Genomic DNA, 57,124 nt, shown 5'->3' on the forward strand with positions numbered 1-57,124 from the left:
GCTGTTCGCCGTGCGCGAGCAAATCATCAGCCTCGACGACTGAGCAGCGGCGAATCCGCCGGCATGTGCACCCGCAACGCGCCGGGCAGCACCCGGAAACGCAGGCTTTCACCCTGCAGCGGCTCGCCATCGAGGTTGATGTCCAGCCCTTGCGAGCCCTTGACCTCGACCCACGGCAGTCGGGCACGGATAAACATGCTGTCCAGCCCCAGGCCGCCGCTGAGCAGATCCCGCAGGGTTCCGACCACTTCCTGCGGTGCCGGCAAGATGCTGATGTCCAGCAGCCCGTCATCCACCAGCGCCTCCGGGCACAGCACATGGCCACCGCCCGCCTGGCGGCCGTTGCCGATGCCCAGCGCCAGCAACTCGCCCTGCCAGTGGAAATCCGGCCCTTGCAGGCTCACGGAAGCGGCGCTCAATTCGCTGAACCGCGACAGCCCGGTGAACAGATAGGCCGCGGCGCCGAGAACTTTCTTCAAATCTTCCGAGGTGTTCGCCGTCACCTGGCTGCCAAAGCCGCCGGTGCCCATATTGAGAAACACCTCACCGCCGACTTCACCCAGATCGATCGACGTCGCCTCGCCCTCCAGCAGCGCCAGCGCCGCCTGCGGTTCCAGCGGAATGCCAGCGGCGCGGGCAAAGTCGTTGGCGGTGCCCAGCGGCAGCAGCACCAGGCTGGCATCGCTGTCGACATCGGCCATGGCGTGCACTACATCGCGCAGCGTGCCATCGCCACCACCGGCGATCAGGTGCGGATAACCGGCCGCCAGCGCTTCATCCACCAGCCGCTGGGCATCCCCGCCCTCCCAGGTCAGGCGCACATCCAGTTGCCAACCGCGCTCGCGCATGCCCTGGACTGCGGCGCGGACGTCTTCGTTCATCGCCTGCTTGCCATGTAAAATCAGCAGCGCTTTGCGTTCGCTCATCGATAACCCCCTTCTCGGCCGGACATTCAACTCCCCATCTCGACCACAGCCGACAGACAGTTGCTGCACGTCACACGCGTAAAGTTCTGCAATCTTACGAATGACATTTGAAAGATCCCGTAAGCACGACCATGCTTCGACAAATAATTGGCAAAAGTCACCACACCAATCAGAAAAGTCACTTAATTGACGAAAGATGATCCGTGATGCCCGCGGCGTCGTCACGTCGGAGCCAGCACCACGCTGGCGCCGCGGGCGTTTTCGTTCCACCCGCCCAAGCCCCTCCGGCAAGCGAGGAAGTGTCATGCGCGTACTCTGGACACTGCCCTACCTCCCCTGGCCCACCACCAGTGGCAGCAAAACCCGCCAGTTCAACCTGTTGCGCGGCCTGGCACAGCGAGGTCATCGCATCACCCTGCTGACCCAATCCAGGGTTCCCCTGACCGAGCCGGCGCGACAGGCGTTGATGCCCCTGGTGGAGCGCCTGATCGTGCTGCCGCGCCGCCCCTTGCACAGCCCGCTCAATCTGCTGGCGGCACTCAATGTCAGCTACCCGATGCGCACCAGCATCAATGGCCTCGCTCCACACCTGCGTCACCGCTTCGAAGCGCTGCTGCAGGAACATTGGGACGTGATCCAGATCGAGCACAGCTACAGCTTCCAGCCATTCGAACGGGCACTGCAGGCCAGCGGCCTGCCGTTCATCGTCAGCGAGCATCAGGTCGAATGGCGCAAGGGCGCCGCCTGCCACGATCGCCTGCCGCTGTGGCTGCGCCCGTTCAACAGCTTCGACGGCTGGCGCTACCGGCACTGGGAAACCCGGGTACTGAAACAAGCCACTGAAGTGGTGGCGGTGAGCCCCTACGATGCCCGGCAGATCAGCGAAATGACCGGCCGGACGACGCAGGTGGTGGTGAACGGCGTCGATTGCGACCACTACCAGGACATCCGCTTCTGTCCGCGCAGCCAGCGCCTGTTGTTCGTCGGCAACTTCGAGCATTGCGCCAACCAGGAAGCCATCGAATGGGCGCTGGACGAGATCCTGCCGCAAGTCTGGCAAAGCAACCCGGCGGTACGCCTCGCCATCGCCGGCCATGCGCTGCCGGATCACTGGAAACTGCGCTGGGACGACCCGCGCATCGAGTGGGTCGGCTACCTGCCGGACCTGCGCGAACTGCAAAAACACTCGGCGATCTTCTTCGCCCCGCTGCGCCAGAGTGGCGGCTGCAAGATCAAGCTGCTCGAAGCCATGGCCGCAGGACTGCCAGTGGTGACCACCCGCGAGGGCGTTTCGGGACTACAGGTGCGCAGTGGCGAGCATTACCTGGGGGGCGACGCGGGAGACGACCTGGCCCTGACCATCACGCAACTGCTCAACCAGCCGCAGCGGATGCAGCAGTTGTCCGAGGCGGGGCGAGCGTTTGTTCGCGAGCGGCATGACTGGAGCGTGGCGGCGGCACAACTGGAAGGGGTTCATGCGCGGCTGGCCAGTCGGCCAGTAGCGATTGGGGATGTGATGGGCGGGATCATGCCGTTGACCTGAAGGGTTGCGGCTGCATCGCGACGATTCGGCGCGATGCAGCCACCTGCTCAGCCTCAGCCAAGCAACTCACTCAGCGGAATGAACTGCACGATATCCCCCTGCATCGGCGTCGTGCCCTCCAGCACTTCCACCAGCCCCTCGGCCCAGGCGGCGCTGCGCAGCACGCCGGAGCTCTGGTTGCGGTAGATCAGCGCCTTGCCCTGCTCCAGGCGGGCACGCAGGTATTCGCGGCGATTGCCGGACTTCGGCCAGTCGAAGCCGGCCGGTACGGCGAACTGCAATGGCTTGACCTCCTGCACGCCCTGGCGGCGCAGCAGATAAGGCCGGGTCAGCAAACCGAAGGTGACCAGCGTCGAAGCCGGGTTACCGGGCAGGCCGATCACCGGCACGCCGTTGTACTGGCCAACCGTCAGTGGCTTGCCGGGCTTGATCGCCAGCTTCCACAACGCCAGTTCACCCGCCTCGCGCAGGGCGACACCCAGGTAATCGGCCTCGCCCACGGAAACACCGCCAGTGGACAGGATCAGGTCAACATCACCGAGCCCTCCCAGGCATTGCCGGGTCTTTTCCAGATCGTCCGGGAGGATTCCCGCATCCACCACTTCGCAGCCCAAACGCTGCAACCAACTGCACAGCAGGCGGCGGTTACTGTTGTAGATCTGCCCCGGCCCCAGCGGCTGACCCGGCTCGACCAGCTCATCCCCGGTAGACAACACCGCAACCCGCACCCGCCGCACCACCGTGACTCGGCCATAGCCGAGGGTGGCCGCGAGGCCCAGCTCGATCGGGCCGAGCCGGGTTCCGGCTACCAGCACCAGCTCGCCGGCGCGGGTTTCCTGGCCTTGCGGGCGAATGTTCTGGCCCGTGCTCAAGGCTTCGGTGAAGCGCACGCGCTGGTCATCCAGCACTTCAGCGTTTTCCTGCATCTCGACGCAATCAGCGCCTGCGGGCACCGGCGCTCCAGTGAAGATGCGCGCACACGTGCCGGGTTGCAGCGGCTCGGGCGATTGCCCGGCGAAGATCCGCTGGCTGACCGGCAGCGGCTCGCCCTGCCAGTCGCTCACGCGCAAGGCGTAGCCATCCATGGCGCTGTTCGGCCACGGCGGCAGGTCGAGGGTGGCGTGCAGGTCATTGGCCAACACCCGACCCTCGGCATCCGCCAGGGTGACGTCTTCGACTTCAGTGATCGGCGCCGCCTCGGCCAGCGCCAGCAGGCGCTCGAGCGCCGCCTCGACCGGCAACAGCGGCTTGGCCGCCGGCAACTCAGCCACGGCTTTCACAGGGCGCGGCCTGCTTCAGGTGCGGAACGAAGTTGCACGGGCGATGACGGTTGTCCAGTTGCTCGGCGAGGATGCCGTCCCAACCAGTGCGCACGGCATTGGTCGAACCCGGCAGGCAGCACACCAACGTGCCATTGGCCAGCCCGGCCAAGGCGCGGGACTGCACGGTGGAGGTGCCAATATCGGCCAACGAAATCTGCCGGAACAGCTCGCCGAAGCCATCGACCTGCTTGTCCAGCAAACAGGTGACCGCCTCGGGGGTGCTGTCGCGACCGGTGAAACCGGTGCCGCCGGTAATCAGCACGACCTGCACCACCTCTTCGGCGATCCAAGTGGCGACCTGGGCGCGGATCTTGTACAGGTCGTCCTTGAGCAGTACCCGCTCAGCGAGGTTGTGACCGGCCTCGGTGAGGCGATCGACGAAGACCTGGCCGGAGGTGTCGGTTTCCAGCGTGCGGGTGTCGCTGACAGTCAACACGGCGATGTTGAGCGGCACGAAGGGGGCGTCTGCCTTGGCTTTCATGGCATTGGGTCCGTTGAAGAATGGGAATGGGCGGTGTTATATCACAGGGAAAGAGGCCTCGCGTGGCTTGGCCGACCAGGTATTGCCCCCGGTCAATGACGCGATTAGCCACTACGCTAATGATCGCAAGGAACTTGCTGTAACCACATGCGTCTGAAGAACAATACCCGGCCTTCACCTATTGGAGATTCACCATGATTCAACGGACCCTTCCTGCTTTCCTGCTTGCCCTCGGTCTTGGCGCCCTCGCCGGTTGCGCTTCGCCGACCGTGATTACCCTCAACGACGGCCGTGAAATCCAGGCCGTGGACACCCCGAGCTACGACGAAGATTCCGGCTTCTACGAATTCGAACAACTGGACGGCAAGCGCACCCGCGTCAACAAGGACCAGATCCGCACCGTCAAAGAGCTCTAAGAGCAGCCACAAGTTTCGAGCTGCAAGCTGCAAGAGGAAATTGCGGCGCATCCTGCCCCTTCTTGTGGGTTAAAGCTTCCAGCTCGAAGCTGCTTTGTAGATGGAAATATTTTGAGTAGAATTTTCCTCATCGGAGTGTAGCGCAGCCAGGTAGCGCGTCTCGTTCGGGACGAGAAGGCCGCAGGTTCGAATCCTGTCTCTCCGACCAGATCGCTCATCGTCCAAGCCCGCTTCTCGCGGGCTTTTTCGTGTACGCCCCCGTTTTTTCCTGGAGTGGTCCGGCAAGCCCGGAGTGCCCCATTTCGCGTGCCTGATCGCACGCTTTTTCCTTGAGGTTGTTTTTCATGCGCAAGACTTTTGTCGCCGTCACTCTGGGCCTGCTGTTCGCACAAGGCGCCGTCGCGGGCGATGGCACTGCTGCACTGGGCGGTGGCCTGGGCGGTGCACTGGGTAACGTGGTCGGCCAGCAGATCGGTGGCAGCACCGGCGCGGCTATTGGTGCCGGTGTCGGCGGCGCGGCGGGTGGTGCCGTAGCGGCGAAGAAAGGCAACAAGGCCAAGGCAGCAGTCGGTGGCGGCCTGGGTTCGGCAGGTGGTTCGTTGCTGGGCAACAAGCTCGGTGGCAGCACCGGTGCGACGATTGGCGCCGGCCTGGGCGGGGCCGCGGGTGGTGCGCTGGGCAATCACCTTGGGGACAAGAAGAAAAAGCATTGATTGTGGGGTGAGCCAGTCACGCCTGAGCTGACTGGGTGATCGCGAGCAAGCTCGCTCCTACAAGATTTTGCATATTCCTTTGTAGGAGCGAGCTTGCTCGCGAAGCACTACTGAGCAGCCACCGGCTCAGCCGCCACTTCTTCCGGCAGCACCGGCATGAAGGTCAGGCCCAGACGCGAGCTGGTCCACTCGCGGGTCTTGTTGGTCAGCTCAAGGTTGTTGTTGAGCTTCTGGCCATAGGTCGGAACGATCTTCTTCAGACCTTCCTGCCATTCAGGGGTCTTGATGCGGTCCTTGAAGGTCTTTTCCAGCACGCTGAGCATGATCGGCGCAGCGGTGGAAGCACCTGGCGATGCACCCAGCAGCGCGGCAATGCTGCCGTCTTCAGACGCAACGATCTCGGTACCGAACTGCAGAATGCCGCCGTGCACCGGATCTTTCTTGATCACCTGTACGCGCTGGCCGGCCTGCAGCAATTTCCAGTCTTCGTTCTTCGCCTGCGGGAAGTACTCGCGCAGCGCCGCCATGCGGTCGTCGAAGCTCAGCATCAACTGGCCCATCAGGTAGGTGCTCAGGTCGATGTTGTCGATACCGGCATGGGTCATCGGCATGATGTTGTGGCTGGTCAGGGCCGCAAACATGTCCAGCAGCGAACCGTTTTTCAGGAACTTGGTGGAGAAGGTCGCGAACGGGCCGAACAGCAGGACTTCCTTGCCATCGATGACGCGGGTGTCCAGATGCGGAACCGACATCGGCGGCGCGCCGACCGAAGCCTTGCCGTAGAGCTTGGCCTTGTGGCGAGAAACGATGTCCTGGTTGTCGGTCATCAGGAACTGGCCGCCCACCGGGAAGCCGGCATAGCCTTCGGCTTCAGGAATGCCGGACTTCTGCAGCAGCTTCAGCGCGCCACCACCGGCACCGATGAAGACGAACTTGGCCTTGACGCTGGACTCGACGCCCTTGTTGCCGAGGTCGGCAACGACCACGGTCCAGGTGTTGTCGGCATTGCGCTTGATGTCGCGGACTTCGTGGCGCACGTGCAGCTTGACGTTCTCGCTCTTGGTCAGCGAGCCCACCAGTTGGCGGGTGATTTCGCCGAAGTTCACGTCAGTACCGATCGGCATGCGGGTCGCGGCGATCTTCTGGTCGGCGGCGCGGCCTTCCATCACGATCGGCACCCACTTGGCGATCTGCGCGTGGTCCTCGGAGAACTCCATGCCGCGGAACAGCGAGCTGTGCTGCAGGGCTTCATGGCGCTTCTTGAGGAACTCGACGTTCTTGTCGCCCCAGACGAAGCTCATGTGCGGCACGCTGTTGATGAACGACGTCGGGTTGCGCAGCACGTCCTGCTCGACCTGATAGGCCCAGAACTGCTTGGAGATTTCGAACTGCTCGTTGATCGCCACGGCCTTGCTGATGTCGATCTTGCCGTCGGCGCCTTCGCTGGTGTAGTTCAGCTCGCAGAACGCGGAGTGACCGGTACCGGCGTTGTTCCAGGCGTTGGAGCTTTCTTCGGCGACCTGATCCATGCGCTCATAGATGTTGATCGACCACTGGGGTTCGAGTTCGTGGAGGTAGGTCCCGAGGCTGGCACTCATGATGCCGCCGCCGATCAACAGCACATCGACAGTCTTTTCCGGTTCACTAGGCTTGGAACAACCAATGACGCTCAGGCACAGGAGCGCCAAAAGGATTTTTTTCATATTTCAATCCAATTGAAGTGAAGTGATTGGCCTGACCGCCACACCCGGGTGCACGCCCTGGTTTTATGGTTTTGCTCACACGATGCCGAACATGCACAAGGCCCGGACGGTTGCGCCGGACCCAGCACTGGCGAATGGCTGGGGTATCGGAGAAGCGGGGAGCGGTCTTTTGCCGTGGCTGCCGCGGCAGCCTCTGGTCTAAACACGGGACATGGCCCGCGCTGTCCGGCCTAAAGCAGGAAGCGGGCCAACTTCAGCTCGACCAACGACTAATAGGCGAGGCGTGTGGTCGCACCCCATATTTGCCGGTTTTGATGGCGGGATCTCGCCAGGCTTGCTGCCTGTTTAGCCAGCAAGTGGCGGATTTCCCCCAGGCTTAAACGTTCAAGCGGACAAACGCGCGGTGACTGCGCCCAGTTGCCCGGAGAGTTCATGCAGGCGATGGCCGGCGCGTTCGGTACGTTGCACGGCGCCCTGGTTGTCGGTGGCGATACGGGTGATTTCCACCAGATTGCGGGAGATATCTTCGGCAACGCTGGTCTGCTCCTCGGCGGCGGTGGCGATCTGCCGGTTCATATCGCGGATCTCCTCCACCGCCAGGGTGATACGTTTCAACATGTCTCCCGCGCGCTGAACCTGCTCGGCCCCCTCCTCGCTCTGCGTCTGACCCGCCTCGATGGCCTTGACCGCTTCCACCGCACCGGACTGCACCGCGCTGATGATCTGGTTGATTTCGGCAATGGACGACGCCGTGCGCTGCGCCAGATTGCGCACTTCATCGGCCACCACCGCAAAACCACGCCCGGCCTCACCGGCCCGCGCCGCTTCGATAGCCGCGTTGAGCGCCAGCAGGTTGGTCTGCTCGGCAATGCCGCGGATCACTTCCAGCACCTTGCCGATCCGTCCGCTGTCCTGCTCCAGGTGACGGATCACCCCGGCAGTCCCGGCGATTTCGCGGTTGACCCGGGAAATGGTGTCGATGGTCGCCTGCATTACCTGCTCGCCGGCCTGGGCGCTGTGGTCGGCATCGTCCGCCGCGCGTGCCGCTTCTGCGGCATGGCGGGCGACTTCCTGGGCAGTGGCGGACATTTCGTGCATCGCCGTGGCCACCTGGTCGGTGCGCTGGAACTGGTCGTCGGTCCCGCGGGCCATGCCGCCCGCCAGCGTGCGCAGCTCGCCGCTGGCGCTTTCCAGCTCGCCGGCGTTGTCCTGCAGACGGCCAACGGTGTCGGCGAGGAAGTCACGCAGGGTGTTGGCCGCCACCGCCAGCCGGCCCAGTTCGTCCTGACGATCGCTGGCAACGCGGGCATCGAAACGGCCCTGGCTGAGGTGAGCGACGTATTCGATCAGGCGCCGGATCGGCTCGATCAGGCTGCGGTTGACCAGCCACAGGCTGAACAGTCCAATCGCCAGCGCCGACAGCAACATGATCGACAGGCCCAGCCAGACGGTGCGCTGCGCCTGCTCGCTGAGTTCTCCGGCCTGCGCCGTGGACGCGGCGCGCAACTGGCTGACCAGCGCGCTCATCTGCTCGCTGGCCGCACGGTCCACGCCCTTGACCGCCAAGTCCCCCGCCGCCGGATCAGCCCCCGCCGCAAGAAACGCCTCGCGACCGCGGGCATAGGCCTCGCCCAACTGCCGGTGACTGTCCTTCAACTGCACAAGGCTGTTGTGCAACGGCGCATCGCCAGCGTTCTCCCGCACCAGTTGGCCGAGGATGTCCTGCACCTGGCGCTCCTGCGCCTGGAACTGCTGCCAGTACTTGTCCAGGTCCGCCGGCTGCTTGCCGCGCAGCAGCACGTTCTTCCACTCCTGGACCTGGATCTTGAATTGCAGGTTGGCTTCATCGATCTGCTGCGACGCCCGCAACGGACCACTGACCAGTTGGCTGTAGCCATCGACACTGGCGGACAGCAAACGGAAACAGACCAGGGCGATCAGCAACATCGCCAACAGGCTGCCCGCGAGCAGGGCGAGGATTTGCATTCTCAGGGAGGTACGCAGAGGCATCGGCGGGATCTCGGAACAAAGGATGGAAACGGCGGCAATCGCCGACCAAAGACGTCCATGTCCTCGAATCACGGGCAAAAAAAAGCTGCCATCAGGTGACGGCAGCGAAACTGCATCGAGCACTTACGCAACAGTTGAAATTGATACTCTCAGGGGATTGCTACAGAAATGTGACAGTCGATACAAATCTTGTCACATAACTGTAAAAAACTGGATCAAGAGCCAAACTGCAATTCCGCCAACCGCGCATACAGCGGGCTTTCGGCGATCAACTGTAGGTGCGTCCCCACCGCCACCACCTTGCCCTGATCGATCACCGCGATGCGATCGGCATGCTGCACCGTGGCCAGGCGATGGGCGATCACCAGCGTCGTGCGCCCGGCCATCAAGGTCGGCAGGGCTTGCTGAATCAGGTACTCGCTCTGCGCATCAAGGGCGCTGGTGGCCTCGTCCAGCAGCAGGATCGGCGCATCCACCAGCAAGGCCCGGGCAATCGCCAGGCGCTGGCGCTGACCGCCGGACAGGCCGAGGCCGGCGTCACCAAGGTGAGTCTGGTAGCCGTTGGGCAATTGCAGGATGAATTCGTGGGCATGCGCGCTGCGGGCAGCAGCTTCGACCTCGGCGAAACTGGCGTCGGCGCGGCCGTAGCGGATGTTGTCCTCGACACTGCCGAAGAACAGCGCCGGGTTCTGCGCCACCAGGGCGAAATGCCGGCGCAGCTCCTGCGGGTCGAGCCGGGTCAGGGGCTGGCCGTCGAGCAGGATCTGCCCTTGTTGTGGATCGTAGAAACGCAGCAGCAGGTCGAACAGCGTCGACTTGCCCGCACCGGACGGCCCCACCAGCGCCAGGGTCTGGCCCGGTTCGACGGTCAGGTCGAGGCCATCGATCGCAGGTCGCGAGGCGCGCGACGGGTAGGCAAAGCGCACCGCCTGCAACTCCAGCCGGCCGCTCACCCGTGGCGGCAGAGGCACGCCACCGTCCGCTGGGGCGACAATCTCGCTGCGCGCGGCGAGCAATTCGGCAATACGCTCGGCGGCGCCCGCGGCGCGCTGCAACTCACCAATCACTTCACTGACGGTGCCGAAAGCGCTGCCGACGATCAGGCTGTAGAAGACAAAAGCGGCCAACTCGCCACCGGAGATACGCCCGGCGATCACATCCATCCCGCCGACCCAGAGCATCACCCCCACCGCACCCAACACCAGCACGATCACCAGCGTGATCAGCCAAGCGCGCTGGACAATACGTTTGCGCGCCGTGGCGAAGGCCGCTTCCACCGTCTCGCCGAAACGCTGGCGATCCCGTGGCTGGTGGTTGTAGGCCTGCACGGTCTTGATCTGGCCGAGGGTTTCGGCGACGTAGCTGCCGACATCGGCGATGCGGTCCTGGCTCTCCCGGGACAACGAGCGCACCCGACGGCCGAAGATCAGAATCGGCGCCACCACCAACGGCAGCGCCAGCACCACGATGCTGGTCAGCTTGGGGTTGGTGACGAACAGCAGCACGATGCCACCCAGGACCATCAGCGTGTTGCGCAGGAACAACGACAGCGACGAGCCGATCACCGATTGCAGCAGCGTGGTGTCGGCGGTCAGCCGCGACTGGATTTCGGAACTGCGGTTGTGCTCGAAAAAGCCGGGATGCAGGCTGATCAGGTGATCGAACACCTGTTGGCGAATATCGGCCACCACCCGCTCGCCGATCCACGACACCAGGTAGAAACGGGCGAACGTGCCCACTGCCAGGGCCAGCACCAAGGCCATAAACAGTGCGATGGACTGTCCGAGCAGGTCGGCCGAGCGGGTCACGAAACCCTGGTCCACCAACAGGCGGATACCCTGGCCCATGGACAAGGTGATGCCCGCTGTCACCACCAGCGCCAGCAAGGCGAGCAACGACTGTTTGCGGTACGGACGAACGAAACGCCAGGCCAGCTGGAGTGCCTGGCGCTGACGCGAGGAAAGCGGATTGAACATGAGGGCTGCCGTCTGTCGGATCTGCCGTGCAGCCTACACCCGCAAGGCGTATTGCCGCCATTGAGCGCGGGGGTTTACAACGCAGGGGCACAGGCCATAGACCGGATCGGTCTAAAGCACCTCTGGCTCTGCACTGAACTTTCTGGTGGACTGATTGCTCGCATGATGTGAACGGCGATGGAGTTGTAACAGACCGGTCATCACGCGGATTTAATCTAGGCTAGCCACCTGAAGAGGAGACAGGAAATGAGCTTGCAACATAGCAGCGCGAATACCCAGCAACGTTCGGTACAACCTGTACCGGTGCACGGTTCGATCATCGACGCCCAAGGGCGCGAGATCCCGATCACCGAGCAGATGATCCAGCAAGCGTGCAGCGAACTGGAAAAAAGCCGGGTCGCACCGGCGAAGAAGAGCTGAAGCTCCACCTCATTCGAAACCCGGCGCCTGCGCCGGGTTTTTTATTGGTTTTTTGTGGACTTGTGGGGCTGGGTGTTGCGGGCTTATCCATTTGATGTGGCGCGCCGGTCAGTTTTCCAGCACACACCCCAACGCCAAAGCAATCTGCCGCAACGCCACCGACTCCCCGTCGATCCTCACCCGCAGCCCCTCGATTTCCCGCCGCACCGGATAGCCCTTGCGCAACAGGTCGAAGTTCGCCCGCTGCTGCGCCGGATCGGCGCTCAGGCTACGGCGGAAATCGGCATCGTCGCGTCGCGGGTCATAGACCGCCCGGCACAGCGTCGCCAGCGCCCAGACCGGGTCGCTGTCGCCCTGCAACTCCAGCCGCGCCAGCCACGGGCGCGGCAGCAAATCGGCAAGCCAGACCTGCGCCGTCTCGCCACGCCAGGCACAGAACGCCTGATAGATCTGCGCAGTGCCGCGCTGCTTGCCGTCGAGGCTGTAGCCGGCAATATGCGGGGTGGCGATAACGCACAGGTCGGCCAACTCCGGGTCCACCAGTGGCTCTTCTTCCCAGACGTCCAGCACCGCCAGCACATCCTCGCGATCCAGCAACAGCTCCCGCAGCGCGATGTTGTCGATAACCGGGCCACGGCTGGCGTTGATCAGCCAGGCGCCCTCGCGCAGGCTCGCCAGGCGTTCGGCGTCCAGCAGATGCCAGGTGGCCTGCTCGCCCGAGCGGGTCAGCGGGGTATGCAGGCTGATGACGTCGCATTCGGCGAGAATCTGCTCCAGACCGACATACTCACCGCCCTCCGTCGCCTGCCGCGGCGGATCGCAGACCAGCACCTTCCAGCCCAGCCCGCGCAGCACTTCGACCAGACGCCCGCCGACCTCACCGGCGCCAACCACACCGTAGGTGCGCGACGCCAGGTCCGCGCCATCCAGCTCGGCGAGGGTCAGCAGGCTGCCCAGCACATAATCCACCACCCCACGGGCATTGCAGCCCGGCGCGCTGGACCAGTGAATACCGGCCTCGGCGAAATACGGCAGGTCCAGGTGATCGGTGCCGATGGTGCAGGTGCCGACGAAGCGCACCCGGCTGCCCTCCAGCAAAGCACGGTCGACCTTGGTCACCGAGCGCACCAGCAACACGTCGGCATCGCGCACGCAGTCGCGGTCGATAGCGCGGCCGGGATAGCGGCGGATCTCGCCAAACCCGGCAAAAAAGGCATCGAGCAGCGGGATGTTTTCGTCGGCAACTATCAGCATGGTGCTCTCCTGTGGGGGAGCGCAGTGTAGGGCCGGGAGTGGGTAAGGGGCTACAAGGTGTTGCGATCGACCTGCACATCCAACCCACCCATTTCCTGACCAATGCGTCAGGGCGTAGACTGCCCGGTTTTCCGCACACTGCCACCGGACGACCGCCTAGTGACCCTTTCCGCTACAACCACCCTCTCCCGCCCCGCCCGAATACGCGCCGAAACACGCGGGCTGCTGCACCTCGCCACGCCGATCATCGTCGCGCAACTGGCGACCACCGCCATGGGCTTCGTCGATGCAGTGATGGCGGGCCGGGTCAGCCCCGAGGACCTGGCTGCGGTGGCACTGGGCAATTCGATCTGGATTCCGGTGTACCTGCTGATGACCGGCATCCTCCTCGCCACCACCCCAAAAGTGGCGCAGCGCTTCGGCGCCGGCCAGCACGGCGAAATCGGCCCGCTGGTACGCCAGGCACTGTGGCTGGCGCTGGTGGTAGGTCTGCTGTCCAGCGCCATGCTACTCAGCGCCGAACCGATCCTGCGGCTGATGAAGGTCGACCCGCAACTGATCGGCCCGAGCATGGGCTATCTGCAAGGCATCGCCTTCGGTTTCCCCGGCATCGCCCTGTATTACGTGCTGCGCTGCTACAGCGATGGCCTGGGGCGCACCCGGCCGAGCATGGTCATCGGCCTGTGCGGGCTGTTGCTGAACATTCCGCTGAACTGGGTGCTGATCTACGGTCACTTCGGCATGCCGGCGCTGGGCGGTGTCGGTTGCGGCTGGGCCACCGGCATCGTCGGCTGGTTCATGGCCCTGAGCATGGCGGCCTGGAGCCGCTGGGCTCCGGCCTACGCCAGTAGTCGCGTACTGGTCAGGCTCGACCGGCCGCAGTGGGCGGTGATCAAGCGCCTGCTCGGTATCGGCCTGCCGATCGGCATCGCGGTGTTCGCCGAATCGAGCATCTTCGCGGTGATTGCCCTGCTGATCGGCAGCCTCGGCCCGACCGTGGTGGCCGGGCACCAGATCGCCCTGAACATCAGCTCGCTGCTGTTCATGATTCCGTATTCGCTGGGGATGGCAGTGACCGTGCGGGTCGGTCAGGCGGTGGGTGCCGGCGACCCGTACCAGGCGCGCTTCGCCGCCTTGGTCGGGCTGGGCACGGCACTGGTGTTCGCCGCGTTCTCGGCCAGCCTGATCCTGTTGCTGCGCGAGCAGATCGCGGGGATCTACACCCCGGACACCACGGTTATCCAGATTGCCGCGATGCTCATCGTGTTCGCCGCGCTGTACCAGTTCTCCGACGCCATCCAGGTGATTTGCGCCGGTGCGCTGCGCGGTTACCAGGACACCCGGGTGACGATGATCCTGACCCTGTTCGCGTATTGGGGCATCGGCCTGCCGGTCGGCTACCTGCTCGGCCTGACCGATGCCTTCGGCCCGGCCAGCGGCCCAAGCGGCTTGTGGCAAGGGCTGATCGCCGGCCTGACCTGCGCGGCGCTGATGCTGTCGACCCGCCTCGCGCGCAGCACCCGCCGGCATATTCGCCGGGCGGGGCGCTGAAGGCTCAGTCGAGCTTCTTGCGGATCCAGTAGAAGTAGGTGCCGTCTTCTTCCTGCTGCTGCACCAGTTCGTGACCCAGGAACACGCAGAACTTGGGGATATCGCGGCGGGTCGAGGGATCGGTGGCGATGACCTTGAGCAAGCCGCCTGCGGCGAGGTCGCGCACGTGCTGGTGCAGCATCATCACCGGCTCCGGGCAGTTCAGGCCGGTGGCGTCGAGCACGGCATCAGGGGTGAGATCGGTCATTCGGGACTCCGTAATCAGTAAGCGAATTCAGCGCGGCTTGAGGTCGAGACGGCGCAGGTGGCAGGTCACTTCCTCGCGGTCGTGATAGAGCTGCTTGCAGCCGATCGAGACTTTTACCTTGCGCGCCTTGAAGCCTTCCTCGATGCGGTCCAGCAGACGGCGCACCTCGGCGTAGCGCTGCTTCATCGGCAGCTTCAGGTTGACCACCGCCTCGCGGCAGTGCCCGCCGCCCAGCCATTCCTCGACCATCGACGCGGTGCGCGCCGGTTTCTCGACGATGTCGCAGACCATCCAGTCCACGGTCTGCTTGGGCTTCCAGGTGAAACCGTCGACCATCAGGTGCTGGACCAGCCCGGTGTCCATCAGGCTCTCGGCCATCGGGCCGTTATCGATGGCGGTCACCAGCATGCCGCGGCGGACCAGTTGGTAGGTCCAGCCGCCCGGCGCAGCGCCGAGGTCAACGCCGGTCATGTCATCGGACAGACGCTGCTCCCACTGGTCGCGCGGGATGAAGTGGTGCCAGGCCTCTTCCAGCTTGAGGGTCGAGCGGCTTGGCGCCTCGCGGGGGAATTTAAGGCGCGGGATGCCCATCGGCCACATCGCCGAGTTGCCCGTGTCGGCCACGCCGAGAAACACCCGACGACCGCTGACGAAGGTCAGCAACAGCCGCGCGCTCGGGCCGTCCTCGACCAGACGGCCGGCCTTGAGCAAGGCCTTGCGCAGCGGGCCTTCGAACTTGCGGCAGAAGGTCGAAAGCTCCTTGCCGTCGTTGCTGTCCATCACTTCCAGCCAGAGACTGCCGGCCACCGGGTAATCCGCCAGATGCTCCAGCAGCACGCTGATGCGGTCGGTTTCCGGCAGCTCGACAAAGCTGCCGCGCGCCCATTGGCGAGGGAAGATCAACTGGTTGAAACGCAGCTCGCGCATCATCCGCTCGGCGCCTTCGGCGTCGTTGCAGATGAACTCGGCGCAGGCGCTCTGCGGCTTGGCCTTGGCATAGCCGGCAACGCCAAGACGCGCGGCGTGTTCACTGATCTCGGAACAGACCTCGCCCTCGAAACCGGGCCGGCAATGCATGAACAGGGTATTCATCACTCACTCCAGAACGGCTGGCAGCCGATGCGCCCCAGCCCTGACCGGGGACAAGCAGCCCCGGTGAAAATCGGCGAATGATAAAGGAGTTTCGGAACTGGCGACATGCCCCGCCGGTCCAGTAAAGGGTCAGGTCGATGAAACAGGACTAGGCTCTGTGTGAAAAGCCTTGAGACGAAGGTCAGGCAAGGCGAAAACAGCCGAGGAAGCGGAGTTTACGGGTTGTAAATGAGCATTCCGAGGCTGTTTTCAACGCAGCATCACCGAGTATCAAGGCTTTTCATACAGAGCCTAACCTGACTGTTCAGCCAGGTCCGTACCGTGCGGATCGTCATCGCGGCGGTGAAGCGGCGACAGCAAGGCCGCTCACCAGCGCAGAAGGAGTTGGTCAATGCCCTCGCTCGACAGCCTGAAAACCCTCAAGATCCTGGCGGTGAATGGCCGCCCCTATCATTACTACAGCCTGACCGAGGCCGCCCGCCAACTGGGCGACCTGCAGCGCCTGCCGATGTCGCTGAAGGTGCTGCTGGAAAACCTGCTGCGCTGGGAAGACGGCAAGACCGTCACCGGCGCCGACCTTACCGCCCTCGCCGACTGGCAGCGCGAGCGCCGCTCGGACCGCGAGATCCAGTACCGCCCGGCGCGGGTGTTGATGCAGGACTTCACCGGCGTGCCGGCGGTGGTCGACCTGGCCGCCATGCGCGCGGCCATGGCCCAGGCGGGCGGCGATCCACAGCGGATCAACCCGCTGTCGCCGGTGGACCTGGTGATCGATCACTCAGTGATGGTCGATCGCTACGCCACCCCGAGCGCCTTCGCGCAGAACGTCGATATCGAAATGCAGCGCAACGGCGAACGCTACGCCTTCCTGCGCTGGGGCCAGAACGCGTTCGACAACTTCCGCGTGGTGCCGCCCGGCACCGGCATCTGCCACCAGGTCAACCTGGAATACCTCGGCCGCACCGTCTGGACCCGCGAGGAAGACGGCCGTACCTACGCCTTCCCCGACACCCTGGTCGGCACCGACTCCCACACCACCATGATCAACGGCCTCGGCGTGCTTGGCTGGGGCGTGGGCGGTATCGAAGCCGAGGCGGCGATGCTCGGCCAGCCGGTGTCGATGCTGATTCCCGAAGTGATCGGCTTCAAACTCACCGGCAAGCTGCGCGAAGGCATCACCGCCACCGACCTGGTGCTGACAGTCACGCAAATGCTGCGCAAGAAAGGTGTGGTAGGGAAATTCGTCGAGTTCTACGGCGACGGCCTCGCCGACCTGCCGCTGGCCGACCGCGCCACCCTGGCCAATATGGCCCCGGAATACGGCGCTACCTGCGGCTTCTTCCCGGTGGACGATGTCACCCTGGATTACCTGCGCCTGTCGGGCCGACCGACGGAAACCGTGGAACTGGTCGAAGCCTATTGCAAGGCCCAGGGCCTGTGGCGCTTGCCCGGCCAGGAGCCGCTGTTCAGCGACACCCTGGCGCTCGACATGCACGAAGTGCAGGCCAGCCTGGCCGGGCCGAAACGGCCGCAGGACCGGGTCGCGCTGCCCGGCGTCAGCCAGGCCTTTGATGATTTCCTCGGTTTGAACGTGCGGCGCGCCAACAGCGGCGCCGACAGCGACCAACCCGGCGAGACGCGCTTCAGCCTCGACGGCCAGGAACACGCGCTAAAAGACGGCGCCGTGGTGATCGCTGCGATCACCTCCTGCACCAACACCTCCAACCCCAGCGTGATGATGGCCGCCGGCCTTCTGGCGAAAAAGGCTGTGGAAAAGGGCCTGCAACGCAAGCCTTGGGTGAAGAGTTCGCTGGCCCCCGGCTCCAAGGTCGTGACCGATTACTACGACGCCGCCGGCCTGACCCACTATCTCGACGCACTGGGCTTCGATCTGGTGGGCTACGGCTGCACCACCTGCATCGGCAACTCCGGGCCGCTAGCCGACCCGATCGAGGCCGCCATCGCCAAGGCTGATCTGGTGGTGGCGTCGGTGCTGTCGGGCAACCGCAACTTCGAAGGCCGGGTGCATCCGCTGGTCAAGACCAACTGGCTGGCCTCGCCGCCGCTGGTGGTGGCCTACGCCTTGGCCGGTAGCGTGCGCGTCGACCTGACCCGCGATCCGCTGGGCAACGACGCCAGCGGCCAGCCGGTGTACCTGCGGGATATCTGGCCGAGCCAGCAGGAAATCGCCGCGGCGGTTGCGCAGGTGGACACGGCAATGTTCCACAAGGAATACGCCGAGGTCTTCGCCGGCGACGAGCAATGGCAGGCAATCGAAGTGCCGCAAGCCGCGACCTATGTCTGGCAGGACGATTCCACCTACATCCAGCATCCGCCGTTCTTCGAAGGGATTTCCGGCCCGCCGCCGACCATCGAGGACGTCCACGGCGCGCGGATTCTAGCGCTGCTGGGGGACTCGGTGACCACCGACCACATCTCCCCTGCCGGCAATATCAAGGCCGACAGCCCGGCCGGGCGCTACCTGCGGGACAAGGGCGTGGAACCGCGCGACTTCAACTCCTACGGCTCGCGGCGCGGCAACCATGAAGTGATGATGCGCGGCACCTTCGCCAACATCCGTATCCGCAACGAAATGCTCGGCGGCGAGGAAGGCGGCAACACCCTGCACATCCCCAGCGGAGAAAAACTGGCGATCTACGACGCGGCCATGCGTTACCGCGATGAAGGCACGCCGCTGGTGGTGATCGCCGGGCAGGAATACGGCACCGGCTCCAGCCGCGACTGGGCAGCAAAAGGCACCAACCTGCTGGGGGTCAAGGCGGTGCTGGCGGAAAGCTTCGAACGCATCCACCGCTCCAACCTGGTGGGCATGGGCGTGCTGCCGCTGCAGTTCAGCGCCGGACAGGACCGCAAGCTGCTCAAGCTCAGCGGCCGCGAGCAGATTGATATCCTCGGGCTTACCGGTGCACGCATCGAACCGCGGATGAGCCTGCACCTGCGTATCAGCCGCGAGGACGGGAGCCAGGAAACCATCGCCGTGCTCTGTCGCATCGATACCTTGAATGAGGTGGAGTACTTCAAGGCGGGCGGCATTCTGCATTACGTGTTGCGGCAATTGATTGCCCATTGAGAGGAGCGAGTGATGGCTACCAAGTGCATGCCGGGAGTTGTTTAGCGCTCTCTAGATCGAGCGCTGCCCGCGCGGCGCATCGCGAGCAAGCTCGCTCCTACATTTTTTGCAACGTGCCTATGCCTGTCAGGCCATGGTTGACTGCCTTGGTGGTTCGACTCGATTTTAAGGCTGGCGCTTCAGCCTCTTCGCACTCTCCAGCCATGCACCAAGGCTGACTTCGCCAATCCCACAGACCATGGCGCGTTGCAGCAAATGTAGGAGCGAGCTTGCTCGCGATGCGCCGCGCGGGCGGCGCTCGATCTTGAGACCGCTGAAAACCTGTCGACTAGCACCTGGCCGCCATTACCCGGGCTTCCTGACTGGAGCCTGCTGCACTGGGTGTTTTTCACCTTTTCCACACCTTGCACCACTATGAACCATCGGTCACTCACTGACTTGTGTTGCAAAAATGTGAAAGAATGCGCGCAAATTACATGAACGTGACGACTTCTCGTAACTCACCTGCCTCAAGAGAATATTGAGCAGGATCAATAAAACCCAAATATTCATTCAATAATTTCGCGCGTTAGCCGATACCACGCGAAAGCCTTGCGGATTGAACAGCTTATGCGTAACAACCAGCCGATTACCCAGCGCGAACGGACTTTCCCTGCCCAACAACGGTTGATTTCGACTACCGATGCCAAGGGTGTCATTACGTACTGCAACGAAGCTTTCATCGAGATCAGTGGTTTCTCCCGGGACGAACTGATGCGTGCGCCACACAACCTGGTTCGCCACCCGGACGTGCCGCCTGCGGTGTTTGCCCATATGTGGACCACCCTCAAGCAAGGCCTGCCCTGGATGGGCATCGTCAAGAACCGCTGCAAAAGCGGCGATCACTACTGGGTAAACGCCTACGTCACGCCGATCTACGACAACAACCAGATCGTGGGTTACGAGTCGGTACGGGTAAAACCGACTGCCGAGCAGGTCCGCCGCGCCGAAGCGCTGTACAAGCGCATCAATGATGGCAAGTCGGCCATCCCGCGCCGCGACAAGTGGCTGCCGGTGCTGCAGGACTGGCTGCCGTTCATCATGGTCAGCCAGATCGGCTTCCTGATCGGCATCTGGCTGGGTCACTCCTGGGGCTTCGCCCTCGCCGCCGCACTCTCGGTGCCGCTCGGCCTGCTGGGCCTGAGCTGGCAGCAACGCGGCCTCAAGCGCCTGCTGCGCCTGGCCGAACAGACCACGTCCGACCCGCTGATCGCGCAGATGTTCACCGACAGCCGTGGCGTCCAGGCCCGCCTGGAAATGGCCATGCTCAGCCAGGACGCGCGCCTGAAAACCTGCCTGACCCGCCTGCAGGACACCGCCGAACACCTCAACGAGCAAGCCCGGCAGTCCGATGCCCTGGCCCACAACAGCTCGTCGGGCCTGGAGCGCCAGCGCGTCGAGACCGAACAGGTCGCCGCCGCCGTCAACGAAATGGCCGCCACCACCCAGGAAGTGGCCAACCACGTACAGCGCACCGCCGACGCAACCCAGGCCGCCAACCGCCTGACCGACCGCGGCCGCAGCATCGCCGGGGAAACCCGCGACGCCATCCAGCGCCTGTCCACTGCCGTGGGCGAGACCGGCCAGACGGTCACCCAACTGGCCCGCGACAGCGATGAAATCGGCGGCGTGGTGGATGTCATCAAAGGCATCGCCGACCAGACCAACCTGCTGGCACTGAACGCCGCCATCGAAGCCGCCCGCGCCGGTGAAATGGGCCGCGGCTTCGCCGTGGTAGCCGACGAAGTCCGCCAACTGGCGCAGCGCACCAGCGAATCCACCGGGCAGATCCACAGCCTGATCGCCAAGCTGCAGCAGACCGCGTCCAACGCCGTGCAAACCATGGAAGCCGGACACCGCCAGGCCGAAGAAGGCGTGGCCCGGGTCATGGAAGCGGACCAGGCGCTGGTGGGCATCAGCGAAGCGGTAGCAAATATCACCGACATGACCACCCAGATCGCCGCCGCCACCGAGCAGCAGACGTCGGTGGCCGAGGAAATCAGCCGCAACATCAGCACCATCGCGGCGCTGGCCGACCAGACTTCCGAGCAGGCCCAGCATTCGGCCCTGCTCAGCGAAGAACTGACCCTCACCGCCACCACCCAGTACTCGCTGGTGGAACGCTTCAACCGCTAAGCGCGCAACGGTGAAACGAAAAGGCCCGGGAAAGCGATTTCCCGGGCCTTTTTCATTTCGGTGTCAGGGCCTTACCAATCCAGCGACAAGCGGCTCTCGAAATACCGCACCTCGCCCGTCAGCGGGTCCTCGAAACGCAGGCTCCGCGCCAGCAGCTTCAACGGCTTGGCGTAGTCGTCCTCGCCCTGCAGCACGTCCGGGTAGAACGGGTCGTTGCAGAGCGGCGCACCGAGCGCCGCCATATGCACCCGCAACTGGTGGGTCTTGCCGGTGACCGGCGACAAGCCATAGCGCCAAAGCTCGCCATTCTTCTCCAGCACCTCGGCCACGGTCTCGCTGTTGCTCGTGCCGGGCACTTCCTGCATGCGGAAGAACGGCTCGCCGCTGGCCATGCGGCTTTTGTGCACCAAGGGGAAATTCAGGTTCGGCAAGGCCGGCGCGATGGCTTGGTACTGCTTGTCGATGCGCCGGGTAGGAAACAGTTGCTGGTAGGCCGAGCGGCTGTCCGGGTTAGCGGAAAACAATACCAGCCCGGCAGTGTGCCGATCGATGCGGTGCAGCGGCACCAGATGAGGGTTGTCGAGGCGGCGGATCAGGCGCCGCAGCAAGGTCTGTTCGACGTACTCACCGGTCGGCGTCACTGGCAGGAAGTGCGGTTTGTCGGCCACCACCAGGTGCTCGTCGGCATGGAGAATGTGCTCCAGCACCGGAATCGGCTTCTCGTTGGGGACTTCACGAAAGTAGTGAAGGCGCAAACCCGGACGATAAGGATGATCGACGCCAATCGGCTGGCCCTGGGCATCCAGCACCCGCCCCCGGGCGATGCGATCGAGCCACTGTTCGCGGCTGATCGCCTTGAAGTGATCGCACAGGCAATCCAGCACACTGACCCAGTTGCCCGGCGGCAGGCAAACCGTACTGGCCTGATGCTGGGCCGGGTTGAAGGAAGCACTCATGGACACACTCACGACCTGATGGCCGGCCATTATCGCGAATGACCACCACCTCAGCCAGCCTCGACCGCCGCCTGGTCGCAGGCGGTCTTCAACCAGCGCAGCACATCGACCGCCTCCCAGCGGCTGGCGTCGTACAGGGCGTAGGCCAGGCCCTGATAGCCGACCACATCCAGCGGCCGGTGGAAGCCGGCGCGCTGGAACAGCGCCTCGACCTCGGCAAAGCAGGTATTGAAGTGCACCTTGCCGAACGGCGTACGGTCGTCGGTGACCAGCCCGTCGATGCGCAGGTCCAGCACGGCTTCACTCACACGGTCGACGGACATGTGGTTGACGCTGTATTTCAGTTGTTCGACGTTGACCATCGCTGTTCTCCGGGCGCGAATTAAAGCCGGCCCCAATACTGTATTTATATACAGGATAGGAGGCCGGCGGCATGGGCGTCAATCAACGCGCGGGGTTCATTGCAGGCCCGGCAGATAACCGGTGCCCTTGCGGATGGTCAGCACCTCCCGGCGCTGGCGGCCTTCAGCAAGGCCCAGGTGAACCCAACCGTCGTACTCGAAGATCAGCTGATCGAACGACAAATCACTGTCCATGATTCGCCGCGCGAGGTCGCGCGGGGTCAGCGACACGGCGATGATATCGGCGGCCAGGCCCTTCATGTGCGCACTGGAACGGGAGCCGCCGATACGGCGATTGAGCCGCTCGCTGCGGTAGCCACTGGTGATGAGAATCGGCCGCTCGACCAGGCTGCGAACCCCTTCAAGGCTGCGGCAGGTCTCCACCAGGTTGGCGATGGTCTGGCTGTCTGGGTCGTTATCGATGCCTTCGCGGCTGGCGACTTGCGAGGCAGTCATTTCGGCAAGGGTGAAATGCGGGGTCAGAAACATCGGTGCCACTCCTTTGGCTGGGGAATTGGCGCTGGCCACGGACCAGCGCCAACGGATTCTCCAACCCGCCCCCGGAGGATGCACCCGTCCATGTGCATCGAGATGTTAATCACCGGCTCAACGCAGGAAAGCCACCACCTGGTCCGCATCGAACGGCCAGTTCAGCTCGGCGCCGCTGTCGCAGCGGCGCAGGACCGGAATCAGCAACCCATAGCGCTCCACCTGAAGGGCGTCATCGCCGATGTCGACCAACTCGACCAGCAAGCCATGCTCGACGAACGGCATGAGCAAGGCTTCGGCGACTTCGCACAGGTGACAACCCAGGGTGCCGAACAATTGGCATTCAGGAAGCATGAAAAATACCGATACAAAATGGACGATGGCGTCATTCTAGGGCCACGAAAAAACGCCGTCGAGACACACAGGACGACTACACCCCGGATTGACCTGGATCAATTTGCAGCCCAGTGGAGCACTGTACTCTGGTCGTTTTTTTGCCGTTTTTTACATGGAGTATGTGGTGTGTTTGCAAACCTGCTGATCATCCTGGCGTCGTCACTGGTCGTCATTGCCGTGTTCAGGCGCCTGCAATTGCCGCCTGTGCTGGGTTACCTGTGTGTCGGGCTGTTCGTCGGTCCGACGGCGCTGGACTGGGTCAACGAAAGTGAAGAGCTGCCGGACCTCGCGGAAATGGGCGTGGTGTTCCTGCTGTTTTCCCTGGGTCTGGAGTTCTCCCTGTCGAAAATGCTTGCCCTGCGCCGGGTGGTGTTCGGCCTCGGCAGCCTGCAGGTCGCCTGCACCGGCCTGCTCCTGGCGGGCGTGCTGTCGCTGCTCGGCATGCCGAGCACCGCCGCGCTGTTGCTCGGTGGCGGGCTGGCACTGTCGTCGACGGCGATCGTCAGCAAGGAACTGACCAGCCTTGGCGAAATCTTCAGCAGCCACGGCCAGAACGCTATCGGCGTATTGCTGTTCCAGGATGTGGTGGCGGTCTTGCTGCTGACCCTGGTCCCGGTGTTCGCCGGCGAAAGCGGCCAGGCCTGGTACTGGGCGCTGCCGCTGACCCTGGGCAAGACCGTGGTGCTGTTCGTCGGCCTGCTGCTGGCCAGCCGCTGGTTGCTGCCGCGGCTGTTCCATGAGGTGGCCAGCTCGCACTCGGCGGAGATGTTCGTGTTGCTGGCGCTGGTGATCGTTTTGCTCACCGCATGGCTGACCCACCTGCTCGGCCTGTCGCCCGCGCTGGGCGCATTCCTCGCCGGCATGCTGCTGGGCGAAAGCAACTACCGGCACCAGATCGAAGCGGATATCCGCCCGTTCCGCGACATCCTGCTGGGGCTGTTCTTCGTCAGTATCGGCATGCTGATCGACCTGCAACTGTTCGCCAGCCATGGCCTGGAAATCCTCGGCCTGACCTTGGGTCTGCTGGTGCTCAAAGGTTGCGTGGTAGCGGCGCTGGTTCGGGTGCGTGGCAGTGACTCGGAAACCGCCTGGCGCAGCGGCCTGGCCCTGGCCCAGGGCGGCGAGTTCTGCTTCGCGCTGATGGCGCAGATGCAACTGAGCAACATGCTCCCGGAAGAACTCGGCCACCTGCTGCTCGCCGCGACCTTCTGCTCGATGCTGGTCACCCCGCTGCTGCTGCGCGCCGCGCCCGCCATCGCCCTGCGGCTGCACCGCAAGCCAAACGAAGAAGTCCACCTGGAAGAAATCGAAGCGCAGAGCGCCACGATGGACGGCCACGTGCTGATCTGCGGCTACGGTCGTGTCGGCCAGTCGATCGGCCGCTTCCTGCGCCGCGAGCAACAGGCGTTCATCGCCCTCGACGATGACCCGGTGCGGGTCCAGGAAGCCGCCGCCGGCGAGAACTGCGTGCACTACGGCGATTCGCGCCGTGGCGAATTGCTGGAGGCGATTGGTTTGGACCGGGCTCGCCTGCTGGTGATCGCGGTGGATAACACCGACGTGGCAATGACCGTGCTCAAGGCCGCTCGGCACTTGAACAGCCATATCCCGATCCTGGTGCGCACCCGCGACGACAGCCTGCGCGACGAGCTGCGCGCCGCCGGCGCCAGCGCGGTGGTCCCGGAGTTGCTGGAGTCGAGCCTGATGCTGGCGTCGCACGCGCTGATCATGCTGGGCGTGCCCGAAGCAACGGTTCGCGAGCGCATCGACGAAGTGCGGCAGAGCCGCTACCGCTTGCTGCACGGTTTCTACCACGGGGCGCAAACCCATCTGGTTGACGCCGAAGGCAAGCCCAAGGTGCTGATGCACGCGGTCAACCTCGGCGCCAACGCGTATGCCTGCGGGCGCCGGCTGGCGGACCTCGGACTGGAGCAACTGGGCGTCGAACTGCGCGCGGTGCAGCGCGACGGCAACGAGCTGGCGGTGGATACCGCGACCTGCCTGCACGCCGGTGATGCCGTGCTGCTGTGCGGCCCGCTGGCGGCCATCGAGGCCAGCGAGGCGCGTTTGCTCGCTGGCCGCTGAGGCCGATCAGTCCTGGCTGGTGGCGCCGATCTTGTGGATCGACAGGTCGGCGCCGTAGTACTCCTGCTCCTGGCTCAGGCGCAGGCCATGGACCCGTTTGATGCTGCCGTACACGACGAAACCGCCGGCCAGCGCCACGACCACGCCGGCCAGGGTGCCGATCAACTGGCTGGCCAGGCTGACGCCGCCGAGGCCGCCGAACAGTTCCTGACCGAAGATGCCGCAGGCGATCCCGCCCCACACGCCGCAAATGCCGTGCAACGGCCAGACACCCAGCACGTCGTCGATCTTCCAGCGGTTCTGGGTCGCGGTGAAGCACCAGACGAACAGGCCACCGGCAATCGCGCCGGTGGCGAGCGCGCCCACCGGATGCATCAGGTCGGAACCCGCGCAGATCGCCACCAGCCCGGCCAGCGGGCCGTTGTGCAGGAAGCCCGGGTCATTGCGACCGACCAGCAACGCCGCCACGGTGCCACCGACCATCGCCATCAACGAGTTGACCGCCACCAGGCCGCTGACTGCGGACAGGGTCTGCGCGCTCATCACGTTGAAGCCGAACCAGCCGACGATCAGGATCCACGACCCCAGCGCCAGGAAGGGAATGTTCGATGGCGCGAACGCTACCAGCCGGCCTTCGCGGTAGCGTCCGTTACGCGGGCCGAGCAGCAGCACCGCCGCCAGCGCCAGCCAGCCGCCCATGGCGTGCACCACCACGGAGCCGGCGAAGTCATGGAAGCCCGCGCCAAAGCGCTCCTGCAGCCATGCCTGCACCCCGAAGTTGCCATTCCAGACGATGCCTTCGAAGAACGGGTAGACGAACGCAACGATCAGGAAGGTTGCGCACAATTGCGGGGCGAAGCGTGCACGCTCGGCGATCCCGCCGGAAATGATCGCGGGAATCGCCGCAGCGAAGGTCAGCAGGAAGAAGAACTTCACCAGGCCGTAACCGTGGTCGGCGCCGAGGGTCGCGGCCGGGTGCAGGAAGTGCGTGCCGTAGGACAGCCAGTAGCCGATGAAGAAATAGGCCAGGGTCGATACGGCGAAGTCGCTGAGGATCTTCGACAGCGCATTGACCTGATTCTTGTGCCGCACCGTGCCGACTTCGAGGAAGGCAAAGCCGGCGTGCATGGCCAGCACCATCACCGCCCCGAGGAGGATGAACAGGGTATTGGAGCCCTGGACCAGAGAGTCCACGGCGCTTTGCAAATTTTCCATGAAGTCGGCAGACCTGCAAAATGGGAAAAGCACCAAAGCGGTTCGAAAGCCTTCCAGCGCGCACCAACCTGGATCAGTTGGTCGCCCATCCGTGGCCGGAAAGACCGCTGCGTGGTGATTTTTCCTGGGTTTGTCTTGAATTGGGTTATGGTTTAACGGCCGGCCAGAGCGGCCTGCGCCCGCAAACGGCGCAGGCGCCCGGCAAGGCGCACCACTGCGAAGCAAATGCTGTACCAGCCACATCGCAGTGAACCTTCCGCCTCACCGCGCACTCGAAATTCCAATTGCCAAACCCCTCAGGGAGAATCGTATGGCCCGCAAAACCGCAGAGACCGCCCAGGACATCCTCAAGGCCGACTTCCAGGCGCTGGTGCGTGACACCGAGAAGCTTCTGGAACACAGCGCCACCCTCGCCGGCGACCAGGCCGACGAGCTTCGCGCACAGATCCACGACAGCCTGCTGCGCGCCCGCGAAACCCTGCAACAAACCGAAGACAACCTGCGCGTGCGCGGTCAGGCAGCCCTGACCAGCACCGAAGATTACGTGCAGAGCAATCCATGGCAATCCATCGGCATCGCCGCCGGGGTCGGTTTCCTGGTGGGCCTGCTGGCCAGCCGGCGCTGAGGAACGGGCATGGAAAACCAAACCCCCGGCTCGTCTTCGCGGCGCCTCGGCGCCGCCATCCTCGGCCTGCTGCACGGCCATGTTGAGCTGTTCGGCATCGAGCTGCAGGAACAGAAAGCGCGCACGCTGAGCCTGCTGCTGTTTGCCGGGCTGGCACTGGTGTTCGCCCTGCTCTTGCTCACCGCACTGTCGGCCCTGCTGCTGGTGTTGCTGTGGGACAGCTACCGTCTCGCCGGAATCATCGGCCTCTGCGTGTTCTACAGCCTGGCCGCAGTGTTCTGCGCCATTCGCCTGAAAGCCGCGGTGCACGATGAATCCTCGCCGTTCAGCGGCACCCTCGAAGAACTCGCCAAGGACCGGGAGCGCCTGTTGCCATGAGCCTGACAGAACTTCCACAAACCACCGATCGGCGCGAACTGCGCAAAGCGCTGGTGCGCCTGCGCATGGAAATGCACCGCCAGGAAATCCGCCACGAGGCGGGCCAGGCGCTCAAGCCGTTGACCCGCCTGCGCAGCATGGGCGACAACCTGCAAAGCGGGCTGCAAGGCGGACTGGGCATCAAGCACGCGCCGCTGTGGGGCATTGGCGCGGTGGTGCTGCTGGGCTTTCTCACTGGCAAAGGTGCCCGCAGCGGCAACCTGGGCCGGCTCACCAAGCTCACTAGTAGCCTTTTGCCGCTAATCCGCCTGTTCATGCAGTCGCCGCCCAATCAGCGTTGAGCGAACTGGCGGCATTCTTGCAGAACGATGACCTTCAAGGCGGGCCCCCGCCCGCCGCCGCGCTTTCGAGCGCCCCGCGTCTGACTCAACAAGGAGCCGCCGTGTCCGACGAGCAACCGCTCGCCTGTTTCCAGCCGTTCATCGACACCGCCACAGGCCGTATCGCTGGCGTCGAAGCCCTGGGTCGCCTGCGCCGAAGCGATGGTCAATTGCGCTCGGTAGGGCCCCTTTTCAGTGACCCGCACATTCCCTCCAGCGAGTTGCTGCAACTCGACCGGACCCTGCGGGAACAGGCCCTCAAACAATTTCGCCAGGCACCGGAAGACTGGTTCCTGAGCCTGAACATTTCGCCGCGCTGGGTCAGTGAACTGCAACCCGGCCAGCCGCTGCCGAGCCTGATGCAATTGCAGCAACAGGGCATCGATCCGCAACGGGTGGTCTTCGAGATCACCGAGCTGGGTGGCGACCCTGAACGTCTGTCCATGGTGGTGCGGCACTACCGGGAAGCCGGCGCGCGCGTTGCCATCGATGATTTTGGTGCCGGCTATTCGCAACTGGACCGGGTGTTGTCGCTGCAACCGGACATCCTCAAGCTCGACATGCGCCTGTTCCAGGCCGCGGCCCGCGGCGGTCCGAGCAGCGAGGTGGTCAAGGCGCTGGCCCAGATGGCCGAGAAGACCGGCTGCTGGATCATCGCCGAGGGCGTCGAAACCGAAGCCGAACTGAACTTCGCCCTGGAATGCGGCGCACGCTACCTGCAGGGCTTTCTCTTCGCCGCTGCCGAACCCGGATTCTTCCCGGCCCAGACCTTCGCCGGACGCTTCGCCCAACTGCGCGAGCAGTACGTGCAAGGCAAGCTGGCCGAGCGCGCGCGACTGATGCAGCGGCGCCAGCAACTGGTGGAACTGATGCCACGGCTGCAGGACTGGGCACTGACCAACGCGCCGATCGAAGCGCTGCCGGACCTTCAGGCCTACCCCTGGCTGCTGCGCTTCTTCCTGTGCGACCGCCACGGCACCCAACTGACGCCGAACCTGGAATGGCGCCAGCAAGGCTGGCACGTCGATTCCAGCTACCTGGGCCACAACTGGTCCTGGCGCCCTTACTTCTATCACCTGCTGGCCGAGGGCTGGGACGAGCGCCGGCTGATCCTTTCCAGCACCTACCGCGACGCCACCACCAACCAGTACTGCCTGACTGCCGGGCAATTCTTCGATGGTGGACGCCGCCTGCTGCTGATCGATCTCGACGCCGCCGGACTTTGAGCTTGCGGCCCGGCGGCCGACACGGGAAGCTAGGCCCCTGCCCCTGATACGGAGAACCGGCCTTGGATTGGCACACACTGCTCACCCGCGAACGCCTCGACAAACCCCTGCACAGCCCTGAAGAGCTGGGTCGCAGCCCCTTTCACAAGGACCATGACCGCATAATCTTCTCCGGCGCCTTCCGCCGCCTGGGCCGCAAGACCCAGGTTCACCCGGTCACCAGCAACGATCACATCCACACCCGCCTGACCCACTCCCTGGAAGTGAGTTGCGTGGGTCGCTCGCTGGGCATGCGTGTTGGCGAAACCCTGCGCGACGCCCTGCCCGACTGGTGCGAGCCAAGCGACCTGGGCATGGTCGTGCAATCGGCCTGCCTGGCCCACGACATCGGCAACCCGCCGTTCGGGCACTCTGGCGAAGACGCCATCCGCCACTGGTTCCAGCAGGCCGCCGGGCGCGGCTGGCTGGATGCGATGAGCGAGGCCGAGCGCGGTGACTTCCTCAACTTCGAAGGCAATGCCCAAGGCTTTCGCGTGCTCACCCAGCTCGAATACCACCAGTTCGACGGCGGCACCCGGCTGACCTACGCCACCCTCGGCACGTACCTGAAATACCCGTGGACCGCCCGCCACGCCGACTCGCTGGGCTACAAAAAACACAAATTCGGCTGCTACCAGAGCGAGCTGCCGCTGCTCGAACAGATCGCCCACAAGCTCGAACTGCCGTTGCTCGACAACCAGCGCTGGGCGCGGCACCCGCTGGTGTACCTGATGGAGGCGGCCGATGACATCTGCTATGCGCTGATCGACCTGGAAGACGGCCTGGAGATGGAACTGCTGGACTACGCCGAAGTGGAGTCGCTGCTGCTCGGCCTGGTCGGCGACGATCTGCCGGAAACCTACCGCCAGCTCGGCCCGCAGGACTCGCGGCGACGCAAGCTGGCGATCCTCCGCGGCAAGGCCATCGAACACCTGACCAACGCCGCCGCACGGGCGTTCGTCGAGCAACAGCGGGCGTTGCTGGCCGGCACGCTGGAAGGTGACCTGGTCGAGCACATGGAAGGACCGGCGAAACGCTGTGTGCTGCAGGCCAAGGACATCGCGCGCAAGAAGATCTTCCAGGACAAACGCAAGACGCTGCATGAGATCGGTGCCTACACCACCCTGGAAATCCTCCTCAACTCCTTCTGCGGCGCCGCCCTGGAACAGCATGGCGGACGCACGCCGTCGTTCAAGCATCGACGCATCCTCGACCTGCTCGGCAACAACGCTCCCGATCCAAACGCCTCGTTGCACGCGGCGTTCCTGCGCATGATCGACTTCATCGCCGGGATGACCGACAGCTACGCCAGCGAAATGGCCAGGGAAATGACCGGGCGTTCCAGTCCAGTCTGAGCCTCACTGCCTGTCCGGCCCCGTCATCGGGCCGGACATCGAGGTAACAGGCGATGTTGATGCCAATCGATAATTAGCCCAGCAACTTCAAAAACAAACTTTGTAGTAAATAGCAAAATACAAAGTAGGAAAATTCCTATATTAAAGCTCAACCCCACTCTATCTAAGTGCACGCTGCATATCTGGGCTATGGTGCCGGCTCTACATGAGTCCCTTTTGGAAGATGAGCATGCACTCTGTTTTTATTGTCGATGACCATCCTGTCATACGCTTGGCCTTGCGCTTGCTGCTGGAGAACGAGGGTTATCGGATCGCCGGGGAGTCCGATAACGGTGTAGACGCCATGCAGATGGTCCGCGAAAGCCCGCCAGACCTGGTCATTCTCGATATCGGCATCCCAAGGCTCGACGGCCTGGAAGTCCTGTCGCGCTTCAACAGCATGTCGCTGCCCCTGAAAATACTGGTGCTGACAGCACAGTCCCCGGCGCTCTTCGCCATTCGCTGCATGTTGTCCGGCGCGTGCGGTTATGTCTGCAAACAGGAAGACCTGAGTGAACTGCTAAGTGCCGTAAAAGCGGTTCTTTCCGGATATAACTACTTCCCCAGCCAGGCGGTCTATCCGTTGCGCCAACAGGTTGAAATCGAGGAAGAAATAGAACTGTTCAAATCGGTCAATGATCGCGAACTCATGGTGCTGCAACTGTTCGCCCAGGGCAAAAGCAACAAGGAAATTGCCGAAGGCATGTTCCTCAGCAACAAGACTGTCAGTACTTACAAGAAACGCCTGATGCAGAAACTCAAGGCGCGTTCATTGGTAGAACTGATCGAAATGGCCAAACGCAACGAACTGGTGTGACCCGACCATGCTCAAGTCCATGCTGCTCGGCCTGCTGCTGGTGATGGCCTGCCTGAGCCCCGCGCAGGCAGACGACATCGGCGAGACTCACTACAAGCTGCTCAGCCGAAGCACCCAGATGCCGCTGGGCATTTCCCTGACCCCCGCCCAGCAAGCCTGGATCCAGACCCGCCGTGAACTGGTGCTGGGCACTTCGGCCCCGGACTACCCGCCGTTCGACATGACCGCCAGCGGCCGTGACTACGAAGGCCTCACCGCCGACTACGCCGGGCTGCTGGGCCTGACCCTCGGGCTACCCATCAGGATCAAGCGCTACGCCAGTCGCGACCTGGCCTTGCAAGCCCTGGTGGACGGCGACATCGACCTGCTGGGCAGCGCCAACAGCTATGACGTCGCCACTGCCGGTGTGGCCCTGTCCCAGCCCTACGCCGAAGACCAGCCGGTACTGGTCACCCGGGAAAACGAGACCCGGCCGCTGGACACCGGCCTGAGTGGCCTGCGCCTGAGCATGATCGCGCACTACCTGCCGCTCGCCGAAGTCCGCGCCACCTACCCCCACGCCAGCATCAGCACCTACAGCTCCTACCATCACGCCCTGAATGCCGTGGCCTTCGACCAGGCTGACGTCTTCCTAGGCGACACCGTGTCGACTCACTACCTGCTCAATCAAAGCCACCTGCAAAACCTCAAGATGGCCAACTTCGCCAAACATGAGGCCATGGGCTTCGGCTTTGCCGTCCACCAGAGCAACGCCGTGCTGCTGACGCTGGTCAACAAGACCCTGGAAGCCGTCACCAGCAGCACCCGCGCCAGCATCTTCCGGCGCTGGAGTGCCGGCAGCAGCATCCTGCTGACCGACCGCAAGCTGCAACTGTCGCCCAGCGAAGAACTCTGGCTGGCGAAGAACCCGGTCGTGCGGGTGACCGTCGACGAGCATGCCGCGCCGCTGACCTTCTTCGACAAGTCCGGCAACCTGCGGGGCATCGCCGCCGACCTGCTCGAACTGATTCGCCTGCGCACCGGCCTGCAATTCGAAATTCGCCGCAGCAGCGGCATCAGCGACATGATCGATCAGTTGAACCATGGCCATGCCGACATGATCGCGGCGATCTCCTACAGCCCCGAGCGCGCCGCCACCTTGACCATCAGCCGGCCCTACCTGGAAAACTCCTACGTGCTGGTCACCCGCGACGGCAAGGACGCCCCCCAGTCCCTCGAACAACTGCAAGGCCGGCGCCTGGCAGTCACCCGCGGCAATATCCTCAACGAAAACATTCGCAAGCTGTACCCCGACATCCAGTTGGTGGCCACCGAAGACATCGCCGCGGCCGCCTCATTGCTCGCACACCGTCAGGTCGACGGCATGGTCATGGCCCTGATCAACGCCAATTTCAACCTGACTACCCAACGCGACCTGGTGATCCGCTCCACCGTCAGCGATGCCTCGGCCACCTTCTCCCTGGCGACCTCGCGCAACGCCCACGAACTCGCCTCGATCCTCGACAAGGCCCTGACCAGCATCGTCCCCGAGGAAATGGGCATCATCAACAGTCGCTGGCGCGCGTACAGCGGCAACACCTATTCCTACTGGCAGAGCTATCAGCAGACCATCCTCAAAGTGATCCTCGGCACCTTGGTCCTGTTGCTGCTGTCACTGGCCTGGAATGCCTGGATGCGCCGCCAGATCAAACAGCGCGAGGCCGCCGAACGCGCGCTCAACGACCAGCTCGAATTCATGCGCGCGATGGTCAACGGCACGCCCCATCCGATCTATGTCCGCGACCGCGACGGCCTGCTGCAGACCTGCAACGAAAGCTACCTGCAGGCCCTCGGCGCCGGGCCCGAGGATGTTCTCGGCAAATCCATCGACGACGCCCCGCTGGGCGGCTCGGACGATGCGCGGAAAATCCAGGCCGACTACCTGCGGGTCATGAACGAAGGCCGCTCGCTGATCCTCGACCGGCCGCTGATGCTGAAGAACGTCGAGCTGACGATCTATCACTGGATCCTGCCTTACCGCGACTCCCTCGGCGAAGTCAAAGGCATCATCGGCGGCTGGCTGGACATCAGCGAGCGCCGCCAACTGGTCCACGACCTGCGCCTGGCCAAGGAGCAGGCCGATGCCGCCAATCGCGCCAAAAGCACCTTCCTCGCGACCATGAGCCACGAAATCCGCACGCCGATGAACGCCCTGATCGGCATGCTCGAACTGGCGCTCAAGCGCCCCGATGCGCTGCCCATGGATCGCCCGGCCATCGAGGTCGCCTACCATTCGGCGCGGGACCTGCTGTCGCTGATCGGCGATATCCTCGACATCGCCCGCATCGAATCCGGGCACCTGAACCTCAGCCCCGAACGCGTCGACCCGGCGCAGCTGGTGCAGTCCACCACCCAGGTCTTCGAAGGGATGGCGCGGCAGAAAGGCCTGGAACTGACCCTCGCCATCTCCCGCACCGCGCACCGCGACGTCCTGCTCGACCCCATGCGCTTCAGGCAGATCCTCTCGAACCTGGTCAGCAACGCCATCAAGTTCACCACCTGGGGCCAGGTCAAGATCGACCTCGCCATCTCCAGCCTGCCCACCACGGGCGACGCCAACCGCGACGACCTGCAACTGGAACTGTCGGTCTGCGACACCGGTGTCGGCATCGCCCTGGATGACCAGCAGCGGCTGTTCCAGCCATTCGCCCAGATCGAACCCGACAGCTCGCAAGCTCGCAGCGGCAGCGGCCTGGGCCTGGTCATCAGCCGCAGCCTGTGCGAGATGATGGGCGGCAAATTGAGCCTGTTCAGCAAGCCCGGCGAAGGCACCGAAATCCGCGTCAGTCTGCCGCTGCGCAGCCTGCCGGAATGCCGCGAGCCCAAGCCCCAGGAGTTGGCGCCGCCGATGCCCGCTGCCGGCCTCAACGTGCTGGTGATCGACGACCACCCGGCCAACCTGCTGCTGGTGGCGCAGCAACTGGAATTCCTCGGCGTGCAATACACCTGCGTCGACAACGGCAGTCAGGCGCTGGAGATGTGGGCAGCGAGTCATTTCGATGTGCTCATCGTCGACTGCAACATGCCGCGCATGGACGGCTACCAATTCACCCGCGCGGTACGCGAACTGGAGCAACAGGCCAGCAGGACGCCCTGCACCATCCTTGGCTACACCGCCAACGCACAACCGGAAGTCCGCGAACGCTGCGAACAGGCCGGCATGAGCGACTGCCTGCTCAAACCCATCGGCCTACACACCCTTGGCCAGCGTCTGGCCGCCGTGTCAACCCAGCCCGCCGCCACAATGCCCGCCGCCCTGCTCGACCTCAAAGGCCTGGAACCGATCATCGGCGACTGCCCGGCGGAACTACGCCGCCTGCTGGAGACCCTGCTGCGCAGCAGCCCGGACGACCAGCAACGATTGCAGGCGATCGACACCCATGGCGACCCGCTGCCGTTGCAGAATATCGCCCACCAGATTCTCGGGGTGGCACGCATCGTCCAGGCCGAAGCGCTGATGCTGGCCTGTGAAAAGCTTGAGGAAGTCTGTGAGCGGTTCGCCCCGGAGCCGGTGCTGAGGCGCCGCAAGCGGCAAGTGCTGTATCAGATGAGACGGGTCGATGAGACCCTGCGGCAAACCCTGGCGAGCCTGCCAGAATCGACGGACGTCGATCAGGAAGGGAAAGACTGAAACGAACGCGGCAGCCACCAGGGCTGCCGCATTTGCTTGTCAGGCGACCGGGTTGACCGGGTTTTCCGGGTACCAGGCGTCCAGCAGCGGGCTGATTTCGATCTTGGTCAGCTCGCCACGGCCTTTCAGCCAGGCTTCAACGGTAGCGCGTTGCTCTTCGGTAGCCGAGCCACGCTTGGCCGAGCAGACCAGACCGAAGTCATCACCGCCAACATAATCCAGGCCGTTGGCATCCATAGCTTCTGCCAGGAAGGCGTCGAGGAAGGCGTCGATGGCTTCATCGCTCAGGTCTTCCTTGAATTCCAGGTTCAGTTCGAAACCCAGTTCCTGGAATTCGCCTACACAGAGTTTTTTGCGCAGACGGCGGGAACGGTTGGTAGCCATGAAACAATCCTCTTGAGTATTAACGCGCGGCACTTTAACAGCTTCGCCCGTGCGCTGCCCGATAAAACCCGATAATCCGCCACACGGACGCGCATTCGCGGCGCACGCGGGCACGGGCTTGGGGCATAATGCGCGCTATCATTTTTTCATGCCGGGGCCATCATCCTGTTCAGCCCCGTTTTTTTCACCCCTCGCCCGCAGGGTTTCAGTGCTTATGACCCCATCCCTTCGTTCGCTGTTGTTCGCCGGCCTGCTCCTGCCACTCGCGCTGCCGGCCCATGCCGCTCCCGTCAGTAACACGCTGCCGCCCAAGGTCCAACAAGCCCTCAAGAGCAACAAACTCCAGGATTCAGCCCTCTCGCTGGTGATGCTGCCGCTCAACGGCCCGGGCACCCCGACCATTTTCAACGCCGACGTCTCGGTCAACCCGGCCTCCACCATGAAGCTGGTGACCACCTACGCCGCCCTGGAAATGCTCGGCCCCACCTACCAGTGGAAAACCGAGTTCTACAGTGACGGTCCGCTGAGCAACGGCGTGCTCAACGGCAACCTGTACCTCAAGGGCGGTGGCGACCCCAAGCTGAACATGGAAAAGCTCTGGCTGCTGATGCGTGACCTGCGCGCCAATGGCGTGCAGACCATCACCGGCGACCTGGTGCTGGACCGCAGCCACTTCATCCAGCCGCAACTGCCGCAGTTCAACGACGACGGTGGCGACGAGAACAAGCCGTTCCTGGTCAAGCCCGACTCGCTGCTGGTCAACCTCAAGGCCTTGCGCTTCGTCGCCCGCAATGACGGCGGCCGGGTACTGGTCTCGGTCGAACCGCCGATTGCCAGCATCCGCATCGACAACCAGGTCAAGGCCCTGCCGAGCAAGCAGTGCACCGGCGAAGTCCGCTACAACCCGGTGGTCCAGGCCGACGGCGTGACGGTGACGGTCACCGGCCAGCTGGGCGAAGGCTGCAACTCGCAGACCTACCTCTCGCTGCTCGATCACCCGACCTACGCCGCCGGCGCTGTACGGGCGATCTGGAACGAACTGGGCGGCACCATCCAGGGCCGCGACCGCGTCGAGGACGTGCCGAAAAGCGCACGCCTGCTGGCCCGGGCTTTCTCCCCTGACTTGGTGGAGATCATTCGCGACATCAACAAGTACAGCAACAACACCATGGCCCAGCAGTTGTTCCTGAGCCTGGGCGCGCGTTTCCGTACCGATGCCGACGGCGACGACGCCCGCGCCGCGCAGCGAGTCGTGCGCCAGTGGCTGGCGAAGAAAGGCATCACCGCTTCGCACCTGGTAATGGAGAACGGTTCCGGCCTGTCCCGTGCCGAACGGGTCAGCGCACGGGAAATGGCCACGCTGCTGCAAGCCGCCTGGAAAAGCCCATACGCCGCCGAGTTCATCAGCTCGTTGCCGCTGACCGGCATGGACGGCACCATGCGCAAACGCCTCAAGCGCACCGCCATGGCTGGCGAAGCACACATCAAGACCGGCACCCTGAATACCGTGCGTGCCATCTCCGGCTTCAGCCGCGACAGCAACGGCACCACCTGGGCAGTCACGGCGATCCTCAACGATCCACGTCCGTGGGGCGCTTCAGCGGTGCTCGACCAGATCCTGCTGGACCTGTACAAGCAGCCGAAAGTGGCCGGCACCGAGTAAATACGCCGGGGTCAGAACTGTTCGGCTTCGACCCGGTCGCGGCCGCCCTGCTTCGCCAGGTAGACCCCGGAATCGGCACGCAGCAACAAAGCATCGGCGCCCTCTCCGGGGCGCCAGCCCGCGACACCGAAGCTGGCGGTGACCCGGCCGACGCCGTCCACCGGCACGCTGCGCAGCCCCTGCCACAACTCCAGCGCCAGTGAGTGCGCCTGGGCGGCATTGCTGCCCGGGCACAGCACCATGAACTCCTCCCCTCCCAGCCGACAGAACACATCGGTCCGCCGCAAACGGTGGCTGATGCGCTGACACAGGTTTTGCAGCACGTGATCGCCGATGGCATGGCCGTACTGGTCGTTGATGTGCTTGAAGTGGTCGATATCCAGCATGATCACCGCCAGGTCCTGGCCACCGCGCTGGGCCCGCTCCAGCTCGGTCTTCAGGCGCTCCTGGAAATAGCGGCGGTTGTGGATGCCGGTCAGCGAGTCGGTGACCGACAGCGCACGCAGCTCTTCCTCGACCCGCTTCAGGTCGGAGATATCCGTGAGGTAGCCGTGCCACAGAGTGCCGCCATCGGGCAGCGACTCCGGCGTCGCCTCACCGCGAACCCAGCGCAGCCCGGCCTTGGGCAGTTGCACCCGGTACTCTTCGCGCCAGGGCGTCAGTTGCTCGGCGGATTCACGAATGGAATAGCGGACCCTGCCGAGGTCATCCGGATGGATACGCTCGAACACCGCGGTGGCGTCCTGGCGCAGCAGCATCAGGTCGACCTCGTAGATATCGCGCAAGCCTTCGCTGGCGTAACTGAAGCACGAGCTGCCATCAGGATCGAGGCGGAACTGGTAGATCCCGCCCGGAACCTGGGCGGTGAGTTTTTCCAGCAGCCTGTCCCGGGCCTCGAGGGCTTCGTGCACGCGCTTGCGCTCGGTGATGTCGATGCAGATCGCCAGGTGACCGACCCACAGTCCGTATTCGTCCAGCACCGCAGTCACCAGCATGTTCGCCGACAGGTACGTGCCGTCCTTGCGCCGCAACGTCCACTCGCCCGGCTCTTCGTCGATGTCCGGGACACTGTCCACCAGCATCGCCTGGCTGCTGCTGATCTCGCGCCCGAAGCGCAGGCTCATCAGCCGCGCGCGCTCCTGCACTTCCTGCGGCAACAGCAGGTGTTCCAGGGTCAGCTTGCCCACCGCCTCTTCGCTGCTGTAGCCGAGCATGCGTTCGGCGCCGGCATTGAAGGTGCTGATCTGACCATGCAGGTCCGTGGCGATGATCGCCACCTGGGTCGCGGCCTCCAGCACGCTGCGCAACTGGTTGTGGGTATTGCGCAGGCTCTCTTCGCTGATGCGCAGTTCCGCGGTGCGCTGCTCCACCAGGGTCAGGGCGCGCTGGCGCTGACTGAACAGGCTGAACAACAGGGCGCTGAGCAACAGGCTCAACAACCCGCCGAGAAACGCCACCGCCGTGGCCGACGAGCGATCGCCGTCGAGGAACACCTTGCTGGGGAACATGTTGAGTTGGTAGGAACGGTCGCCCAGGTGCAGCACCTGACGCATCTCCAGCGGCGAGTCGCCCACAGTATTGCCCGACTGGAACAGCGCCTCGGGCTCACCTTCGGCGGAGAGATCGATGATCCGCACCACCAGGTTGTCGTCCTCGGCGCTGGGCAAGCCGTCGGCCATCAACTGGCGCATGCTCAGCACTGCCATGACATAACCCTTGGGCCCGGGATCGGGCTGTTGCGGTGCGAACACCGGCGCCACCATGAGCATGCCGCGGGCATAGGCCGGATCGACGCCAATCAGATCGTACGGCGCCGACACCGCAATCGAGCCGGGCGTCGAGGCGCGGCTCAAGGCGTCACGGCGCACCGCCTGCGACAGCAGGTCGAAACCCAAGGGCGGCGGCAGTTGGCTGAGGGTCTGGCTGAACAGCACCGGGTAATACACCGGGCGCACCTGAGAGGGTTGCAGCACACCGCCCTCACCGAGTTCGCGGATGCTGAAATCGCGGCCGAGCAGCTCCCGGGCCTGCCGCTCGAAATCGGCGCGCTGCGCCTGGCTGACCCGCGGAGCCCAGGAATAGGCCTGGGAGCGGTGCAGCAAAGGCCTCACGTAACCGTCGAATTCGTCGCGGGTGATTTCCTGGGCGTAGACGAAGAAACGCCGCAGGCTGTCGAGGCGCTGCGTCTGGTCCAGCAGGCGCTCTTCGATGCGGCTGTAGCGTTCATTGGCGAGGAGTTCGAAGCGTTGCGCCAGTTGCTGCTGGTAAAGCTGCCAGGCAGCCAGCGCCAGCAAGGCGGTCAGCAGGCCGCCGACCACCAGCGCCACCACGGCGACCAGCCAGGCGGAGACTTCTTCGCTGATGAAGCCGAGCATCTTTGGGCGCGGGGTTGGGATCGACATGGTCATGACTCACAACGTCGGCCCGCGACGGCACTCAGGGCTCTCTTCAATAATAGCCAGTAGCCACGATCTTGAGAGTCCCGAATGCGTCATTTACTTCACCGTGCCTGGATGCGCCAGGCGCGGTGGATCTTGGTATTGCGGGCAAAGTCGGGATCGATGGTCTGGGCGCTGATTTCCTCGATCGCGTAACGCTCCAGCAGGTGCTCGTCGAGCTGGAACTTGCGGAAGTTGTTCGAGAAGTACAGCACGCCGCCCGGCGCCAGGCGGGCTACCGCCAGGTCGAGCAACTCGACGTGGTCACGCTGCACGTCGAACACCCCTTCCATGCGCTTGGAGTTGGAGAAGGTCGGCGGGTCGATGAAGATCAGGTCGTATTGCTCACGGTTGGCTTGCAGCCAGGCCATGACATCGCCCTGTTCCAGACGGTTCTTGTCCGAGTAACCATTGAGCGACAGGTTGCGCCGCGCCCAGTCCAGGTAGGTTTTCGACAGGTCGACGCTGGTGGTACTGCGCGCGCCGCCCTTGGCCGCGTGCACGCTGGCAGTGGCGGTGTAGCAGAACAGGTTGAGGAAGCGCTTGCCCGCGGCCTCGCGCTGGATCCGCATGCGCATCGGCCGGTGATCGAGGAACAGGCCGGTGTCCAGGTAGTCGGTGAGGTTCACCAGCAGCTTGACGCCGCCTTCGCTGACCTCGGTGAACTGACCCTGGGTGTTCTGCCGTTCGTACTGGCGGGTGCCGCTCTGGCGCTCGCGGCGCTTGAGGATCACCTTGCTCTGGTCAACGCCGAGGGTCTGCGGGATCGCCGCCAGCGCGTCGAACAAACGGGCCTGGGCCTTTTCCGGATCGACCGAACGCGGCGCGGCGTATTCCTGCACGTGAACCCAGCCCTGGTACAGATCGACCGCCAGGGAGTACTCGGGCATGTCGGCGTCGTAGACGCGGTAGCAGGTGATGTGTTCGCGACGCGCCCACTTGCCCAGTTGCTTGAGGTTCTTCTGCAGGCGGTTGGCGAACATCTGCCCGCCTTCGCTCAGGCGTGCGGTCTCATTCGCCGGAGCCACCGCCGGACGCTCTTCATCCTGGCTGCGCTCGGCCGAACGGCGCTCGCCGGTCACGAACTGGTCGGGCTCGACCTTGATCAGCAGCAGCTTGCACGGCAAGGCGCCGTTCCAGAAGGCGTATTGCTTGTGGCTGCGGATGCCCATGCGCTTGCCCAGGTCCGGCGCGCCGGTGAACACCGCCGCTTCCCAGCCCAGGCAAGCCTGGCGCAGACGCTCGCCGAGGTTCTGGTAGAGGTAGAGCAAACTGGCTTCGTCGCCCAGGCGTTCGCCGTACGGCGGGTTGCTGATGACCAGGCCTTTCTGGTTCTGGTCCGGGCGCGGCTCGAAGGTGCCGACTTCGCCCTGGTAGATCTTCACCCAGTCGCTCAGGCCGGCGCGCTCGACGTTGTTGCGGCCCGGCTGGATCAGGCGCGGGTCGGCTTCGTAGCCGCGAATCCACAGCGGTGGACGGGCCAGGCCGGCTTCGGCACGGGCCTTGGCTTCGTCATGCACTTTGCGCCACAGCGCCGGGACATGACCGAGCCAGGAGGTGAAACCCCAGCGCTCGCGTTTGAGGTTGGGGGCGATATCCGCAGCGATCATCGCCGCTTCCACCAGGAACGTACCAACACCGCACATCGGGTCAGCCAGTGCGCCGCCTTCGGCAGCGATCCGTGGCCAGCCGGCGCGGATCAGTACCGCGGCGGCGAGGTTTTCCTTGAGCGGCGCGGCACCCTGCTGCAGGCGGTAACCGCGCTGGTGCAGGCTGTGGCCGGACAGGTCGAGGGAGAGGATCGCTTCACCGCGCTCAAGGCGCAGGTGGACGCGCAGATCGGGGTTGAGCTTGTCGATCGACGGCCGCTCGCCCTGGGCGTTGCGCAGTTTGTCGACGATGGCGTCCTTGACCTTCAAGGCGCCGAAGTGGGTGTTGTCGATGCCCGAGCCATGACCGCTGAACTCCACGGCCAGGGTGCCGGCGGCGTCCAGATGCTCTTGCCAGTCCACTTCGTTGACGCCGTCGTACAGGTCGTCGGCGTTCTTCATGTTGAAGCGCTTGAGCACCAGCAGGACGCGGTTGGCCAGGCGCGACCAGACGCACAGGCGGTAGGCGGTTTCCATGTCGGCCGAGCCGCGCAGCGCCGAGGTGTGCTCGCGCACATCTTCAAGGCCCAGGCCGCGAGCTTCATCGGCGAGCAGGCCTTCAAGGCCTTTGGGACAGGTAAGGTAAAGTTCGAAACGGTCCGACATGAGTCATCCAGCCTTGGGCATAGTGAAGGAGCGAGCGCATCGCCCTTCGAAGTTTGATCGGGCGCCTTCGGCAAGCACCCGAGTGGCACGCGTTGACGTACCGGGCCACCCGGCGAGCCCTTCTTGCGGAAGGCAAAAAGGCTTTGATCGCCGGGCAGAATGAAAAATTCGATGGCAAAAGGTTACAAAAGTGACCCTTCGTCGTTTTTACCCACCGGTGACGAGAATGGTTCCCGACGGTGGCAATTTGATCTACAGGTCAGGCAAACCCTGATGATAGCTGGCTTTGCCCCAACTCCCGCCTTGAATCAATTTTTTACTTATCCTCTCACCCATGGAAAAGTTACGTGCTTATGACAAATTGTTCGTTCACACGTCCATCCCCATTGGTTAGAACTCAACTCAGGTTGTCACCGCAACGGGACAACACTTCAAGCTCGCCACGCCGGCAGCGAGCGCAAAACCGGCAGAAAGAATCTGCCCGACCTCACACGAGGTCGACGGGACATTACAGTCAACAAATGAGGGCAGTACCCTATGAGAAGACTTAAGCGTGATCCGTTGGAAAGAGCATTTTCACGTGGCTATCAATACGGGGTCACCGGCAAATCCCGCGAGCTTTGCCCCTTTACCCTACCGTCCGTACGCCAGGCATGGATCAATGGCTGGCGTGAGGGACGAGGTGACAACTGGGATGGCATGACCGGCACCGCAGGTATCCATAGACTCAACGAACTTCACGCCGTTGGCTGAACGAGGAGCTGAACCGAGTTACCATGCGCGCCCCATCCGGGCGGCGGGCTGAGGCCCAGGGGCCCCTTGACGGGGCCCTTTTTTATGCCCGTTTCAACGCCCCGGCATCGCGGCAATGGCGTCCACCGCCTCGCGAATCAGCGCCGGGCCCTTGTAGATGAAACCTGAATAGATCTGCACCAGGCTCGCACCCGCCGCGATCTTCTCCGCAGCATGACGGCCTTCCGTAATCCCGCCCGCTGCAATGATCGGCATCTTGCCCGCCAGTTCCCCGGCCAGCACCTGGACCGTGTGGGTGCTCTTGTCCCGCACCGGCGCGCCCGACAGGCCGCCCGCCTCGTCCGCATGCAGCAGACCTTCGACGCCTTCACGGCTGAGGGTGGTGTTGGTCGCGATCACCGCGTCCATGCCCGACTCCAGCAGGGCCGACGCTACCAGCACGGTTTCTTCGTCGGTCATGTCCGGGGCGATCTTGATCGCCAGCGGTACGCGCTTGCCGTGGGTCAGGGCCAATTCTTCACGGCGCACGGCCAGGGCATCCAGCAACTGCTTTAGCGAATCGCCGAACTGCAGGCTGCGCAGGCCCGGGGTGTTGGGCGAGCTGACGTTGACGGTGACGTAGCTGGAATGGTTGTAGACCTTGTCCAGGCAGATCAGGTAGTCGTCTACCGCGCGCTCGACCGGGGTGTCGAAGTTCTTGCCGATATTGATGCCGAGCACGCCGCGGTAATTGGACGCACGCACGCGGTTGAGCAGGTTGTCCACGCCGAGGTTGTTGAAGCCCATGCGGTTGATGATCGCTTCGGCCTCGGGCAGGCGGAACAGCCGTGGTTTCGGGTTGCCCGGTTGCGGACGCGGGGTCACGGTGCCGATCTCGACGAAACCGAAGCCCAGTTGTCCGAAGCCGTCGATGGCCGCGCCGTTCTTGTCCAGCCCCGCCGCCAGACCCACCGGGTTGGCGAACTCCAGGCCCAGGACCTTCACCGGCAAGCGCGCCGGCGCCTTGGTCAACAGCCCGTTGAGGCCCAGACGGCCACCGGCACCGATCAGGTCCAGCGACAGGTCGTGGGAGGTTTCCGGGGACAGTTTGAACAACAGCTGGCGGGCCAGGTTATACATGGGCGGGCTTGGCTCAAGGTGTGGAGAGGCGGCGATTATAGCCAGCCCCGGGTTGCGGCGACAGGGCCTTGGCATATGCGTTGCTTGACTCCACCCACAGGGCCGCCGCGCAACCCGCGCCGGCCGCCGCTTTATCTGCCGGGCGATCCCACCGCGATGAATGACATTCCCTCCTCCCCCCTGGCCTGGCTGCATGGCAGCGACGCCCCGGAAAAGACCAGCCTGAACATCGGCTTCATGGCCCTCAGCGACTGCGCTTCGCTGGTGGTCGCCGCGACCCAGAGTTTCGCCCAGCCCCACGGCCTGACCCTGAACCTGAAACGCCAGAGTTCCTGGGCTGGCCTGCGCGACGGCCTGCTCAGTGGCGAACTGGATGCCGCGCACTGCCTGTACGGCCTGACCTACGCCGTGCACCTCGGCATCGGCGGTGTCGGCGCCACGCCGATGGCGGTGCTGATGGGCCTGAACCACAACGGCCAGAGCATCAACCTGTCGCCCGCCCTGCAAGCGCAAGGCGTGGGCAATCCCGAGGCACTCGAGCGCCACGTGCACCAAAGTCAGGCAAAACTCACCTTCGCCCAGACCTTTCCCACCGGCACCCACGCCATGTGGCTGTATTACTGGCTCGCCAGCCAGGGCATTCATCCATTACATGACGTCAACAGCGTGGTGGTCCCGCCGGCGCAGATGCTCACCCACTTGCGCGCCGGGCGCATCGACGGTTTCTGCGTCGGTGAACCGTGGTCGGCCAATGCGGTGAACCAGGGCATGGGCTTCACCCTGGCGACCAGCCAGTCGATCTGGCCCGATCACCCGGAAAAAGTCCTTGGCACCACCCGCGCGTTCGTCGAGCAGTACCCCAACACTGCGCGGGCGCTGGTGTCGTCGATCCTCGCGGCGAGCCGCTTTATCGAAGAAAGCCCGGAAAACCGCCACGCCACTGCGCAACTGCTGAGCGCCGAAAACTACCTCGACACCCCGCTGAGCGATATCGAACCGCGCATGCAGGGTGATTACGCGGACGGCCTCGGCAACAATTGGCACGACGCCCACGGCCTGAGCCTGCACAACAATGGCCTGGCCAACTTCCCGTACCTGTCCGACGCCATGTGGTTCATGACCCAGTTCCGCCGCTGGGGCCTGCTGCGCGAAGACCCGGACTACCTCGGCATCGCCAGCCAGGTGCAGCAACTGAGCCTGTACCGCGATGCCGCCGCAAGCATTGGCGTCGAATGCCCGTCGGCGTCGATGCGCAGCAGCCAGTTGATCGATGGAACGGTCTGGGACGGCTCCGACCCACGGGGCTATGCCCACGGATTCCGCCTGCATGCCCTGGCCGACCAGCCAGTGGCGCAGGCCGGTCGCTGAGAGGGCCGCCCAGATGCTGCGAATCCTGTTGATCGATGACACCGAAAAGAAAGTCGGCCGGCTCAAGGCCGCCCTTGTCGAAGCCGGCTTCGAGGTCATCGAAGAATCCGGCCTGACCATCGACCTGCCCGCACGCGTCGAAACGGTGCGGCCGGACGTGATTCTGATCGATACCGAGTCACCGGGGCGTGACGTCATGGACCAGGTGGTGCTGGTCAGCCGCGACCTGCCGCGACCGATCGTGATGTTTACCGACGAGCACGACCCCAGCGTGATGCGCCAGGCGATCCAGGCTGGCGTCAGCGCCTACATCGTCGAAGGCATCCACGCACGCCGCCTGCAGCCGATCCTCGACGTGGCCATGGCCCGCTTCGAGAGCGACCAGGCGCTCAAGGCCCAGCTTCACGCCCGCGACCAGCAACTGGCCGAGCGCAAACGCATCGAGCTGGCCAAAGGGCTGCTGATGAAAATGAAGGACTGCAACGAGGAAGAGGCCTACACCCTGATGCGGCGCCAAGCCATGAGCAAACAACAGAAGCTGATTCAGGTGGCGGAGCAGATCATTGCGATGAATGACTTGCTGGGGTGAGTTGGTGGGTTGAGGGCCTCAAAGCTGCATGGGTATCTACACATCTCACAGGTAAGTAAAAAGCTTAAGGCCACTTGCAATCCTGTGGGAGCGGATTCATCCGCGAAGGGCCGCAAAGCGGCCCCAGAACCATCCCGCACGAGGTGGCCGTCTATGTTCGGTATTTCTTTCGACCTCAGGATGCCTGAATGTGAGATTCGGACCAGCTAGAAACAAGGTGCTGGATGGATTTAGGGCCGCTTTGCGGCCCTTCGCGGATGAATCCGCTCCCACAATATACGAGGCGATCTGACGTCCTGCGCTGCCTGCGAGATGTGTAGATACCCATGCAGCGATGAGGCCCTCAACCCCACAGTTAAACCCAGACCGGAAAACCTGGCCCACCTCTTGCTTTGATCTACACCGGTAGCCAACGGCGGTTGCCCCCAAACATTCGACAAAGACGTCGCTCTCCCCCTCGCCCCCAACGCGAGCCGGGAAGCGGCGTTTTTTTGTTTCAGCCCCGTGAGGTGTCCCATGAATACAAGCTTCTGGAAATCCGGGCATGTCCCGACCCTGTTTGCCGCGTTCCTGTATTTCGACCTGAGCTTCATGGTCTGGTACCTGCCCGGCCCGCTGGCAGTACAGATTGCCGCCGACCTGCAATTGACCACGCAACAGCGCGGGCTGATGGTCGCCACGCCGATTCTCGCCGGTGCAGTGCTGCGCTTCGTCATGGGCGTGCTGGTGGATCGCCTGTCGCCGAAGACCGCCGGGCTGATCGGTCAGGTGATCGTCATCGTCGCGCTGTTCTGCGCCTGGAAGCTGGGCATCCACAGCTATGGCGACGCCCTGCTGCTGGGGGTGTTCCTCGGGGTTGCCGGAGCATCGTTCGCGGTGTCGCTACCGCTGGCTTCGCAGTGGTACCCGCCACAGCACCAGGGCAAGGCCATGGGCATTGCCGGCGCGGGCAACTCCGGCACGGTGTTCGCCGCGCTGCTGGCGCCGGTGCTGGCCGCCAGCTTCGGCTGGAACAACGTGTTTGGCTTCGCCGTGCTGCCACTGCTGTTGACCCTGGTGCTGTTCGCCCTGCTGGCCCGCAACGCCCCGCAACGGCCCAAACCCAAGGCTGTGGCCGATTACCTCAAGGCCCTCGGCGACCGCGACAGCTGGTGGTTCATGTTCTTCTACAGCGTGACCTTCGGCGGCTTCATCGGCCTGGCCAGCGCCCTGCCCGGCTATTTCAACGACCAGTATGGGCTTGACCCGGTCAAGGCCGGCTACTACACCGCCGCCTGCGTCTTCGCCGGCAGCCTGATGCGTCCGCTGGGCGGCGCCCTGGCCGACCGTTTCGGCGGCATCCGCACCCTGCTGGCGATGTACACCGTGGCAGCCATCTGCATCGCCGCGGTGGGCTTCAACCTGCCCAGCTCGGTGGCGGCGCTGGCGTTGTTCGTCTCCGCCATGCTCGGCCTCGGTGCCGGCAACGGCGCGGTGTTCCAACTGGTGCCGCAGCGCTTCCGCCAGGAGATCGGTGTGATGACCGGGCTGATCGGCATGGCCGGCGGCATCGGCGGCTTCCTGCTGGCGGCGGGCCTTGGGACCATCAAACAATACAGCGGCGACTATCAGTTGGGTCTGTGGCTGTTCGCCAGCCTCGGCGTGCTGGCCTGGTTCGGCCTGCATGGCGTCAAACGCCGCTGGCGCACCACCTGGGGCTCGGCCGCCGTCACCGCAGCGCGGGTCTGAGCCGGCGCCATGGCCCTGCAACTGAGCATCGCCCAGGCCAGCGCCAGCGGTCCGCGGGAGGAAAACCAGGACGCCACGCGGCTGGTCACCCCCGAGGCAGAGCTGGCCGCCAGCAAGGGCTACCTGTTCGCCCTCGCCGACGGTGTCAGCCAGTGCGCCGACGGCGGGCTGGCGGCCCGCGCCAGCCTGCAATCGCTGGCGCTGGACTACTACGCCACGCCGCCCACCTGGGGCGTGGCACAAGCACTGGACCGCCTGCTGCTGGCGCAGAACCGCTGGCTGCGCGCCAACGGTGGCGGCCAGCCGCTGCTGACCACCCTGAGTGCGCTGGTGCTGCGCGGCCAGCGTTTCACCCTCGCCCATGTCGGCGACTGCCGGGTCTACCGCTGGCACGCCGACCACTTGCAGCGCATCAGCCAGGACCATGTCTGGGACCAGCCAGGCATGCAGCACGTGCTCAAGCGCGCGCTGGGACTGGATGAGCACTTGCTGGTGGACTACCTGGAAGGCGAACTGCGCTGCCACGAAAGTTTCGTGATGCTGAGCGACGGGGTCTGGAGCACGCTCAACGAACAGCAGATCGGCGCAGTGCTGCGCGAAGCCGCTGATCTGGAAGAAGCCTGCAACACGCTGGTGCGCATGGCCCACCTGGCCGGCAGCCAGGACAACGCCAGCGCTGTGCTGGTGCGGGTCGAACAACTCGGCGCAAACAGCCTCGGCGACACACTGGCGCAGTTGCAGCAGTGGCCGCTGCCGCCCGCTTTACGCCCCGGCCAGACATTCGAAGGCTGGCAGGTTGAAAGTGTGCTCGGCCAGAGCCGGCAGTCGCTGCTGTACCGGGTTCGCGACCGCCAGCAGCAACCCTGGCTGCTCAAGACCCTGCCCGCCAACCGCGACCAGGATCTCGCGGCCCAGCAAGGCTTGCTGATGGAGGAGTGGTTTCTACGCCGGGTCGCCGGGCGCAGCTTTCCCGAGGTGCACCCCGGTAGCCAGCGTCAGCACCTGTATTACCTGATGCGCGAATACCCCGGCCAGACTCTGGCGCAGCACGTCGAACAACAGGGGTTACTGGCCCTGCCGCAGTGGCTGGACATCGCCCGGCAAACCCTGCGTGCGGTGGGCATGCTGCACCGGCGCAATATTCTTCACCGCGACATCAAGCCGGAGAACCTGCACCTGGGTAATGACGGCCAGGTGCGCCTGCTGGATTTCGGTCTCGCATACTGCCCGGGGCTCTCCGAAGACGGCGCCCACGACCTGCCGGGAACCCCTTCTTTCATCGCCCCGGAAGCGTTTCAGGGACACGGCCCCACCGTGCAGCAGGATCTTTATGCGGTAGGCGTGACCCTGTTTTACCTGCTCACCGGCCACTATCCCTACGGCGAGATCGAAGCGTTCCAGCACCCGCGCTTCGGCACACCGGCCAGCGCCGGGCGGCTGCGCCCCGATCTGCCGGACTGGCTGGAACGCAGCCTGGCGCAGGCGGTGAACAGCGACCCCCGCCACCGCTTCGAAACCGCCGAGCAATGGCTATTGCTGCTCGAACAAGGCGAACACCAACCCCAGGCCCTGCGCCCACGTCCGTTGCTGGAGCGCGAGCCGCTGAAAGTCTGGCGCGGCCTGGCGCTGCTGTCGTTGCTGCTCAACCTGATTCTGCTGATCAGCCTGCTAAAGGCCTGACAGCTCCTGACCTGACGAGGAACCGCTCATGAACGCAAAAATCTGGCTGGTGGGTGCCGGCCCCGGCGACCCGGAGTTGCTGACCCTCAAGGCCGTGCGTGCGCTGCGCGAGGCAGAGGTGGTCATGCTCGATGATCTGGTCAACCCGGCAATCCTCGAACACTGCCCGCAGGCCCGGGTGATCCGGGTCGGCAAGCGCGGCGGCTGCCGTTCCACGCCGCAAGCGTTCATCCAGCGCCTGATGCTGCGTCACGCCCGCCAGGGGCGCTGCGTGGTCAGGCTCAAGGGTGGCGATCCCTGCGTCTTCGGCCGTGGCGGCGAAGAAGCCGCATGGCTGCAGACCCGCGGTGTCGAGGTGGAACTGGTGAATGGCATTACCGCCGGCCTGGCTGGCGCAACCCGCTGCGGTATTCCGCTGACCCTGCGCGGGGTCAGTCGCGGCGTCACGCTGGTCACCGCCCACACTCAGGACGACAGCAGCCTGAACTGGCAGGCACTGGCGCAAAGCGGCATGACTCTGGTGGTGTACATGGGCGTCGCCCGGCTGATCGATATCCAGCAAGGGCTGTTGGCGGGTGGTATGAGCAAGGAAACACCGGTGGCGATGATCGAAAACGCTTCGCTACCGCAGCAACGGGAATGCCGCAGCCAGCTTCAGGGCATGGCGGTAGATGCCGCGGCCTTCGAGCTAAAGAGCCCGGCGATCCTGGTCATCGGCGAGGTTGTGAGTGGCGCGGTCGCCAGTCTGGAGCTGGAGCGCGAGGCGGGCTGAGGGGTAAATCGCAGGCAAAGAAAAGCCCGGCCTGAGCCGGGCTTTTCAGTAGTGCGTCAGACCAATTACTTGGCTTGAGCTTCTACTTGAGCTTCAACGCGACGGTTGACAGCGCGACCAGCTTCGGTGGCGTTGTCAGCTACCGGACGGGACTCACCGTAGCCAACCGATTGAACGCGGCTCGACTCAACGCCGTACTGACCGGTCAGAACCTGCTTGACGGCGCTAGCGCGACGCTCGGACAGTTTCTGGTTGTAAGCGTCAGGACCGACGGAGTCAGTGTGACCTTCAACAGTGGTGGTGGTCGACGGGTACTGCTTCATGAAGTCAGCCAGGTTCTTGATGTCGCCGTAGCTGTTTGGCTTGACGACCGACTTGTCGAAGTCGAACTTGACGTCCAGCTCAACGCGAACGACTTCGGCAACAGCCGGGCAGCCATCAGCGTCAACGGTAACGTTGGCTGGGGTGTCAGGGCACTTGTCGACGTTGTCGCAAACGCCGTCGTTGTCGCTGTCGGAGCAGACGTCAGCAACTGGAGCAGGTGCTGGAGCTGGAGCAGCTTTGCTGCCGCCACCGAAGTTCAGGCCGATACCAACGCTTGGCGCCCACTCGGTGTCGCCTTGGTCGATGTTGTACTGAGCTTCAACGCCAGCACGGGCGTAGAAGTTGTCGGTGAAGTACAGCTTGGCACCAGCGCCCAGGTTGGCGAAGGTGGAGCCGTTACGACCACCGCGGCCGTTCTGGCCGATGCTCTGGTCGGAGAAGCCAGCCGATACGTATGGACGGATCAGGTCGCCAGGAGCGTTGAAGTGGTACAGAGCGTCCAGGGCGGTGTTAGCGCCTTTGATGTTCTTGCCATCGTTGCTACGGACGTTGTGAACTTCGTCATAGCCCAGGCGCAGTTCGACGTCGTCGGTCAGGAAGTAACCAATCGAGCCGCCGAACAGGTTGCCGTTGTTTTTGAAGTCGCGCGCCGAGTCAAACTGTTCTTTCTTGGCGAAGCCTTCAATTTCAACTGCGCCTTGGCCTTGTGCCAGAGCGCCGAGCGAAGTTGCGGCAATCAGAGAACCAATGGCCAAGCCCAAGGTGTTTTTCAATTTCATCCGTTAAATCCCCATCTGGTGATAGTTAAGCAGTCCCACAACTCAGGGGGACAACTCGTCGGCAAGTCTAGCAGAACTCGCCAAACCGTTAGAGAAATTTCCTAAGGACTAAGTTTCAACCTGTCCGGAAAATTTCTCTCGTAGCTTGTCCAGCGCACGCTTGTAGCGCATTTTTGTCGCGCTCAAGCCCATATGCATGATGTCGGCAATTTCCTGAAATTCCAGCTCTGCGACAAAACGTAGCACCAGAATTTCACGGTCGATGGGATTCACATGAATCAACCATCTGTCCAGTCCGCCCTTCTCTTCTGGCTTCGGAGACTTCTCTTCAGAGGCCTCTTCAACCGGATCCAGACTCAAGGCATCCATCAACCGACGCTTACGCCGCTCCTTGCGATACTGGGTAATGCACTCGTTATAGGTGATGCTGTAGAGCCAGGTCTTGAACTTCGATTTACCTTCGAAGTTCTTCAAACCGTAGAGCACCTTCAGCATCACCTCCTGACAGACATCGTCGGCATCGCGATCGTTCCCGAGATAACGTGCACAGACGTTAAAAAGGGTTCGCTGATAGCGCCGCATGAGCTCTTCATAGGCGCGGGTAACATGAAATAGTTCCTCATGCGAACGCGCCACAAGCTCCTCATCGGTGAGCTCGCGGGGGTCGTAACGCATGGGCAACGAGTGGACTTTATTCAAAACAAATCAGGCCGACAGTCAGGTATTCGTCGCCGCCAGCCCGGAGGGGGCCATTTTGCGGCGGCATACAGTAGCAGGATTTGCCCGGTCAGCGGCTATTGACCCGCTGTTCCAGCAGCGTGCGGTTGGACAGCGAAACCAGCTCGCCGTCATCCGTCAGCACGACTGTCTTGACCGTCCCGATCTCTTCGATCTGCCCTTCGACGTCTCCAATCTGCACCTGCTGGCCCACCTGATAGAGCTCGCGCACGTAGATGCCGGCAAGAATCTGCCCGGCTATTTCACGGCTGCCCAGGCCCATTGCCAGCGCAACGGCCAGACCAACGGTAATCAGACCGATGACGATCACGTGGTTGAGCAGGTCGGTTTTCACTTCAAGCTGGCTGATGGCCACGGAAATACTGATGACGATCACCAGGCCCTGGGCGATGCGCCCGACGCCCGTGGCGTATTCCAGGCCGATGCCTTCGGCGGCGCCGCGCACCAGGCCGTTGACCACCTGCGCCAGCAGCACGCCGACCAGCAGCACCAGCGCTCCGCCAAAGACTTTTGGCAGGTACAGCGCAAGCATGTCCAGGGTCGCGGAAACACGCTCAAGCCCCAGGGACTCGGCAGCCGAGACCAGGAACACCAGCAGGATGAACCAGTAGACGATCTTGCCGATCAGGGTCGAAATCGGCACCTGGATACCGACCCGGCTCAACATTTTGGTCAAGCCGGTGCCGCCCATCAGGCGATCGAGGCCAATTTTGGCAAGCAGTTTGGACAACAGGGTGTCGAGCAGCTTGGCGACAACGAAGCCAAGCAGAACGACAACCAGCGCGCCAAACAGATTCGGGATGAAGTTCGCGACTTTGGTCCACAACGCGGTCATCGCGGCGACCAGGCTCTGGGTCCAGAGATCAAGTTCCATATTCAATCGGCCTTATCAGCTTTACGGACGGAAGCGGTGCGGCGGACCGGCGCAACGTGCGCCGAGCCATTATTGATGGCGATCATCAGCGCCTGGCTCCAGCGGCCAAGCAGGCTGAACAGATCGCCGGCGCCGACCTGACGGTTGGCGGTTTTCAGGACACGCCCGAGGCACGCATCGTCATCGCGGTCCTGACCGGACGGCGACGCGTTGAGCATGTCTCGCAGGGATTGTTCAAACGGATCGTGCATGGGCACCTCGCGCAATGTCAGTCAAAGACGAGACGCTCGTCCCATGGGTCACATGAACAATTCGTACAGGCATCACGGAGGACATCAACAAGTCAGCGCCCTCAAACCCAGCGCAGGCGGCGGAACAGCCACCATTGGCCGGACGCCAGCCCCAGCACCAGCAAGCTGGCGAACAGGAAGCCATAAGGACTCTGCGAACCGGGAATGCCACCAACGTTGATGCCCAGCAGCCCGGTGACGAAGCTCATGGGCAGGAAGATGCAAGTGATGATGCCGAACCGGTACATGGTGCGGTTCATCCGCTCACTCAAGCGCCGATCCTCGCTCTCCAGCACCAGCGCCACCCGCTCGCGGGTCAGCTCCAGCTCTTCCAGATAGCGGGTCAGGCTGTTGTTGAGCTCATTCCAGTAGTCGGCGTCGTCTTCGACGAACCACGGCCACTTGTTGCGCGCCAGTTGCGCGTAGATTTCCCGCTGCGGCGCGAGGAACCGGCGCAAGCCTGCGGCGCGGCGGCGCATCTGCTGCAGGTCGCCATGTTCCGGGGCATAACGGTCGTCGGCCTCGAGTTTTTCTTCCTCGATATCGACCTGCTCGGACAGGTCGGACACCACCGCCTGAACCTTGTCGGTGAGCAACTGGGCAAGGGTCAGCAGCAACTCGGAGGCGGTCTTCGGACCGAGCCCTTCATCAAGCTGCTGCAGCAGTTCGTCGGTAGCCCGCAATGGCCGCAAACGCAGGGAAATCACCCGCTGGGCCTGGGCAAAGATACGCACCGAGACCATGTCTTCAGGCTCGGCGCCGGGATTGAGGTTGATGCCGCGCAGAAACAGCAGCATCTGCGCGTCGGGCAGCGGCAACAGCCGCGGCCGGGTGTTTTCTTCCAGCAGCAGGTCGCAGGCGAACTGGTTCAGGCCGCTGTCCTGGCGCAGCCAGGTCTGGGTTTGCGGATGACCGCGATCCCAATGCAGCCAGAGACTCTGCTCCGGCTGCAGGACCAGATCATCCAGTTCAGTCCGAGCGATGGAACGCGCACCGCCCCTGCCATCGAGAACCAGGGCATGAACCAGCCCCCACTGCGCGTTTTCTTCCTCGAACATCCTTACTCCATCGACCTGTTTTAAGTGTTTACTCGGGCATCTTCAGCGGGCTTGGCGAAACGATCACGCCGTTGTTGTCGGCATAGATGTACTCACCCGGGCGGAACGTGACGCCGGCGAAGGTCACCGCGACGTTCAGGTCGCCGATGCCGCGCTTGTCGGTCTTCAACGGGTGGCTGGCCAGCGCCTGCACGCCCACGTCGGTCTGGACCAGGACATCCACGTCACGCACGCAACCGTAGATCACCAGGCCTTCCCAGCCATTCTTGGCGGCCTTTTCGGCAAGCATGTCGCCCAGCAGCGCGCGGCGCAGCGAACCGCCGCCGTCGACCACCAGAACCTTGCCCTTGCCGTCGAGATCGACCTGCTCCTTGACCAGCGAGTTGTCCTCGAAGCACTTGATGGTGACGATCTCACCGCCGAACGAATCGCGGCCGCCGAAGTTGCTGAACATCGGCTCCAGCACCTGGACCAGCTCAGGGTAGGCGTCGCACAAATCGGGCGTTACGTAATGCATGAGAAACTCCTGTCATTGATCAAGAAATGGATGTCGGAACTCACACGATCATTGAAACAGACGAAGCCTGGCAATAGGGCTTTAGGCCCAGGCTACACGTCGATTCCAACACGGTCACCCTCATACGCCAACCTGAACATGTTCAACCCCGGGCACCCCGCCTGCACCGCTCGTCCCGAAGACAGGCTGAACGCCAGACCGTGACGCGGGCAGCGCAGCACATCGCCTTCCAGCGTGGCGGCACTGAGTGGCGCCCCCTGATGCGGGCAACGGTCCTCGATCAGCACCGGCCGATTGTCCACGACCAACAGCAGGAGCGTCTGGCCGTTGACCCTGAACGTCCTGCGATAGCCTTCTTCGAGATTGATCAAACGCTCGAGCGGAACGAACATGGAAAACGCCCAGAAAACATAAAGTGACCAGAAATCCGACAAGCGTCACATCTTAGCCGCTAACCGGCTCCGGAGAAACGCCTGCTTCTTGTCCCGTCATCGCCAGCGGATCGCCCAACCAGCGCTCCACCAGCGGCCAGACCTGCGTCTGCGCGGGTTTGCTAACCAGCATATCCACATGCCCGAAGTTGTCGAACCCGTCTTCCTGGCCCAGCCGAAGAAAACGCTTGTGCTCGCTGCCGATCTGCTCGAACAGCTTGCGGCACGCCCACACCGGGTCCTGGTGATCACCCGCGCCCGCCACCGCCAGTACCGGCACCTGAACTTCGGCCAGACCGGCCCACCAGTTCCGCTCCTTGTCGCCGAAACGACCGAACAGACCGAACCAGCGCATGCTTTCGATAGCCAGGCCGATCGGCTCGTCTTCCGGGCCACGCTTGAGGCGCGAACCCGACAGATGGGCGAAGCGCTTGAGCAGCACGCGGCCGCCCCACTCCACCGGCGGAATCTTCAGCGGCCAATAGGTACGGCTGACCTGGGTGCCGAAAAACGCCGCGCTGGCGATCAGTTCTTCATTCAAGTAACGCCCACCGAGCGCCGCCGCCAGGGTCGTGCCGCCCAATGAGTGGCCGAGCCAGTGTGCGGGCCGGCCGGTTTGCTCGTGAACGAACGCGGCAATGGCCGGCAGGTCGTACGCGGCATAGTCGGCGACCCGGTTGTAACGGTAATCGCGATTGCGTGGCGACAGGCCATGGCCGCGCATCTCCGGGATCCACACATCGAACCCCGACCGCGCCAGATGAGCGCCCAGGCCGATGCCCTTGGGCGAAAACCAGAAACGCCGGTTGGAAAAACTGCCATGCAGAAGGATGACGGGCGCGCCGCGTACATCGCTCTGATCGGCCATGCCAAGGCGGGTCAACGCCAGCTCGACACTCCGGTCAGGGCTGTTGCCGGCCTTCAGGCGGTACACGTCCTCGCTCAGGTCGCCGCAACGTTCGGCCCTGAGCAAGGCCACGGGAAAAAGACTACTGCTGCTTTGCATAGGGGTTCTTGCACAAAAAAGGGCGCGTCCGTCATGGACCCGCCCTGGATGAAACCGTTGAAGCGGTCGCTGCCGGACTTGCGCAGACGACCGCTCCAGTACCCGCGATCAGTTCGCGTTCTGACCTTCAGCCAGGAAGAACCAGGTTTCCAGTACCGAGTCCGGGTTCAGCGAGACGCTTTCGATGCCCTGTTCCATCAGCCATTTGGCCAGGTCTGGGTGGTCCGAAGGGCCCTGACCGCAGATGCCGATGTACTTGCCGGCCTTGTTACAGGCCTGGATGGCATTGGACAGCAGCTTCTTGACCGCCGGATTACGCTCGTCGAACAGGTGCGCGATGATGCCCGAGTCACGGTCCAGGCCCAGGGTGAGCTGGGTCAGGTCGTTGGAACCGATGGAGAAACCATCGAAGTACTCGAGGAATTCCTCGGCCAGGATGGCGTTGGACGGCAGTTCGCACATCATGATCACGCGCAGACCGTTGACACCACGGCCCAGGCCTTTCTCGGCGAGCAGGTCGACGACCTGGCTGGCTTCGCCCAGGGTGCGCACGAACGGCACCATGATCTCGACGTTGGTCAGGCCCATGACATCGCGAACACGCTTGAGCGCACGGCATTCCAGGTCGAAGCAGTCACGGAACGACTCGCTGATGTAACGCGAGGCGCCGCGGAAGCCCAGCATCGGGTTCTCTTCTTCCGGCTCGTACAGCTTGCCGCCGATCAGGTTGGCGTATTCGTTGGACTTGAAGTCGGAGAGGCGAACGATGACCTTCTTCGGCCAGAACGCTGCGGCCAGGGTGCTGATGCCCTCGACCAGCTTCTCGACGTAGAACTCGACCGGGTCGTTGTAGCCGGCGATGCGCTTGTCGACGCTCTCTTTCAGCTCTTGCGGCAGGCCCGCGTAGTTCAGCAGCGCCTTGGGGTGCACGCCGATCATGCGGTTGATGATGAACTCCAGACGCGCCAGGCCGACACCGGCGTTGGGCAACTGGGCGAAGTCGAAGGCGCGGTCCGGGTTACCGACGTTCATCATGATCTTGAACGGCAGATCAGGCATCGCGTCGACCGAGTTCTGACGGATGTCGAAGCCCAATTCACCTTCGAAGATGAAACCGGTGTCGCCTTCGGCGCAGGAAACGGTGACGCCCTGGCCGTCTTTCAGCACCTGGGTGGCGTTGCCACAACCGACCACGGCCGGGATGCCCAGCTCACGGGCGATGATCGCCGCGTGGCAGGTACGGCCGCCGCGGTTGGTGACGATGGCGCTGGCGCGCTTCATGACCGGTTCCCAGTCCGGGTCGGTCATGTCGGAAACCAGCACGTCGCCCGGCTGGACCTTGTCCATCTCGGAAACGTCGTGAATCA

The 57,124-nt window shown here is 63.7% G+C and carries 50 protein-coding genes, 1 tRNA gene and 1 pseudogene (2 of these 52 cut by a window edge); 24 read left to right on the top strand and 28 right to left on the bottom strand.

The features are described 5' to 3' along the window. Window positions 1-43 carry the final stretch of a response regulator gene (locus HWV67_RS29650; protein WP_175653796.1) on the top strand. Its footprint begins 611 nt before the window's first position, so only the last 43 of its 654 coding nucleotides appear in the window; its start codon lies beyond the left edge, outside the window; it ends in the stop codon at window positions 41-43. Here the strand turns inward: HWV67_RS29650 and yegS are convergent. Further along, entirely contained in the window at window positions 27-926 is a 900-nt protein-coding gene (yegS, locus tag HWV67_RS29655; protein ID WP_175653797.1) for a lipid kinase YegS, read from the bottom strand. The genes HWV67_RS29650 and yegS overlap by 17 nt on opposite strands. 304 nt (window positions 927-1,230) lie before the next feature. On the opposite strand from yegS, the gene HWV67_RS29660 reads away from it, so the two are divergent. Further along, window positions 1,231-2,469 carry a glycosyltransferase family 4 protein gene (locus tag HWV67_RS29660; RefSeq protein ID WP_175653798.1) on the top strand — a complete coding sequence of 413 codons (1,239 nt, stop codon included), beginning with the start codon at window positions 1,231-1,233 and terminating at the stop codon, window positions 2,467-2,469. Window positions 2,470-2,522: 53 nt separating this feature from the next. On the opposite strand, the gene HWV67_RS29665 is transcribed toward HWV67_RS29660, so the two are convergent. Both HWV67_RS29665 and moaB read right to left on the bottom strand, forming a co-directional pair. Continuing rightward, window positions 2,523-3,749 (bottom strand): molybdopterin molybdotransferase MoeA, encoded by a 1,227-nt coding sequence (locus HWV67_RS29665; RefSeq protein ID WP_095157966.1) that lies wholly within the window; start codon window positions 3,747-3,749, stop codon window positions 2,523-2,525. After that, window positions 3,733-4,272 (bottom strand): molybdenum cofactor biosynthesis protein B, encoded by a 540-nt coding sequence (gene moaB, locus HWV67_RS29670; RefSeq protein ID WP_095157968.1) that lies wholly within the window; start codon window positions 4,270-4,272, stop codon window positions 3,733-3,735. Before moaB ends, HWV67_RS29665 begins: the two co-directional genes overlap by 17 nt. A gap of 194 nt (window positions 4,273-4,466) precedes the next feature. Between moaB and HWV67_RS29675 the strand changes: the two genes are divergently transcribed. The 3 genes from HWV67_RS29675 (at window position 4,467) to HWV67_RS29685 (ending at window position 5,401) form a co-directional block, all read left to right on the top strand. After that, window positions 4,467-4,688 carry a YgdI/YgdR family lipoprotein gene (locus tag HWV67_RS29675; protein ID WP_110971301.1) on the top strand — a complete coding sequence of 74 codons (222 nt, stop codon included), beginning with the start codon at window positions 4,467-4,469 and terminating at the stop codon, window positions 4,686-4,688. A 131-nt stretch (window positions 4,689-4,819) separates the two neighbouring features. Next, window positions 4,820-4,896: transfer RNA gene (locus HWV67_RS29680), tRNA-Pro, on the top strand. 136 nt (window positions 4,897-5,032) lie between these two features. Then, window positions 5,033-5,401: a glycine zipper domain-containing protein gene (locus tag HWV67_RS29685; protein ID WP_095157972.1), complete on the top strand. Its 369-nt coding sequence runs from the start codon at window positions 5,033-5,035 to the stop codon at window positions 5,399-5,401. Between the two features lie 107 nt (window positions 5,402-5,508). Here HWV67_RS29685 and mqo read toward each other — a convergent pair whose 3' ends face one another. The 4 genes and pseudogenes from mqo to HWV67_RS29700 all read right to left on the bottom strand — a co-directional run bounded on the left by mqo (window position 5,509) and on the right by HWV67_RS29700 (window position 11,090). Continuing rightward, window positions 5,509-7,104, bottom strand: a complete 1,596-nt coding sequence (gene mqo / locus HWV67_RS29690) for a malate dehydrogenase (quinone) (RefSeq protein WP_175653799.1) — start codon at window positions 7,102-7,104, stop codon at window positions 5,509-5,511. A 384-nt stretch (window positions 7,105-7,488) separates the two neighbouring features. After that, a complete protein-coding gene (locus HWV67_RS32330) occupies window positions 7,489-8,256 on the bottom strand; it encodes a methyl-accepting chemotaxis protein (protein WP_371929357.1) in 768 nt (255 codons plus the stop codon). A gap of 165 nt (window positions 8,257-8,421) precedes the next feature. Next, window positions 8,422-9,114, bottom strand: a pseudogene (locus tag HWV67_RS32335) (methyl-accepting chemotaxis protein); the annotation flags it as partial. 215 nt (window positions 9,115-9,329) lie between these two features. Then, complete coding sequence (locus HWV67_RS29700; RefSeq protein ID WP_175653800.1) at window positions 9,330-11,090, bottom strand: ABC transporter transmembrane domain-containing protein; 1,761 nt, start codon at window positions 11,088-11,090, stop codon at window positions 9,330-9,332. 246 nt (window positions 11,091-11,336) lie between these two features. Between HWV67_RS29700 and HWV67_RS29705 the strand changes: the two genes are divergently transcribed. Beyond that, a complete protein-coding gene (locus tag HWV67_RS29705; protein ID WP_175653801.1) occupies window positions 11,337-11,510 on the top strand; it encodes a PA1571 family protein in 174 nt (57 codons plus the stop codon). A 108-nt stretch (window positions 11,511-11,618) separates the two neighbouring features. On the opposite strand, the gene pdxB is transcribed toward HWV67_RS29705, so the two are convergent. Next, window positions 11,619-12,764 carry a 4-phosphoerythronate dehydrogenase PdxB gene (gene pdxB / locus HWV67_RS29710; RefSeq protein WP_175653802.1) on the bottom strand — a complete coding sequence of 382 codons (1,146 nt, stop codon included), beginning with the start codon at window positions 12,762-12,764 and terminating at the stop codon, window positions 11,619-11,621. A gap of 159 nt (window positions 12,765-12,923) precedes the next feature. On the opposite strand from pdxB, the gene HWV67_RS29715 reads away from it, so the two are divergent. Next, window positions 12,924-14,315, top strand: coding sequence for an MATE family efflux transporter (locus HWV67_RS29715; RefSeq protein ID WP_256680234.1), 1,392 nt, complete (start codon window positions 12,924-12,926; stop codon window positions 14,313-14,315). Window positions 14,316-14,319: 4 nt separating this feature from the next. On the opposite strand, the gene tusA is transcribed toward HWV67_RS29715, so the two are convergent. Together tusA and rlmM are read right to left on the bottom strand one after the other, a co-directional pair. Beyond that, the gene (gene tusA, locus HWV67_RS29720) at window positions 14,320-14,562 is read right to left on the bottom strand and encodes a sulfurtransferase TusA (RefSeq protein WP_175653804.1); all 243 of its coding nucleotides are present in this window, start codon (window positions 14,560-14,562) and stop codon (window positions 14,320-14,322) included. 27 nt (window positions 14,563-14,589) lie between these two features. After that, the gene (gene rlmM / locus HWV67_RS29725) at window positions 14,590-15,654 is read right to left on the bottom strand and encodes a 23S rRNA (cytidine(2498)-2'-O)-methyltransferase RlmM (protein ID WP_175653805.1); all 1,065 of its coding nucleotides are present in this window, start codon (window positions 15,652-15,654) and stop codon (window positions 14,590-14,592) included. A 391-nt stretch (window positions 15,655-16,045) separates the two neighbouring features. On the opposite strand from rlmM, the gene acnA reads away from it, so the two are divergent. Together acnA and HWV67_RS29735 are read left to right on the top strand one after the other, a co-directional pair. Next, a complete protein-coding gene (acnA, locus tag HWV67_RS29730) occupies window positions 16,046-18,745 on the top strand; it encodes an aconitate hydratase AcnA (RefSeq protein ID WP_175653806.1) in 2,700 nt (899 codons plus the stop codon). Between the two features lie 609 nt (window positions 18,746-19,354). Continuing rightward, window positions 19,355-20,920, top strand: coding sequence for a methyl-accepting chemotaxis protein (locus tag HWV67_RS29735; protein ID WP_095157990.1), 1,566 nt, complete (start codon window positions 19,355-19,357; stop codon window positions 20,918-20,920). A gap of 71 nt (window positions 20,921-20,991) precedes the next feature. Here the strand turns inward: HWV67_RS29735 and HWV67_RS29740 are convergent, their stop codons facing one another. The 4 genes from HWV67_RS29740 to HWV67_RS29755 form a co-directional block, all read right to left on the bottom strand. Beyond that, on the bottom strand, window positions 20,992-21,876 hold the full coding sequence (locus tag HWV67_RS29740; RefSeq protein ID WP_175653807.1) for a pseudouridine synthase: 885 nt from the start codon (window positions 21,874-21,876) through the stop codon (window positions 20,992-20,994). A 50-nt stretch (window positions 21,877-21,926) separates the two neighbouring features. Beyond that, window positions 21,927-22,238 (bottom strand): transcriptional regulator, encoded by a 312-nt coding sequence (locus tag HWV67_RS29745; protein WP_175653808.1) that lies wholly within the window; start codon window positions 22,236-22,238, stop codon window positions 21,927-21,929. 96 nt (window positions 22,239-22,334) lie between these two features. Then, window positions 22,335-22,766 (bottom strand): D-Ala-D-Ala carboxypeptidase family metallohydrolase, encoded by a 432-nt coding sequence (locus HWV67_RS29750; protein WP_175653809.1) that lies wholly within the window; start codon window positions 22,764-22,766, stop codon window positions 22,335-22,337. 117 nt (window positions 22,767-22,883) lie between these two features. Beyond that, on the bottom strand, window positions 22,884-23,120 hold the full coding sequence (locus HWV67_RS29755; RefSeq protein ID WP_095158001.1) for a glutaredoxin family protein: 237 nt from the start codon (window positions 23,118-23,120) through the stop codon (window positions 22,884-22,886). A gap of 168 nt (window positions 23,121-23,288) precedes the next feature. Between HWV67_RS29755 and HWV67_RS29760 the strand changes: the two genes are divergently transcribed. After that, window positions 23,289-25,247 (top strand): monovalent cation:proton antiporter family protein, encoded by a 1,959-nt coding sequence (locus HWV67_RS29760; RefSeq protein WP_175653810.1) that lies wholly within the window; start codon window positions 23,289-23,291, stop codon window positions 25,245-25,247. A gap of 6 nt (window positions 25,248-25,253) precedes the next feature. Here HWV67_RS29760 and HWV67_RS29765 read toward each other — a convergent pair whose 3' ends face one another. Then, on the bottom strand, window positions 25,254-26,462 hold the full coding sequence (locus HWV67_RS29765; RefSeq protein WP_175653811.1) for an ammonium transporter: 1,209 nt from the start codon (window positions 26,460-26,462) through the stop codon (window positions 25,254-25,256). Window positions 26,463-26,772: 310 nt separating this feature from the next. Here HWV67_RS29765 and HWV67_RS29770 point away from each other — a divergent pair, with 310 nt between their 5' ends. From HWV67_RS29770 to HWV67_RS29800, 7 genes are all read left to right on the top strand, one after another. Beyond that, window positions 26,773-27,087 (top strand): DUF883 family protein, encoded by a 315-nt coding sequence (locus tag HWV67_RS29770; RefSeq protein ID WP_095158005.1) that lies wholly within the window; start codon window positions 26,773-26,775, stop codon window positions 27,085-27,087. A gap of 9 nt (window positions 27,088-27,096) precedes the next feature. Beyond that, window positions 27,097-27,465, top strand: a complete 369-nt coding sequence (locus tag HWV67_RS29775; RefSeq protein ID WP_095158007.1) for a phage holin family protein — start codon at window positions 27,097-27,099, stop codon at window positions 27,463-27,465. Beyond that, the gene (locus tag HWV67_RS29780) at window positions 27,462-27,806 is read left to right on the top strand and encodes a hypothetical protein (RefSeq protein ID WP_175653812.1); all 345 of its coding nucleotides are present in this window, start codon (window positions 27,462-27,464) and stop codon (window positions 27,804-27,806) included. The genes HWV67_RS29775 and HWV67_RS29780 overlap by 4 nt, the downstream gene beginning before the upstream one ends. A 101-nt stretch (window positions 27,807-27,907) precedes the next feature. After that, window positions 27,908-29,071, top strand: coding sequence for an EAL domain-containing protein (locus HWV67_RS29785; RefSeq protein ID WP_095158011.1), 1,164 nt, complete (start codon window positions 27,908-27,910; stop codon window positions 29,069-29,071). Between the two features lie 62 nt (window positions 29,072-29,133). Further along, a complete protein-coding gene (locus HWV67_RS29790) occupies window positions 29,134-30,465 on the top strand; it encodes a deoxyguanosinetriphosphate triphosphohydrolase (RefSeq protein ID WP_175653813.1) in 1,332 nt (443 codons plus the stop codon). Window positions 30,466-30,694: 229 nt separating this feature from the next. Continuing rightward, window positions 30,695-31,321: a response regulator transcription factor gene (locus HWV67_RS29795; RefSeq protein ID WP_095158039.1), complete on the top strand. Its 627-nt coding sequence runs from the start codon at window positions 30,695-30,697 to the stop codon at window positions 31,319-31,321. A 7-nt stretch (window positions 31,322-31,328) separates the two neighbouring features. Then, window positions 31,329-34,991 carry a transporter substrate-binding domain-containing protein gene (locus HWV67_RS29800; RefSeq protein ID WP_175653814.1) on the top strand — a complete coding sequence of 1,221 codons (3,663 nt, stop codon included), beginning with the start codon at window positions 31,329-31,331 and terminating at the stop codon, window positions 34,989-34,991. Between the two features lie 39 nt (window positions 34,992-35,030). On the opposite strand, the gene HWV67_RS29805 is transcribed toward HWV67_RS29800, so the two are convergent. Then, window positions 35,031-35,375 (bottom strand): YggL family protein, encoded by a 345-nt coding sequence (locus HWV67_RS29805; RefSeq protein WP_110971280.1) that lies wholly within the window; start codon window positions 35,373-35,375, stop codon window positions 35,031-35,033. A 214-nt stretch (window positions 35,376-35,589) separates the two neighbouring features. Between HWV67_RS29805 and dacB the strand changes: the two genes are divergently transcribed. Then, on the top strand, window positions 35,590-37,038 hold the full coding sequence (gene dacB / locus HWV67_RS29810; RefSeq protein ID WP_175653815.1) for a D-alanyl-D-alanine carboxypeptidase/D-alanyl-D-alanine endopeptidase: 1,449 nt from the start codon (window positions 35,590-35,592) through the stop codon (window positions 37,036-37,038). Window positions 37,039-37,049: 11 nt separating this feature from the next. On the opposite strand, the gene HWV67_RS29815 is transcribed toward dacB, so the two are convergent. Beyond that, complete coding sequence (locus HWV67_RS29815; protein WP_175653816.1) at window positions 37,050-39,440, bottom strand: sensor domain-containing diguanylate cyclase; 2,391 nt, start codon at window positions 39,438-39,440, stop codon at window positions 37,050-37,052. 98 nt (window positions 39,441-39,538) lie between these two features. Next, the gene (gene rlmKL, locus HWV67_RS29820) at window positions 39,539-41,731 is read right to left on the bottom strand and encodes a bifunctional 23S rRNA (guanine(2069)-N(7))-methyltransferase RlmK/23S rRNA (guanine(2445)-N(2))-methyltransferase RlmL (RefSeq protein WP_175653817.1); all 2,193 of its coding nucleotides are present in this window, start codon (window positions 41,729-41,731) and stop codon (window positions 39,539-39,541) included. A 537-nt stretch (window positions 41,732-42,268) separates the two neighbouring features. Between rlmKL and rmf the strand changes: the two genes are divergently transcribed. Continuing rightward, window positions 42,269-42,484 (top strand): ribosome modulation factor, encoded by a 216-nt coding sequence (gene rmf, locus HWV67_RS29825; protein ID WP_010223328.1) that lies wholly within the window; start codon window positions 42,269-42,271, stop codon window positions 42,482-42,484. A 93-nt stretch (window positions 42,485-42,577) separates the two neighbouring features. Here the strand turns inward: rmf and HWV67_RS29830 are convergent, their stop codons facing one another. Then, window positions 42,578-43,603, bottom strand: a complete 1,026-nt coding sequence (locus HWV67_RS29830) for a quinone-dependent dihydroorotate dehydrogenase (RefSeq protein ID WP_175653818.1) — start codon at window positions 43,601-43,603, stop codon at window positions 42,578-42,580. Window positions 43,604-43,759: 156 nt separating this feature from the next. Between HWV67_RS29830 and HWV67_RS29835 the strand changes: the two genes are divergently transcribed. From HWV67_RS29835 to cobA, 5 genes are all read left to right on the top strand, one after another. Continuing rightward, window positions 43,760-44,971, top strand: coding sequence for a CmpA/NrtA family ABC transporter substrate-binding protein (locus tag HWV67_RS29835; protein WP_175653819.1), 1,212 nt, complete (start codon window positions 43,760-43,762; stop codon window positions 44,969-44,971). Window positions 44,972-44,984: 13 nt separating this feature from the next. Then, window positions 44,985-45,560, top strand: coding sequence for an ANTAR domain-containing response regulator (locus HWV67_RS29840; RefSeq protein WP_095155707.1), 576 nt, complete (start codon window positions 44,985-44,987; stop codon window positions 45,558-45,560). Window positions 45,561-46,076: 516 nt separating this feature from the next. Beyond that, entirely contained in the window at window positions 46,077-47,288 is a 1,212-nt protein-coding gene (locus HWV67_RS29845; RefSeq protein WP_175653820.1) for a nitrate/nitrite transporter, read from the top strand. A gap of 9 nt (window positions 47,289-47,297) precedes the next feature. Further along, window positions 47,298-48,968, top strand: a complete 1,671-nt coding sequence (locus tag HWV67_RS29850) for a bifunctional protein-serine/threonine kinase/phosphatase (RefSeq protein ID WP_175653821.1) — start codon at window positions 47,298-47,300, stop codon at window positions 48,966-48,968. Window positions 48,969-48,996: 28 nt separating this feature from the next. Next, complete coding sequence (gene cobA / locus HWV67_RS29855; RefSeq protein ID WP_175653822.1) at window positions 48,997-49,740, top strand: uroporphyrinogen-III C-methyltransferase; 744 nt, start codon at window positions 48,997-48,999, stop codon at window positions 49,738-49,740. 65 nt (window positions 49,741-49,805) lie between these two features. Here cobA and HWV67_RS29860 read toward each other — a convergent pair whose 3' ends face one another. The 9 genes from HWV67_RS29860 to ppsA form a co-directional block, all read right to left on the bottom strand. Next, the gene (locus HWV67_RS29860; RefSeq protein ID WP_175653823.1) at window positions 49,806-50,843 is read right to left on the bottom strand and encodes an OmpA family protein; all 1,038 of its coding nucleotides are present in this window, start codon (window positions 50,841-50,843) and stop codon (window positions 49,806-49,808) included. A gap of 108 nt (window positions 50,844-50,951) precedes the next feature. Then, complete coding sequence (gene sigX / locus HWV67_RS29865) at window positions 50,952-51,518, bottom strand: RNA polymerase sigma factor SigX (RefSeq protein ID WP_095155702.1); 567 nt, start codon at window positions 51,516-51,518, stop codon at window positions 50,952-50,954. Between the two features lie 112 nt (window positions 51,519-51,630). Continuing rightward, window positions 51,631-52,455 carry a mechanosensitive ion channel family protein gene (locus HWV67_RS29870; RefSeq protein WP_110971270.1) on the bottom strand — a complete coding sequence of 275 codons (825 nt, stop codon included), beginning with the start codon at window positions 52,453-52,455 and terminating at the stop codon, window positions 51,631-51,633. Between the two features lie 2 nt (window positions 52,456-52,457). Beyond that, window positions 52,458-52,706, bottom strand: a complete 249-nt coding sequence (locus tag HWV67_RS29875) for a CrfX protein (RefSeq protein ID WP_095155700.1) — start codon at window positions 52,704-52,706, stop codon at window positions 52,458-52,460. A 101-nt stretch (window positions 52,707-52,807) separates the two neighbouring features. Next, complete coding sequence (locus HWV67_RS29880) at window positions 52,808-53,803, bottom strand: zinc transporter ZntB (protein WP_110971268.1); 996 nt, start codon at window positions 53,801-53,803, stop codon at window positions 52,808-52,810. A 28-nt stretch (window positions 53,804-53,831) separates the two neighbouring features. Further along, window positions 53,832-54,320 carry a ribonuclease E activity regulator RraA gene (gene rraA, locus HWV67_RS29885; protein ID WP_175653825.1) on the bottom strand — a complete coding sequence of 163 codons (489 nt, stop codon included), beginning with the start codon at window positions 54,318-54,320 and terminating at the stop codon, window positions 53,832-53,834. Window positions 54,321-54,412: 92 nt separating this feature from the next. Further along, the gene (locus HWV67_RS29890; RefSeq protein ID WP_175653826.1) at window positions 54,413-54,712 is read right to left on the bottom strand and encodes a Rieske (2Fe-2S) protein; all 300 of its coding nucleotides are present in this window, start codon (window positions 54,710-54,712) and stop codon (window positions 54,413-54,415) included. 52 nt (window positions 54,713-54,764) lie between these two features. Beyond that, window positions 54,765-55,757, bottom strand: coding sequence for an alpha/beta fold hydrolase (locus HWV67_RS29895; RefSeq protein ID WP_175653827.1), 993 nt, complete (start codon window positions 55,755-55,757; stop codon window positions 54,765-54,767). A 108-nt stretch (window positions 55,758-55,865) separates the two neighbouring features. Then, window positions 55,866-57,124, bottom strand: the 3' portion of a protein-coding gene (gene ppsA, locus HWV67_RS29900; protein WP_095155695.1) for a phosphoenolpyruvate synthase. It continues 1,117 nt past the right edge of the window; the window shows 1,259 of its 2,376 coding nt (coding positions 1,118-2,376); its start codon lies off the right edge, out of view — the gene reads right to left on this strand; the stop codon is at window positions 55,866-55,868.

Origin of the sequence: Pseudomonas sp. Marseille-P9899 (assembly GCF_903166565.1) — a bacterium.
GTDB classification, from domain to species: Bacteria; Pseudomonadota; Gammaproteobacteria; order Pseudomonadales; family Pseudomonadaceae; genus Aquipseudomonas; species Aquipseudomonas huaxiensis.

Coding starts and splice junctions, on each gene's coding strand:
- HWV67_RS29705 (WP_175653801.1), top strand. CDS start 11,337: ATGAGCTTGCAACATAGCAGCGCGAATACCCAGCAACGTTCGGTACAA.
- mqo (WP_175653799.1), bottom strand. CDS start 7,104: ATGAAAAAAATCCTTTTGGCGCTCCTGTGCCTGAGCGTCATTGGTTGT.
- HWV67_RS29880 (WP_110971268.1), bottom strand. CDS start 53,803: ATGTTCGAGGAAGAAAACGCGCAGTGGGGGCTGGTTCATGCCCTGGTT.
- HWV67_RS29755 (WP_095158001.1), bottom strand. CDS start 23,120: ATGCTTCCTGAATGCCAATTGTTCGGCACCCTGGGTTGTCACCTGTGC.
- HWV67_RS29750 (WP_175653809.1), bottom strand. CDS start 22,766: ATGTTTCTGACCCCGCATTTCACCCTTGCCGAAATGACTGCCTCGCAA.
- HWV67_RS29700 (WP_175653800.1), bottom strand. CDS start 11,090: ATGTTCAATCCGCTTTCCTCGCGTCAGCGCCAGGCACTCCAGCTGGCC.
- HWV67_RS29740 (WP_175653807.1), bottom strand. CDS start 21,876: ATGAGTGCTTCCTTCAACCCGGCCCAGCATCAGGCCAGTACGGTTTGC.
- HWV67_RS29675 (WP_110971301.1), top strand. CDS start 4,467: ATGATTCAACGGACCCTTCCTGCTTTCCTGCTTGCCCTCGGTCTTGGC.
- rraA (WP_175653825.1), bottom strand. CDS start 54,320: ATGCATTACGTAACGCCCGATTTGTGCGACGCCTACCCTGAGCTGGTC.
- HWV67_RS29780 (WP_175653812.1), top strand. CDS start 27,462: ATGAGCCTGACAGAACTTCCACAAACCACCGATCGGCGCGAACTGCGC.
- pdxB (WP_175653802.1), bottom strand. CDS start 12,764: ATGCTGATAGTTGCCGACGAAAACATCCCGCTGCTCGATGCCTTTTTT.
- HWV67_RS29800 (WP_175653814.1), top strand. CDS start 31,329: ATGCTCAAGTCCATGCTGCTCGGCCTGCTGCTGGTGATGGCCTGCCTG.
- rlmM (WP_175653805.1), bottom strand. CDS start 15,654: ATGAATACCCTGTTCATGCATTGCCGGCCCGGTTTCGAGGGCGAGGTC.
- yegS (WP_175653797.1), bottom strand. CDS start 926: ATGAGCGAACGCAAAGCGCTGCTGATTTTACATGGCAAGCAGGCGATG.
- HWV67_RS29830 (WP_175653818.1), bottom strand. CDS start 43,603: ATGTATAACCTGGCCCGCCAGCTGTTGTTCAAACTGTCCCCGGAAACC.
- HWV67_RS29795 (WP_095158039.1), top strand. CDS start 30,695: ATGCACTCTGTTTTTATTGTCGATGACCATCCTGTCATACGCTTGGCC.
- cobA (WP_175653822.1), top strand. CDS start 48,997: ATGAACGCAAAAATCTGGCTGGTGGGTGCCGGCCCCGGCGACCCGGAG.
- rmf (WP_010223328.1), top strand. CDS start 42,269: ATGAGAAGACTTAAGCGTGATCCGTTGGAAAGAGCATTTTCACGTGGC.
- HWV67_RS29845 (WP_175653820.1), top strand. CDS start 46,077: ATGAATACAAGCTTCTGGAAATCCGGGCATGTCCCGACCCTGTTTGCC.
- HWV67_RS29660 (WP_175653798.1), top strand. CDS start 1,231: ATGCGCGTACTCTGGACACTGCCCTACCTCCCCTGGCCCACCACCAGT.
- moaB (WP_095157968.1), bottom strand. CDS start 4,272: ATGAAAGCCAAGGCAGACGCCCCCTTCGTGCCGCTCAACATCGCCGTG.
- rlmKL (WP_175653817.1), bottom strand. CDS start 41,731: ATGTCGGACCGTTTCGAACTTTACCTTACCTGTCCCAAAGGCCTTGAA.
- HWV67_RS29875 (WP_095155700.1), bottom strand. CDS start 52,706: ATGCACGATCCGTTTGAACAATCCCTGCGAGACATGCTCAACGCGTCG.
- HWV67_RS29815 (WP_175653816.1), bottom strand. CDS start 39,440: ATGTCGATCCCAACCCCGCGCCCAAAGATGCTCGGCTTCATCAGCGAA.
- HWV67_RS29835 (WP_175653819.1), top strand. CDS start 43,760: ATGAATGACATTCCCTCCTCCCCCCTGGCCTGGCTGCATGGCAGCGAC.
- tusA (WP_175653804.1), bottom strand. CDS start 14,562: ATGACCGATCTCACCCCTGATGCCGTGCTCGACGCCACCGGCCTGAAC.
- HWV67_RS29840 (WP_095155707.1), top strand. CDS start 44,985: ATGCTGCGAATCCTGTTGATCGATGACACCGAAAAGAAAGTCGGCCGG.
- dacB (WP_175653815.1), top strand. CDS start 35,590: ATGACCCCATCCCTTCGTTCGCTGTTGTTCGCCGGCCTGCTCCTGCCA.
- HWV67_RS29870 (WP_110971270.1), bottom strand. CDS start 52,455: ATGGAACTTGATCTCTGGACCCAGAGCCTGGTCGCCGCGATGACCGCG.
- HWV67_RS29770 (WP_095158005.1), top strand. CDS start 26,773: ATGGCCCGCAAAACCGCAGAGACCGCCCAGGACATCCTCAAGGCCGAC.
- HWV67_RS29895 (WP_175653827.1), bottom strand. CDS start 55,757: ATGCAAAGCAGCAGTAGTCTTTTTCCCGTGGCCTTGCTCAGGGCCGAA.
- HWV67_RS32330 (WP_371929357.1), bottom strand. CDS start 8,256: ATGGCCCGCGGGACCGACGACCAGTTCCAGCGCACCGACCAGGTGGCC.
- HWV67_RS29850 (WP_175653821.1), top strand. CDS start 47,298: ATGGCCCTGCAACTGAGCATCGCCCAGGCCAGCGCCAGCGGTCCGCGG.
- acnA (WP_175653806.1), top strand. CDS start 16,046: ATGCCCTCGCTCGACAGCCTGAAAACCCTCAAGATCCTGGCGGTGAAT.
- HWV67_RS29765 (WP_175653811.1), bottom strand. CDS start 26,462: ATGGAAAATTTGCAAAGCGCCGTGGACTCTCTGGTCCAGGGCTCCAAT.
- HWV67_RS29805 (WP_110971280.1), bottom strand. CDS start 35,375: ATGGCTACCAACCGTTCCCGCCGTCTGCGCAAAAAACTCTGTGTAGGC.
- HWV67_RS29775 (WP_095158007.1), top strand. CDS start 27,097: ATGGAAAACCAAACCCCCGGCTCGTCTTCGCGGCGCCTCGGCGCCGCC.
- HWV67_RS29685 (WP_095157972.1), top strand. CDS start 5,033: ATGCGCAAGACTTTTGTCGCCGTCACTCTGGGCCTGCTGTTCGCACAA.
- HWV67_RS29860 (WP_175653823.1), bottom strand. CDS start 50,843: ATGAAATTGAAAAACACCTTGGGCTTGGCCATTGGTTCTCTGATTGCC.
- HWV67_RS29890 (WP_175653826.1), bottom strand. CDS start 54,712: ATGTTCGTTCCGCTCGAGCGTTTGATCAATCTCGAAGAAGGCTATCGC.
- HWV67_RS29735 (WP_095157990.1), top strand. CDS start 19,355: ATGCGTAACAACCAGCCGATTACCCAGCGCGAACGGACTTTCCCTGCC.
- sigX (WP_095155702.1), bottom strand. CDS start 51,518: ATGCGTTACGACCCCCGCGAGCTCACCGATGAGGAGCTTGTGGCGCGT.
- HWV67_RS29745 (WP_175653808.1), bottom strand. CDS start 22,238: ATGGTCAACGTCGAACAACTGAAATACAGCGTCAACCACATGTCCGTC.